This is a genomic window from Cupriavidus pauculus (assembly GCF_002858765.1).
GTDB lineage: Bacteria > Pseudomonadota > Gammaproteobacteria > Burkholderiales > Burkholderiaceae > Cupriavidus > Cupriavidus pauculus_B.
Map to the genome: position 1 here is coordinate 1 of NZ_PJRP01000021.1, position 50,002 is coordinate 50,002.

Annotated in this window: 80 protein-coding genes (1 of these 80 cut by a window edge); 53 read left to right on the forward strand and 27 right to left on the reverse strand. The window is 61.7% G+C overall.

Features of this window, described 5'->3' with window-relative positions:
- Positions 1-49: 49 nt before the first annotated feature.
- Both CYJ10_RS29165 and CYJ10_RS29170 read right to left on the reverse strand, forming a co-directional pair.
- Complete coding sequence (locus CYJ10_RS29165; RefSeq protein WP_101684924.1) at positions 50-1,279, reverse strand: Arm DNA-binding domain-containing protein; 1,230 nt, start codon at positions 1,277-1,279, stop codon at positions 50-52.
- 168 nt (positions 1,280-1,447) lie between these two features.
- Positions 1,448-1,987 carry a hypothetical protein gene (locus tag CYJ10_RS29170; protein ID WP_101684925.1) on the reverse strand — a complete coding sequence of 180 codons (540 nt, stop codon included), beginning with the start codon at positions 1,985-1,987 and terminating at the stop codon, positions 1,448-1,450.
- A 32-nt stretch (positions 1,988-2,019) separates the two neighbouring features.
- Here CYJ10_RS29170 and CYJ10_RS29175 point away from each other — a divergent pair, with 32 nt between their 5' ends.
- Positions 2,020-2,349 carry a hypothetical protein gene (locus CYJ10_RS29175; protein ID WP_101684926.1) on the forward strand — a complete coding sequence of 110 codons (330 nt, stop codon included), beginning with the start codon at positions 2,020-2,022 and terminating at the stop codon, positions 2,347-2,349.
- Positions 2,350-2,369: 20 nt separating this feature from the next.
- Here the strand turns inward: CYJ10_RS29175 and CYJ10_RS29180 are convergent, their stop codons facing one another.
- From CYJ10_RS29180 to CYJ10_RS29255, 17 genes are all read right to left on the reverse strand, one after another.
- Positions 2,370-2,654 (reverse strand): hypothetical protein, encoded by a 285-nt coding sequence (locus tag CYJ10_RS29180; RefSeq protein ID WP_101684927.1) that lies wholly within the window; start codon positions 2,652-2,654, stop codon positions 2,370-2,372.
- A gap of 7 nt (positions 2,655-2,661) precedes the next feature.
- On the reverse strand, positions 2,662-3,171 hold the full coding sequence (locus CYJ10_RS29185; protein WP_101684928.1) for a hypothetical protein: 510 nt from the start codon (positions 3,169-3,171) through the stop codon (positions 2,662-2,664).
- Positions 3,172-3,960 carry a hypothetical protein gene (locus tag CYJ10_RS29190; protein ID WP_101684929.1) on the reverse strand — a complete coding sequence of 263 codons (789 nt, stop codon included), beginning with the start codon at positions 3,958-3,960 and terminating at the stop codon, positions 3,172-3,174. It lies immediately after the preceding gene.
- Entirely contained in the window at positions 3,957-4,259 is a 303-nt protein-coding gene (locus tag CYJ10_RS29195; protein ID WP_101684930.1) for a hypothetical protein, read from the reverse strand. The genes CYJ10_RS29190 and CYJ10_RS29195 overlap by 4 nt, the downstream gene beginning before the upstream one ends.
- Positions 4,256-5,614 carry an RNA-directed DNA polymerase gene (locus CYJ10_RS29200; RefSeq protein WP_101684931.1) on the reverse strand — a complete coding sequence of 453 codons (1,359 nt, stop codon included), beginning with the start codon at positions 5,612-5,614 and terminating at the stop codon, positions 4,256-4,258. Before CYJ10_RS29200 ends, CYJ10_RS29195 begins: the two co-directional genes overlap by 4 nt.
- Complete coding sequence (locus tag CYJ10_RS29205) at positions 5,607-5,981, reverse strand: four helix bundle protein (protein ID WP_101684932.1); 375 nt, start codon at positions 5,979-5,981, stop codon at positions 5,607-5,609. Before CYJ10_RS29205 ends, CYJ10_RS29200 begins: the two co-directional genes overlap by 8 nt.
- Before the next feature lie 14 nt (positions 5,982-5,995).
- A complete protein-coding gene (locus CYJ10_RS29210) occupies positions 5,996-6,457 on the reverse strand; it encodes a DUF1566 domain-containing protein (RefSeq protein ID WP_101684933.1) in 462 nt (153 codons plus the stop codon).
- Positions 6,458-6,487: 30 nt separating this feature from the next.
- Positions 6,488-6,847, reverse strand: a complete 360-nt coding sequence (locus tag CYJ10_RS29215; protein WP_101684934.1) for a DUF1566 domain-containing protein — start codon at positions 6,845-6,847, stop codon at positions 6,488-6,490.
- A 121-nt stretch (positions 6,848-6,968) separates the two neighbouring features.
- Positions 6,969-7,283 carry a hypothetical protein gene (locus CYJ10_RS29220; RefSeq protein WP_101684935.1) on the reverse strand — a complete coding sequence of 105 codons (315 nt, stop codon included), beginning with the start codon at positions 7,281-7,283 and terminating at the stop codon, positions 6,969-6,971.
- A gap of 13 nt (positions 7,284-7,296) precedes the next feature.
- On the reverse strand, positions 7,297-8,436 hold the full coding sequence (locus CYJ10_RS29225; protein ID WP_101684936.1) for a hypothetical protein: 1,140 nt from the start codon (positions 8,434-8,436) through the stop codon (positions 7,297-7,299).
- 118 nt (positions 8,437-8,554) lie between these two features.
- Positions 8,555-8,680 (reverse strand): hypothetical protein, encoded by a 126-nt coding sequence (locus CYJ10_RS35000; protein ID WP_257993590.1) that lies wholly within the window; start codon positions 8,678-8,680, stop codon positions 8,555-8,557.
- Complete coding sequence (locus CYJ10_RS29230) at positions 8,677-8,913, reverse strand: hypothetical protein (RefSeq protein ID WP_101684937.1); 237 nt, start codon at positions 8,911-8,913, stop codon at positions 8,677-8,679. The genes CYJ10_RS35000 and CYJ10_RS29230 overlap by 4 nt, the downstream gene beginning before the upstream one ends.
- On the reverse strand, positions 8,910-9,554 hold the full coding sequence (locus CYJ10_RS29235; RefSeq protein WP_101684938.1) for a hypothetical protein: 645 nt from the start codon (positions 9,552-9,554) through the stop codon (positions 8,910-8,912). The genes CYJ10_RS29230 and CYJ10_RS29235 overlap by 4 nt, the downstream gene beginning before the upstream one ends.
- Positions 9,551-9,787 (reverse strand): hypothetical protein, encoded by a 237-nt coding sequence (locus CYJ10_RS29240; RefSeq protein WP_101684939.1) that lies wholly within the window; start codon positions 9,785-9,787, stop codon positions 9,551-9,553. The genes CYJ10_RS29235 and CYJ10_RS29240 overlap by 4 nt, the downstream gene beginning before the upstream one ends.
- Positions 9,784-10,206, reverse strand: coding sequence for a hypothetical protein (locus CYJ10_RS29245; protein ID WP_101684940.1), 423 nt, complete (start codon positions 10,204-10,206; stop codon positions 9,784-9,786). Before CYJ10_RS29245 ends, CYJ10_RS29240 begins: the two co-directional genes overlap by 4 nt.
- A gap of 627 nt (positions 10,207-10,833) precedes the next feature.
- A complete protein-coding gene (locus tag CYJ10_RS29250; protein ID WP_146002141.1) occupies positions 10,834-11,247 on the reverse strand; it encodes a hypothetical protein in 414 nt (137 codons plus the stop codon).
- A gap of 20 nt (positions 11,248-11,267) precedes the next feature.
- Entirely contained in the window at positions 11,268-11,738 is a 471-nt protein-coding gene (locus tag CYJ10_RS29255; protein ID WP_146002142.1) for a hypothetical protein, read from the reverse strand.
- Positions 11,739-11,867: 129 nt separating this feature from the next.
- Here CYJ10_RS29255 and CYJ10_RS29260 point away from each other — a divergent pair, with 129 nt between their 5' ends.
- From CYJ10_RS29260 to CYJ10_RS29380, 25 genes are all read left to right on the forward strand, one after another.
- The gene (locus tag CYJ10_RS29260) at positions 11,868-12,104 is read left to right on the forward strand and encodes a transcriptional regulator (RefSeq protein ID WP_101684943.1); all 237 of its coding nucleotides are present in this window, start codon (positions 11,868-11,870) and stop codon (positions 12,102-12,104) included.
- A gap of 418 nt (positions 12,105-12,522) precedes the next feature.
- A complete protein-coding gene (locus CYJ10_RS29270; protein WP_257993591.1) occupies positions 12,523-12,813 on the forward strand; it encodes a hypothetical protein in 291 nt (96 codons plus the stop codon).
- Positions 12,810-13,055 (forward strand): hypothetical protein, encoded by a 246-nt coding sequence (locus CYJ10_RS29275; protein WP_101684946.1) that lies wholly within the window; start codon positions 12,810-12,812, stop codon positions 13,053-13,055. The genes CYJ10_RS29270 and CYJ10_RS29275 overlap by 4 nt, the downstream gene beginning before the upstream one ends.
- Positions 13,052-13,222 (forward strand): hypothetical protein, encoded by a 171-nt coding sequence (locus tag CYJ10_RS34315; RefSeq protein ID WP_180863103.1) that lies wholly within the window; start codon positions 13,052-13,054, stop codon positions 13,220-13,222. Before CYJ10_RS29275 ends, CYJ10_RS34315 begins: the two co-directional genes overlap by 4 nt.
- Before the next feature lie 10 nt (positions 13,223-13,232).
- Positions 13,233-13,529, forward strand: a complete 297-nt coding sequence (locus CYJ10_RS29280) for a hypothetical protein (RefSeq protein ID WP_101684947.1) — start codon at positions 13,233-13,235, stop codon at positions 13,527-13,529.
- Complete coding sequence (locus tag CYJ10_RS29285) at positions 13,529-13,888, forward strand: nuclease domain-containing protein (protein WP_101684948.1); 360 nt, start codon at positions 13,529-13,531, stop codon at positions 13,886-13,888. The genes CYJ10_RS29280 and CYJ10_RS29285 overlap by 1 nt, the downstream gene beginning before the upstream one ends.
- Positions 13,885-14,085, forward strand: coding sequence for a hypothetical protein (locus CYJ10_RS29290; RefSeq protein WP_101684949.1), 201 nt, complete (start codon positions 13,885-13,887; stop codon positions 14,083-14,085). Before CYJ10_RS29285 ends, CYJ10_RS29290 begins: the two co-directional genes overlap by 4 nt.
- Positions 14,082-14,327 carry a hypothetical protein gene (locus tag CYJ10_RS34320; protein ID WP_180863104.1) on the forward strand — a complete coding sequence of 82 codons (246 nt, stop codon included), beginning with the start codon at positions 14,082-14,084 and terminating at the stop codon, positions 14,325-14,327. The genes CYJ10_RS29290 and CYJ10_RS34320 overlap by 4 nt, the downstream gene beginning before the upstream one ends.
- Positions 14,324-15,400: a YdaU family protein gene (locus CYJ10_RS29295; protein WP_180863105.1), complete on the forward strand. Its 1,077-nt coding sequence runs from the start codon at positions 14,324-14,326 to the stop codon at positions 15,398-15,400. Before CYJ10_RS34320 ends, CYJ10_RS29295 begins: the two co-directional genes overlap by 4 nt.
- Before the next feature lie 12 nt (positions 15,401-15,412).
- Positions 15,413-15,763, forward strand: coding sequence for a hypothetical protein (locus CYJ10_RS29300; RefSeq protein ID WP_146002143.1), 351 nt, complete (start codon positions 15,413-15,415; stop codon positions 15,761-15,763).
- Positions 15,760-16,128, forward strand: a complete 369-nt coding sequence (locus tag CYJ10_RS29305) for a DUF559 domain-containing protein (protein WP_257993592.1) — start codon at positions 15,760-15,762, stop codon at positions 16,126-16,128. Before CYJ10_RS29300 ends, CYJ10_RS29305 begins: the two co-directional genes overlap by 4 nt.
- On the forward strand, positions 16,128-16,499 hold the full coding sequence (locus CYJ10_RS29310) for a hypothetical protein (RefSeq protein ID WP_101684952.1): 372 nt from the start codon (positions 16,128-16,130) through the stop codon (positions 16,497-16,499). The genes CYJ10_RS29305 and CYJ10_RS29310 overlap by 1 nt, the downstream gene beginning before the upstream one ends.
- Complete coding sequence (locus tag CYJ10_RS34325) at positions 16,496-16,645, forward strand: hypothetical protein (RefSeq protein ID WP_180863106.1); 150 nt, start codon at positions 16,496-16,498, stop codon at positions 16,643-16,645. The genes CYJ10_RS29310 and CYJ10_RS34325 overlap by 4 nt, the downstream gene beginning before the upstream one ends.
- 86 nt (positions 16,646-16,731) lie before the next feature.
- Positions 16,732-17,298 carry a hypothetical protein gene (locus CYJ10_RS29315; RefSeq protein WP_101684953.1) on the forward strand — a complete coding sequence of 189 codons (567 nt, stop codon included), beginning with the start codon at positions 16,732-16,734 and terminating at the stop codon, positions 17,296-17,298.
- Between the two features lie 453 nt (positions 17,299-17,751).
- The gene (locus CYJ10_RS29330) at positions 17,752-18,192 is read left to right on the forward strand and encodes a hypothetical protein (RefSeq protein WP_101684956.1); all 441 of its coding nucleotides are present in this window, start codon (positions 17,752-17,754) and stop codon (positions 18,190-18,192) included.
- Positions 18,189-18,437, forward strand: coding sequence for a hypothetical protein (locus CYJ10_RS29335; RefSeq protein ID WP_101684957.1), 249 nt, complete (start codon positions 18,189-18,191; stop codon positions 18,435-18,437). The genes CYJ10_RS29330 and CYJ10_RS29335 overlap by 4 nt, the downstream gene beginning before the upstream one ends.
- Entirely contained in the window at positions 18,434-19,936 is a 1,503-nt protein-coding gene (locus CYJ10_RS29340) for a hypothetical protein (protein WP_101684958.1), read from the forward strand. The genes CYJ10_RS29335 and CYJ10_RS29340 overlap by 4 nt, the downstream gene beginning before the upstream one ends.
- Positions 19,936-20,457, forward strand: coding sequence for a class I SAM-dependent methyltransferase (locus tag CYJ10_RS29345; protein ID WP_101684959.1), 522 nt, complete (start codon positions 19,936-19,938; stop codon positions 20,455-20,457). The genes CYJ10_RS29340 and CYJ10_RS29345 overlap by 1 nt, the downstream gene beginning before the upstream one ends.
- Positions 20,454-20,945 carry a Lar family restriction alleviation protein gene (locus CYJ10_RS29350; RefSeq protein ID WP_101684960.1) on the forward strand — a complete coding sequence of 164 codons (492 nt, stop codon included), beginning with the start codon at positions 20,454-20,456 and terminating at the stop codon, positions 20,943-20,945. The genes CYJ10_RS29345 and CYJ10_RS29350 overlap by 4 nt, the downstream gene beginning before the upstream one ends.
- Before the next feature lie 8 nt (positions 20,946-20,953).
- The gene (locus tag CYJ10_RS35305; protein WP_374703324.1) at positions 20,954-21,115 is read left to right on the forward strand and encodes a Lar family restriction alleviation protein; all 162 of its coding nucleotides are present in this window, start codon (positions 20,954-20,956) and stop codon (positions 21,113-21,115) included.
- The gene (locus tag CYJ10_RS29360) at positions 21,112-21,294 is read left to right on the forward strand and encodes a hypothetical protein (RefSeq protein WP_101684962.1); all 183 of its coding nucleotides are present in this window, start codon (positions 21,112-21,114) and stop codon (positions 21,292-21,294) included. The genes CYJ10_RS35305 and CYJ10_RS29360 overlap by 4 nt, the downstream gene beginning before the upstream one ends.
- 4 nt (positions 21,295-21,298) lie before the next feature.
- Positions 21,299-21,562 (forward strand): hypothetical protein, encoded by a 264-nt coding sequence (locus CYJ10_RS33950; RefSeq protein WP_146002144.1) that lies wholly within the window; start codon positions 21,299-21,301, stop codon positions 21,560-21,562.
- 201 nt (positions 21,563-21,763) lie between these two features.
- A complete protein-coding gene (locus tag CYJ10_RS29370) occupies positions 21,764-22,033 on the forward strand; it encodes a hypothetical protein (RefSeq protein WP_101684964.1) in 270 nt (89 codons plus the stop codon).
- A 147-nt stretch (positions 22,034-22,180) separates the two neighbouring features.
- Positions 22,181-22,447, forward strand: a complete 267-nt coding sequence (locus tag CYJ10_RS29375; RefSeq protein WP_101684965.1) for a hypothetical protein — start codon at positions 22,181-22,183, stop codon at positions 22,445-22,447.
- Position 22,448: 1 nt separating this feature from the next.
- The gene (locus CYJ10_RS29380) at positions 22,449-23,072 is read left to right on the forward strand and encodes a hypothetical protein (RefSeq protein ID WP_101684966.1); all 624 of its coding nucleotides are present in this window, start codon (positions 22,449-22,451) and stop codon (positions 23,070-23,072) included.
- A gap of 2 nt (positions 23,073-23,074) precedes the next feature.
- On the opposite strand, the gene CYJ10_RS33955 is transcribed toward CYJ10_RS29380, so the two are convergent.
- On the reverse strand, positions 23,075-23,413 hold the full coding sequence (locus tag CYJ10_RS33955; RefSeq protein ID WP_146002145.1) for a hypothetical protein: 339 nt from the start codon (positions 23,411-23,413) through the stop codon (positions 23,075-23,077).
- A gap of 197 nt (positions 23,414-23,610) precedes the next feature.
- Here CYJ10_RS33955 and CYJ10_RS29385 point away from each other — a divergent pair, with 197 nt between their 5' ends.
- From CYJ10_RS29385 to CYJ10_RS29510, 27 genes are all read left to right on the forward strand, one after another.
- Complete coding sequence (locus tag CYJ10_RS29385) at positions 23,611-24,228, forward strand: hypothetical protein (RefSeq protein ID WP_101684967.1); 618 nt, start codon at positions 23,611-23,613, stop codon at positions 24,226-24,228.
- The gene (locus tag CYJ10_RS29390) at positions 24,164-26,338 is read left to right on the forward strand and encodes a phage terminase large subunit family protein (RefSeq protein ID WP_101684968.1); all 2,175 of its coding nucleotides are present in this window, start codon (positions 24,164-24,166) and stop codon (positions 26,336-26,338) included. The genes CYJ10_RS29385 and CYJ10_RS29390 overlap by 65 nt, the downstream gene beginning before the upstream one ends.
- 7 nt (positions 26,339-26,345) lie before the next feature.
- Entirely contained in the window at positions 26,346-26,591 is a 246-nt protein-coding gene (gene gpW / locus CYJ10_RS29395; RefSeq protein ID WP_101684969.1) for a gpW family head-tail joining protein, read from the forward strand.
- A complete protein-coding gene (locus CYJ10_RS29400; protein ID WP_101684970.1) occupies positions 26,591-28,261 on the forward strand; it encodes a phage portal protein in 1,671 nt (556 codons plus the stop codon). Before gpW ends, CYJ10_RS29400 begins: the two co-directional genes overlap by 1 nt.
- The gene (locus CYJ10_RS29405) at positions 28,258-29,121 is read left to right on the forward strand and encodes a S49 family peptidase (RefSeq protein ID WP_101684971.1); all 864 of its coding nucleotides are present in this window, start codon (positions 28,258-28,260) and stop codon (positions 29,119-29,121) included. The genes CYJ10_RS29400 and CYJ10_RS29405 overlap by 4 nt, the downstream gene beginning before the upstream one ends.
- Before the next feature lie 26 nt (positions 29,122-29,147).
- On the forward strand, positions 29,148-29,786 hold the full coding sequence (locus CYJ10_RS29410) for a DNA primase (protein ID WP_101684972.1): 639 nt from the start codon (positions 29,148-29,150) through the stop codon (positions 29,784-29,786).
- A gap of 29 nt (positions 29,787-29,815) precedes the next feature.
- Complete coding sequence (locus CYJ10_RS29415; RefSeq protein WP_101684973.1) at positions 29,816-30,463, forward strand: head decoration protein; 648 nt, start codon at positions 29,816-29,818, stop codon at positions 30,461-30,463.
- A 65-nt stretch (positions 30,464-30,528) separates the two neighbouring features.
- Positions 30,529-31,566, forward strand: a complete 1,038-nt coding sequence (locus CYJ10_RS29420; RefSeq protein ID WP_101684974.1) for a major capsid protein — start codon at positions 30,529-30,531, stop codon at positions 31,564-31,566.
- Positions 31,567-31,899 (forward strand): head-tail joining protein, encoded by a 333-nt coding sequence (locus tag CYJ10_RS29425; protein WP_101684975.1) that lies wholly within the window; start codon positions 31,567-31,569, stop codon positions 31,897-31,899. It abuts the gene before it with no gap.
- Positions 31,872-32,522, forward strand: a complete 651-nt coding sequence (locus tag CYJ10_RS29430; protein ID WP_219621549.1) for an ABC transporter permease — start codon at positions 31,872-31,874, stop codon at positions 32,520-32,522. The genes CYJ10_RS29425 and CYJ10_RS29430 overlap by 28 nt, the downstream gene beginning before the upstream one ends.
- Positions 32,523-32,531: 9 nt before the next feature.
- Positions 32,532-32,720, forward strand: a complete 189-nt coding sequence (locus CYJ10_RS29435; protein WP_101684977.1) for a DUF2635 domain-containing protein — start codon at positions 32,532-32,534, stop codon at positions 32,718-32,720.
- Entirely contained in the window at positions 32,717-34,207 is a 1,491-nt protein-coding gene (locus CYJ10_RS29440; protein ID WP_101684978.1) for a phage tail sheath subtilisin-like domain-containing protein, read from the forward strand. The genes CYJ10_RS29435 and CYJ10_RS29440 overlap by 4 nt, the downstream gene beginning before the upstream one ends.
- Positions 34,208-34,271: 64 nt before the next feature.
- A complete protein-coding gene (locus CYJ10_RS29445; RefSeq protein ID WP_101684979.1) occupies positions 34,272-34,640 on the forward strand; it encodes a phage tail tube protein in 369 nt (122 codons plus the stop codon).
- 2 nt (positions 34,641-34,642) lie between these two features.
- A complete protein-coding gene (locus CYJ10_RS29450; protein WP_101684980.1) occupies positions 34,643-34,954 on the forward strand; it encodes a phage tail assembly protein in 312 nt (103 codons plus the stop codon).
- Between the two features lie 118 nt (positions 34,955-35,072).
- The gene (locus CYJ10_RS29455) at positions 35,073-36,926 is read left to right on the forward strand and encodes a phage tail tip lysozyme (protein WP_101684981.1); all 1,854 of its coding nucleotides are present in this window, start codon (positions 35,073-35,075) and stop codon (positions 36,924-36,926) included.
- A gap of 2 nt (positions 36,927-36,928) precedes the next feature.
- Positions 36,929-38,362 (forward strand): DNA circularization protein, encoded by a 1,434-nt coding sequence (locus CYJ10_RS29460; protein WP_101684982.1) that lies wholly within the window; start codon positions 36,929-36,931, stop codon positions 38,360-38,362.
- 3 nt (positions 38,363-38,365) lie between these two features.
- Positions 38,366-39,466: a phage baseplate assembly protein gene (locus CYJ10_RS29465; protein ID WP_101684983.1), complete on the forward strand. Its 1,101-nt coding sequence runs from the start codon at positions 38,366-38,368 to the stop codon at positions 39,464-39,466.
- Positions 39,463-40,053, forward strand: coding sequence for a phage baseplate assembly protein V (locus tag CYJ10_RS29470; protein ID WP_101684984.1), 591 nt, complete (start codon positions 39,463-39,465; stop codon positions 40,051-40,053). Before CYJ10_RS29465 ends, CYJ10_RS29470 begins: the two co-directional genes overlap by 4 nt.
- The gene (locus tag CYJ10_RS29475) at positions 40,050-40,496 is read left to right on the forward strand and encodes a phage GP46 family protein (protein ID WP_101684985.1); all 447 of its coding nucleotides are present in this window, start codon (positions 40,050-40,052) and stop codon (positions 40,494-40,496) included. The genes CYJ10_RS29470 and CYJ10_RS29475 overlap by 4 nt, the downstream gene beginning before the upstream one ends.
- 1 nt (position 40,497) lies before the next feature.
- On the forward strand, positions 40,498-41,601 hold the full coding sequence (locus CYJ10_RS29480) for a baseplate J/gp47 family protein (protein WP_101684986.1): 1,104 nt from the start codon (positions 40,498-40,500) through the stop codon (positions 41,599-41,601).
- 14 nt (positions 41,602-41,615) lie between these two features.
- Entirely contained in the window at positions 41,616-42,212 is a 597-nt protein-coding gene (locus CYJ10_RS29485) for a YmfQ family protein (RefSeq protein ID WP_101684987.1), read from the forward strand.
- Positions 42,213-42,218: 6 nt separating this feature from the next.
- Positions 42,219-43,550, forward strand: a complete 1,332-nt coding sequence (locus CYJ10_RS35005; protein ID WP_257993594.1) for a hypothetical protein — start codon at positions 42,219-42,221, stop codon at positions 43,548-43,550.
- Between the two features lie 290 nt (positions 43,551-43,840).
- Positions 43,841-44,062 carry an HP1 family phage holin gene (locus CYJ10_RS29495; protein WP_101684988.1) on the forward strand — a complete coding sequence of 74 codons (222 nt, stop codon included), beginning with the start codon at positions 43,841-43,843 and terminating at the stop codon, positions 44,060-44,062.
- The gene (locus CYJ10_RS29500) at positions 44,055-44,573 is read left to right on the forward strand and encodes a glycoside hydrolase family protein (RefSeq protein WP_101684989.1); all 519 of its coding nucleotides are present in this window, start codon (positions 44,055-44,057) and stop codon (positions 44,571-44,573) included. Before CYJ10_RS29495 ends, CYJ10_RS29500 begins: the two co-directional genes overlap by 8 nt.
- Positions 44,570-44,884: a DUF6527 family protein gene (locus tag CYJ10_RS34475; RefSeq protein WP_101684990.1), complete on the forward strand. Its 315-nt coding sequence runs from the start codon at positions 44,570-44,572 to the stop codon at positions 44,882-44,884. The genes CYJ10_RS29500 and CYJ10_RS34475 overlap by 4 nt, the downstream gene beginning before the upstream one ends.
- On the forward strand, positions 44,881-45,048 hold the full coding sequence (locus tag CYJ10_RS34335) for a hypothetical protein (protein ID WP_180863108.1): 168 nt from the start codon (positions 44,881-44,883) through the stop codon (positions 45,046-45,048). Before CYJ10_RS34475 ends, CYJ10_RS34335 begins: the two co-directional genes overlap by 4 nt.
- Positions 45,045-45,413: a hypothetical protein gene (locus CYJ10_RS29510; protein ID WP_101684991.1), complete on the forward strand. Its 369-nt coding sequence runs from the start codon at positions 45,045-45,047 to the stop codon at positions 45,411-45,413. Before CYJ10_RS34335 ends, CYJ10_RS29510 begins: the two co-directional genes overlap by 4 nt.
- Before the next feature lie 304 nt (positions 45,414-45,717).
- Here CYJ10_RS29510 and CYJ10_RS29515 read toward each other — a convergent pair whose 3' ends face one another.
- The 7 genes from CYJ10_RS29515 to CYJ10_RS29545 form a co-directional block, all read right to left on the reverse strand.
- Positions 45,718-46,332 carry a class I SAM-dependent methyltransferase gene (locus CYJ10_RS29515; protein WP_101684992.1) on the reverse strand — a complete coding sequence of 205 codons (615 nt, stop codon included), beginning with the start codon at positions 46,330-46,332 and terminating at the stop codon, positions 45,718-45,720.
- Between the two features lie 68 nt (positions 46,333-46,400).
- Positions 46,401-46,778, reverse strand: a complete 378-nt coding sequence (locus CYJ10_RS29520) for a hypothetical protein (RefSeq protein ID WP_101684993.1) — start codon at positions 46,776-46,778, stop codon at positions 46,401-46,403.
- 2 nt (positions 46,779-46,780) lie between these two features.
- Complete coding sequence (locus tag CYJ10_RS29525) at positions 46,781-48,346, reverse strand: hypothetical protein (RefSeq protein WP_101684994.1); 1,566 nt, start codon at positions 48,344-48,346, stop codon at positions 46,781-46,783.
- Complete coding sequence (locus tag CYJ10_RS29530) at positions 48,336-48,875, reverse strand: hypothetical protein (protein ID WP_101684995.1); 540 nt, start codon at positions 48,873-48,875, stop codon at positions 48,336-48,338. Before CYJ10_RS29530 ends, CYJ10_RS29525 begins: the two co-directional genes overlap by 11 nt.
- Before the next feature lie 391 nt (positions 48,876-49,266).
- Positions 49,267-49,536, reverse strand: coding sequence for a hypothetical protein (locus tag CYJ10_RS29535; protein WP_101684996.1), 270 nt, complete (start codon positions 49,534-49,536; stop codon positions 49,267-49,269).
- A 31-nt stretch (positions 49,537-49,567) separates the two neighbouring features.
- Positions 49,568-49,747, reverse strand: coding sequence for a hypothetical protein (locus CYJ10_RS29540; protein ID WP_101684997.1), 180 nt, complete (start codon positions 49,745-49,747; stop codon positions 49,568-49,570).
- Positions 49,748-49,840: 93 nt separating this feature from the next.
- Positions 49,841-50,002, reverse strand: partial view of an SOS response-associated peptidase gene (locus CYJ10_RS29545; protein ID WP_101684998.1) — the final stretch only. Its footprint extends 501 nt past the window's final position; 162 of the gene's 663 nt are visible here — the last part of the coding sequence; its start codon lies beyond the right edge, outside the window — the gene reads right to left on this strand; the stop codon is at positions 49,841-49,843.

Consider the following 50,002-nt stretch of genomic DNA (forward strand, 5'->3'; position numbering starts at 1 on the left):
ACTAACTGTTTGATTTTAAACAGTTTTCGATGTTGAAACCGGCAAAAATTTAGCCAGTTTTTGCCAGTTTTGCGGCCGATTTGCCAGCATTTTTGCCAGCATTTCCGGCGAACTTCTTCACGGCCCGATTCCCTGCCTCGGCGTCAGCCGACGGCATCCAGCGGCCATACACGCGGGCGATCATCGTCCAGTCAGCGTGCCCCATCTGCTTTGCCACCCACATCGGATGCTCGCCAGCCGACAGCATCATCGAGGCGTACGTGTGCCTGGTCTGGTACGGATTCCGGTACCGGACGCCGGCGCGCTTCAGTGCTGACCGCCAGATGCGCCAGATCTGGTGCGACCCCGAAAACCGCTCCCCCGCGTTCGTCTTGAAAACTGGGCCGTCCAACTCAGCCAGGAAGGTGAGTGGCTTCTGCGCCTCCAGCGCGGCGGCGGCCGGCGCCAGAAGGCGGATGTCCCGGCGGCCGGCGTTCGTTTTGGGAAACTCGACCACGCCCTTGGCTTCGCGGGTCAGCGCGCGACGGACGCGCACGTAGCCGTCCACGAAGTCGATGTCGGACCAGTTCAGCGCGATCAGCTCGGACGTGCGCATGCCGGTCCACAGGGCGAACCGGATCATGTTGGAGTCACCCGTACGCAGTTTTTCCAGCACGGCTGACTGCTCGGCGGGCGACAGCGGGTCGATCTCGTCGGTGTCCTCGCCATCTGGCGCCGGGCGCTCGGCGCGGGCGTAGGTGTAGCCGGCGAGGGGGTTTGCGTCGATGATCTCGTCGGCTGCGGCATCGCCCAGGGCGGAGCGCATGCAGCTCTGGATGTTCGATAGCCGCTTATTCGAGACCTTCTTTTCCTTGGCGTCGTCGATGACGGCCAGCCAGTCGCGGATCGCCGCGCGCTTCAGCTCGGAGAGCGGCAGCTTGCCGAACTTGGGGATGACCCACCGGTTCACGATCAGCTCGTAGCCGGTGTGGGTGGAGGCCTTCAGCTCGACCTTCTTCCGTTTCAGCCAGGTGTCGAAATAGGACTCGACCGTGAGGGCGTCGCCGGGACGCTCGGCCAGTTCCGCGGCGTGCTTGGACTGGGGAAAGGTCTCGGCGTAGTTGAACTCGCCTTTCTCGATCGCATGCATGATCGCGGCGCGGAACTGCTCTAGCTTTCGAGTATTGGCAGGCGAGGGCTTCGTCCTGATACGCTCGCGGCACCGCTTCCCCTTGTAAGGGAAGGTGATTTCATAGCTGGAGTCTGAAACGATAGCGACTCCTGTCCCTTTTCGACCCATTTTTCGTATCCGTCGAGGTCAATCAGAATCTTCTTGGAGCCCGGGGCATAGCGCCAGACGCCGCCCTCGGGCCAGATGCCCTTGCACTTGCGAGTGTAGACGGCAGCTGCCGTGAGGCCGGTGAGCTCGCAGAACTTGGCGATTGTTACAAAGCGTACCATGGTGGCCTCATCTGTCCGGGCACGCGGCGGAGCGCAGGGATTCAAGGAACGGCGCCGCCTTGGCCGCGCGCCGGGCGACCTCCGCCTTGATAGCGGTGTCCAGGCCGGCAGGGTCGTCTGCCATGTCCTTGTGCCGCTCGCACAACTCCGCGCGGTGGTCCGTCACCGGATTCCAGTTCCGAGCCAGATAGACGATCAGGGCGCCGGGGCGGGCATCCTCCCGCGGGCAGAGTCGGCATTTGTTCTGGTAGCTCCGTTCGCCCACCGGCCGCGAGTTGCGGATCTGCGGATACTTCCCGCGCTCGGCGGCCACCTGGTCGTCTGTCAGCGCCTCGGCGGCCAGCTGGAGGGCGAGCAGGGTGGGGAACCGCTGATCGGGCAGGGCGTCGAGCCAGTACGACTCGACGAAGGGTTTGCCAAACGACTCGCGGCGCGCGTCCAGGTGGACGCCAAAGCCATCCTGATCGGCATAGCGGTAGAACGCCAGGCCGTTGGCGCCGTGGCCATGGACGGTCGAGTAGAGGGTGAGGTTGTCGGGGATGTTCATGCTACGATCCTCCGAAAACTCAGGAGACCTGTATGGCCATGTTGAGCGACTGGGCAAAGCCTGTGATCGATGAAGTTACCAATCAAGACGTGGAATTGGTACTGACCGGGGCCGATGGAAACGTGCTCCAGTGCTCCTGGCGTGCGCCCGTCGAAGGTCGCCCAAACCGAAGGGCGACGCCCATCGCCATTCAGGTCACGCGCGACGTTGTGGGCGCGGTGCAGGCTGCTGAAGGAGCGGAGCTTAGTCGCCTTCGCAATGGTTTGAGGCGCTTGCTCAATGCGCGGTTGGTGGATTACAGCCCCGACAGCGGACCTGAGCCGTTTCTCGTGATCGCAGACGACCACGTTCTTGATAGGTAGGGCATAGGCAGTATCCAACATCACGCCGCTCCTCGCTGTTGCATATGTACGCTCGGATACTCGTTCTCGTACTTCGCACGCTCTTCCGGCGTCCAGTGATGGGCGGCTCCGTATGAGCGAGCCTCGGAGACGGGCACCCATTCATAGAGTTGACGGCCACCGGTGCAGTCGAAGCCGATGCGCCGGCCGTGCGTGTCCGTCGCGTACTTGAACACACGAATGTGCTCGACGCCACGAATCAGCTTCCGATCGCCGACCCGGGGCTTGGGACGTCGCGCGCTTCCGATAGTGATGTGAATGCGCATGGTGGCCTCAGAAATTCGCACTGGCGAAGAGATAGGGCAAAACCGTATCCGGCATTGCCACTTGCTTAGCGGTGGCGACTGCGAACGGCTCCTTGGTTCCGTCCTCATTGGTAAAGGTGCAAAGCGCCAGCCTGTCCGCTGAGAGCATGCACGGCACATCCGCCGGCTTACCTTTCGGCGTCGTGCAGCCGATCTCGCTCGGATCCATGGGGCCAAAGCACTCCAGGTACTCGGCCAGCACCTTCGCGGGATCTGTTTCGCGGGTCAGCCAGTAGTCGTCATCGTTCGAGAACAGCCAGATGTTTGCAGGGGCATCTTGGATTTCGTCTTCCTTGACCGCAAAGGATCCGCCTTTCAGTCGATCCACGGCAAAAGCGAACGCTGGCTTGGAGACGCCTCGGATAGCGATCTTGCACAGATCACCCTTGGTTCCCAGTAGCAATGCCGGGTGCTCGCCGCAAGCGTCCTCGATGATGTCCTTGGTCAGTCGGACGATTTGACCGATTGCGTATGCCATCTAGCTTCCCCTTTTCTCGAACAGCACGTTCCGCTGGCTGCCGGTGTTCTTGATCGACATAGAGGTGATCAGGTAGTAGTTGCGGCGCATGTTGTAGATCAGCTCTTCCTTGTCGGTGCCCGGGTGAAGCACCTCCTTCACGGTCTCGCTGTACGGCTTATCTCCGATGGTGAAGCGCAACTTGTCGCCTACGGTGACTTGCCCTGGCGCTGTGATTGGCTGCCAGCCTGGAGCGATACCTGCTCGCGCAGTGACCAGCGCGCACGCGGCATCGATAGCGGCGCGCGGATCGTCCTCAAACACCTCCGCCACCGTGCGTTCGTATGGCTTGCCCATGTGGTGCTCGATCACTCGCCAGCCGACGTCACCGTCGCCAAAGGCGCTGCCGTGGTCAAAGCAGCGCAGATTCCACGATTCACGCTGCAAGGCGTCGAGGCGCAACGAGTCTTCCAATGCGCTCCCAGGCTGGCGAGGGTCGGAGAGGATGGCGTGGGCTAGCTTCCATCCAGTGAAACGATCCTGATCTCGTTGGTATCGATACATACCGGGATGGCGACCGAGATCCGGCCTGCTGTACCCCGCGTCAACCATTGCAGCCTCAAACGCTTCGCACTCGCGCATAACTTCAGATACCGTCGGCTCATCCGTCAGCCGATCCCCGGCTAGGAGCGAGGAGGCGGAAGCTTGATCGATGGCGCGGAGGAGAGCAGTGCGGTACTGCCCCATGGATTGAAACGTGATCGCCAGGCCGTCATTTGCGACCCAGTCACGAATGGCAGCGAGGGTCATCGGAACAGCCTCCCGTGGATGGCGTCCAGCTTCTCCACTTCGTCGGCGGTCAGGTCGACGATGCGCGTGTGCTTGAGCTTTTCTTTGAGGTCACGGACAAACTTAGCGTCGTCCATGCGGAGGTCGCGGTTGTCGACTCGCCTGGTGAGGCGATCAATCATCGTCGCGGTGCTGACGATTCCCATCGGGAGATCTCCTTCTGTAATCCGTTGCATCCAACGGAGGGTTTGGTGGGTGCCCCAAGCCATGGCGGCAATGAGCGCAGCGAGCAGGGCGATTGCGAACGCAAGCTGAGTCATGCCTGCCACCGGTCCGTCTTGCGATAGGCCTTGGTAAGGGCGAAATCCACGGCGTGGCCGCGGCCCCGAATTACCTTTGCCAGGCGAGCCCGATCCGTGTGGCTGGCCGTTGCTTGGCGGGTGAGCCCCAAGTAGCTGTTGGCTGCGGCGAAAACATCGGGGGCCGGCATCTGTGCCAGGCGCTGCGCTGCTACGCTCACCGATCTGCCACGGGTATGGCGCGCCCATGGGCGTACGACCTGCCCAACGAAGTCGATGCCGCGTGCGGCCGTTTGCAGGATCGTCTTCGTTGGGTTCAGGCGTGCGTGAAGTTGACGCGGCAAGAAGTCATCGATGCGCGACAGTGCGGCATTCAGCCACTGTGGCGACTGGTGCAGGATCAGGAAATCATCGACATAGCGGATGTAGTGCCGCGCGCCGATCTGGTGCTTCACGAACTGATCCAGCTCATTGAGGTACACATTCGCGAAGAACTGGCTGCTGAGGTTGCCGATTGGCAGCCCCAGGTGTGCTGGCTGCTCCATGAGTCGCTTGTGCGGCGGCACGAGCCCCATCATCGCGCGATCGCCGAGGTAGGCGAAATCAGCCCGTGGGTCATGCATCAGCACGAGCTCGGTCAGCCATTGCCAGAACGGCTCAGTGATCTTCACTCGCAGCAGCTGCAGCAGGATGCTCTTGTCTATGCTGACGAAGAAGTTGGCTAGATCGCACTTCAGGTAGAACGCAGGCCGCGACCAGTTCTGCGTGATGCTTCGCACCTTCACTTCCAGGCGACGAGCGGCGTACAGGGTGCCGCGTCCCTTGATGCAGGCGCAGGAGTCGGCGATGAAGGAGCGCTCGAAGCGCGGGCCGATCTTGCGGTACAGAAGGTGGTGAACGATGCGATCGCGGAACTCTGCCGCCCATACTTCACGGGGCTTCGGCCGCGTGATGACGAAGCACTTCGATCGTCCAGGCGTATAAACGCCCTCGGTCAGCTCGTCGTGCAGGCGGCGTAGGTTTCGTTCCAGATTGACCTCGAACGCCAGCGCGCTCACGCTGTTTCGCTTCGTGCGGCGGCAGTCGATGTAGGCTTCCAGCAGTTCGTAAAACGAGAAGGGGGCGCTTTCGTTCCAATCTGCGGACGGCGCGAGCGCGAAGCTCGTTGTTCTGGTGGTTGTTGTTCTGGTTGCCGTTGTTGAAGTTCTGATACCAGGCCCAGCCGTATCCATCATGCTATCCACGTCGCCCGACCGATTACTCAGCTGGGAAACTGCGCCGGACGCTACCCGGAAACTACCGGAGGTATCCGTGATGCGCCTGTCGGTGGCCTCGTGAGCCAGCGGCATGACCAGATTGAAAGATCGCTCAGTCATGGCGGCCTTGACCTCCGTGAAGCGGGCGATTTGCGAACTTTTTCCAGCCGTTGGCCTGCTTGCCAATCCCGGTTGTGAGCTCAATAGCCTTGGCGTACGCTGGCCGTGAGATCAGTCGCTTGTCCATGCTGAGGCGCAGGAGCAGCTCGATAACCTGGAGGCGCTCCAGCAACTCGGTCAGGTGCGGCGACTTGTCGGCGGCCACGTTGGCGCGGAACACGAGCACCATGATCTCAATGCACTCGGCGTTGATCTTTTCGCCGATGCTGCGCTTGAAATCGCGGGCCATGTTCTTGACCAAGTCGGTGACAACGTCCAGAAGACCGTATGCCGCCTTGTAGATCGGAAGTTGGGTGTGCAGAGCCACGGTGGTTCAAATGGTTAAATTACTGAAGGAATGAATCTGCGGACGGCGCGAGCGCGAAGCTCGGTGCTCTGGGGGTAGTAGTACTGGTCGCCGCAGTCGAAGGTCTGAAACCAGGCCCAGCCGTCGTTCTCATCGTGCTTCTCGCCGGACCAATACCAAGCCGATTCGAACTCGCCCTTAAGGTTGGCGAACAGGAGGGACTGCTCGCGACGCGTGGGCAGTGAAGCGTCACGGTCACCGGCCCAGATGCAGGCATCTTTCCAGGTGATGCTCTCGACCTCACCGGGGAGCAGAATCAGGTGGTAGTCCGGATTTCCGTCCTCGCCCAGCACCAGGCCTGCGTAGCGTTCGCCAGGTGCGAGCAGAATCTTTACGCCCGTGACGGTGTACTCCGTCGACAGCGGCTGCTTGCGGAAGTCCTCGATCATTGTGGCCACGAGGGAATGTGCGGCCTCGATCTGTTCAAGCGTGATCATGTGGTGCGCTCCAGAGGAATGGATGAAGGGTTAAATGGGCAATCTGCGGACGGCGCGAGCGCGAAGCTCGTAGTCCTGGCGGTAGTAGCGCTGGGTGCCGTAGTAGAAGGTCTGAGACCAGGCCCAGCCGTCGTTGTTGTGGTGGACTTCGTTGCTCCAGTACCAATCTTTCTGAAACTGGTCGCGGAAGTTGGCCCACAACATGGCTTGCTCGACGCGGTTCGGAAGATCGCCGCCAATCGACTTGGCCCATTCCATCTGGGCTTGCCACGTGGCGTCGCCGTTATCGCCAGGGAGCAGGATCACGTGGTGGAAGTCGCCGTTCTTGTCACCGATGGCGCCGACGTAGGTTTCGCCTTCGGCCAACGGCGGGATTTGCAGTTGTTGCATGCGGAGTCCTATTGAGTTGCGTGGGTACTGCGTTGGGTCGGGTACTTGCGGCGGGGAGGTTTCGGAGGCTTCCCACGGTGTTTAGTGACTTGGGGCTGTCGATGCCGCTTTCCCCGGTTGATCAGGCCGCCATTTCGAGCGGGAAGAGCGTTGGAGCGTCGTCGGGCTCGCCAATGAAGTGGCCATTGATGTCCGACATTGCATAGATGCCGTCGGAGCGCATCCACTGGATGCGGGTTTCACCATTCGGTCCGGCGCCTCGGAACAGGCGAATCGGCGAAGCGAGGATCACTGCGCGGTCGCCGTCATAGCTGGAGTCGGCCACGGTGAGCGGAACGGCCAGCTTGATGTAGGCAAGTTCAAGCTCGTCCATCTTGGCCACGTCGCCGCGTCTTGCTGCCTTGGCTGCCTGCCGCTTGAGTTCGTCGATAGTCATGTCAGGGTCCTCGTTACACGCGAAGGGAGGTGAGAATGCCGCGCCAGCTGCCGTCCTGCAGGAGGTAGACGGAGAAGTCCTGCTTCTCCTTGCTGGCCCACGAAAGGGCGACGTCGTCGGTTTTCACCTGGCCGAGTAGGCGGAGGAGATTCGGGCCGTCGAATGAGTTCTCTAGGTGCGCTTCGTCGCTACGCGCCTTGACCGGAATTTCGGCGTCGACGGCCTGCATGCCGTCGGTGATCGTGATTGCGCAGTCAGCGCCGTCTTGCTCGAAGCGGATCACGCCCTTCTGATCGAAGACGCGATGCAGAGGGCAGATCTGCAGCAGCTCGTCGCGCGAGAACGTGACGAACTGGTCGGCCTTGGGAATCATCCGGCGCCAATCGAAGTACTTGGCGCCCTGGTGTCCGCACTCGATGCGGATCCCGTCACGGCTCCCGACAATGTGCTTCTCGTAGATCTCAAACCGGGTCGCGCCAACCTTCGAGAGCAGATCCGCGCCATCGGCCGCTAGGCAAACGCCGAACGGCGAGATGGTCTGGCCGAACTCTGCCGGCGCAACCAGCAATGAATTCGCGGCCAGCATGTAGCTGTCGCAGCCGACCATATGCACCGCCGCACCGTCGCACTCGATCCATAGGTTTCGCAGGATGGGCTTGTCATGGCGGAACATCCCGGCCACGGCGAACGACACCGTTGGGATCATGTCCGTAAGGCCCGGTGCATCCAGCACAGCAACGGGATCACCTTCAATCCTCGCCTCGGGGAAATCGCGCCCAGGCAGGGACGGAATGGTCAAGCGGCACGAGCCAGCGCGCGCAATCACCTTCGCGTCCTTCGCCGTGAAACTCACATCCTCGGCGGTCATCCCAACCAGCGCGGAAAGCTTGTCGGCGGGCAGGCAAATGTCGATGCAGTCCCCGAAGATCTCAGCAGGAACCGTCGCGCGGACGGTCATGTGGGTGTTCGAGCCCGTGAATGTCACGGCCTGAACTTCCTCCGTGGCCTGCAGCCTGATATGGGTCAGGATATTCAGCGGCGATTTGGACGGTGCCGCCTGGCTGGCGGCCTTGAAGGCCTCGCTCAGGTGCTTTCTCGTAATGGTGAGCATCAGCGACTCGGTATTCGTTGGTTTGGTCTTGGTCTTAGCCATGGCAGATCTCAGTGGAGGCGGACGTATTCGAGGTCGCCGTTCGGCAGCAGTCGGCCGCTCAGCTTCCAGCCCTTGGCGCGCATCTCGCGCACGTGGTCGTGCATGAAAACCTCGGTGTTCATGACTGCCTCCAGATAGGGGTGGCGGTGGGCGCTTCCGGGTTGAAAGCGGCGTAGAGGCCGGAGAGGGCGATTACGCCGATGGCGGTACCGACCCAGAAGGCGATCGCGCGGAGGAGCTTCATGCGGCGGGTCCGGTTGCACGCGACGCCATCACAGCCAGCTTTTGTTGATGCAGCCAGAAATCGCGCTCGCCGCGCAGCATCTGGCCGACCGGCGTGTCGGCGCCGAAGCCCTTGATCGTGGCGCGCAGGTTGTCCAGCCGATCCGCCACTGAGATGTCGGCGGTGCCGTTCCCGTTGAGGATCGAGCGGCCTTCCTTAATGCCCATCAGGTACTCGGCGGTTACGGTGGTCATGCGTAGGCCCTCCCGTACTCGCGCTGTCGCTGCTGGTGCTCCTTCAGCGCGGCCTTGTAGCTGGCTTTGGCTTCCTTCTTCGTCTTGCGCCATTCACCCTCTACGTCGCGGCGATCTCGCCAGCCGTCGCCGACAGTGCGGTACATGCGGTATTGGTAGCCAAAGCGATCGCCGCCGGTCCATTGCTTCGGGAAGCAGTCGTAGCGTGTACGGGTCTCGAACTTCGGCACGCGGCTACCAATCAGGAACTCGGCGAAGCTGTCACCAGCGCAGCCATCAGCGTTCAGGTATTCCTCGTAGCGTGATGGCTTTCGCGGCTCGGGCAGCGACGTGAAGGCCAACAGGCGCCCAGCTTCCGTTGTGTAGAAGACGACGTCGTCTTCGGGCAAGAACGTGGGGCGGTGGCCGCGAATCATCAGGCCAGCCGATTCCAGTTTCTCCAGATCCGCCATGTCATGGTGACCGCGGCCAGCCACGAAGTGGTTGCGCCTCGATTCGCGCTGCCATTCGCTGATGCCGAGCGTGTGCTGCAACAGGCCGATCTGATATGCGGTGGGGGCGGGACGCGCCATGCAGGCGCCCGAGCACTCGCCGGCCGGGTAGTCGCAGCCGCCGGAGGCATGTTTGCAGATGGCGCTCATGCTGCGCACCCCTTGCACTTGGAAATGACGGCGGCGCGCTCGGCGGTGCGGGCGGGGATCTGGCCCTTGATCTCGGAGCGCGCATTGCGCTCGGCCCAGACCTGGCGCTGCAGCGTGGACATCAGTCCGGCGGCATTGCTGATGATGGTGTGGGCCATCTGCAGCTCGAGCAGCAGCTCGGCGTAGGCGTTGGCCAGATCGGCCTGGTGGTGGGCGGCTTGGGCGGGCGTCATGCTGCCTCCTTGACCGCTGCATAGGCTTCAGCGCGCGCCAGATCTTTCGGCGCCATGTACATGCGCAGACGGAGGCGGCCCTTCTTGAAGTGAAGCGTCGCGGTGTGAGTGGTGTCGTCGCGCTCGCTGAGCACGAAGCCAGCCTTCAGCAGTGCCCTATACAGGCGCACGCCACCATCAAAGATGGAAGCCATGACGTGGAGCGTCAGCTTCTCGCGGAAGGCATGACTGAGTGAGTCGGCGTGGATGTCGTAGCCGGCGGCCTTGATTGCGGCGTGCTCAGCCTCGAGGAGGAGTAGCGCCGGGCTCATGGCCTTCAGTTCAGCCTGGCGGGCGCGCAGCTTGTATTCCGCGTGGGCGGCGCCCTGCTGTGCGAGCGGCATCGCCAAGATCTGTTCGTAGGTGGGGTGCTTGGCCATGGCTTCAGCCCTCACCGCCAACGCGAAGGGATTGAACGCCGACGACCGACACAATGATCGTCACCAGCGTCCAGACCATGATTCCGATAGGTACGAGCAGTTCCATCCCTCTATCTCCCAGTGAGCGCCGTGGCGCGTCGATGGAGGGAAGTCTACAAACACATTTGTAGAAACGCAAGAAGTTGCTACAAAATAAATTGTAGTGTTACAGAAGCCGCTCCTTCCGCGCGAGGCTGGAGGCCAGGTCGCTCGCGTGTTCTATTGCCAGAAGAGGGGAGGACGCGTATGCCCCAGACAGATGCGCGGTGTAGGTTCCGTCCGCGCGCCGACGAATGACGATCATGTCCGCGTCACCCCCTGGAGGAACGGGTGGGCGCAGACCCGAGAGCCTACTTTTCCTGTAGGCCCCCAAGTTCACTACTTTTGCCATTGCTGTGACCCCATTGCCACCGAATGCAATCGTCCGGCGGTCTCACGAGACACACACATAGCGGGTAGGTGAAGTGGAGATAACCCCGCAAAAGCGGGATGCAACAGCTTCTGCACGCCAGCAGGCAGAGGGGTTTGCAGTAGCTGTAAAGCAAAAGGCCGCCATTTGAGGCGGCCTTGCGTTGGGAATGGCGCCGGTTAGGGCCCCGGCGCAATAAAGCGGATATAGCGAATGGGAACGTAGCCCAGAACTTTTGATCCGCCTGGGGCGAGGACTTTAGTCACCCACTCAACGCTGTTGATGCTGCGCATATAGACGGGGGTCGCTGGGGCGGTCAGGAAGCGTTTGCCGGGCTCCAGGGTGTCGCATGCGTGCTCTGCCTTCCGCTCGCGGAGCCATTCGCCATGAGCAACTTGATCACCAATGGAGATCCCATGAGAGATGAAGTTGGCGACCGCGGATTCCACGCCAGATCGGCAAATCATTACGGAGAAATCGGACGTCTGGAAGTAGAGCGTGGCATCCGAGCGGGCCTGGGGCGGCTCCTGGGCTCGTGCAGGGCCTTGAGAAAGTACGATACCAACCGCGAGGGCGAGCGATGCGCGAAGCATGGTTCGGATCTTTGGCATGGTTATCGGTGGGCCCTTTGTTTTGGCGACTCAGCCACCGGGTCGGGTTGTCCGCCCTCAATGACAACGCCGCGGAGGGATTCTGAAGGCTGGCCGCCTGCATCTGAAGAATCCAGTTCCTGGAGGAAGGCCAGCGCCTTGGTGAGATTCGGTCCATTCAGCTTGGACAAGATCGCCTCAGCGTGCCGCCGCTGCATTTCCTGCAGCTCAGCCCCCCGTTCAACTTGCTTCACCTGAACAAACACTGTCTCGCCATCCGAGCTGGTAAGGACGGCATCAACCCCTGCCACAGGCGGGGTTCCGGTCTCATAGGACAGCCACTGCGGATCGATCTGCAGGACCTCTGCGATTCGCGGGGTGTACTTGCTCGATTTCGCGTTCTTGTTGGGGTCAAGAAGGTGCTGGATGTTCTGCGGCTTGCAGCCCATACCCACCCGCCGGGCCAGCTGGCTCTGGTCAGTGTGGGGGCTCATGCCCCGCACGGACATGGCCAATGCGAGGCGTTCTGCATATGTAGACATACAAAGCATTTTGTTGTGTCGTCTTGCAAATTGGCTTGTAGCGTGCTACAAATGTATTTGTAGACACGACAGGGCAATCGAATGCAAGACAGTCCGTGGCAAAAGGCCGTTCGCCTAGCGCACTCCCAAGAAAAACTTGGCGCGCTCCTCGGCGTAACCCAACAGACGGTCTCGTATTACCTAGAAAAGGGCGGCCCGATCCCGACGAAGTACTGGCGCGCCCTGGAAACCAATCTCGGCCTCCCTCGTCGCGAGCAGCGTCCTGACGATTGGCACGAGCATTGGCCGGAGCTTGAGGGCGCTGTTGCCGGGCAGTGACCTTCGTCAGTTGCCGGTCTGGCCGTCTTCCAGTGCTTGTGCGATGCGTTCCAGTCGCGCAAGTAGCTCGCGCGTTGCGCGAATGCAGTCCTGTAGTTGAAGGCGTTGGTCGACTGGCTGGCGTCGGCCCCGTTGGGGTTTGCCTTTTCCAGTCGCGAGCCATTGGGCAGATACGCCAAGGGCGCGCGCAATGGCCTCTGTGTGGCGGCTCCCCGTCGCGTTGCGGTTCGGGTCAGCCAGGTACTGGACGGATTGGTACTGAACGCCGATGAGCAAAGCCAGTGCGCGACGAGAGGTCGGCGGCTCTGTCTGTTGCATGGCCCATCGGAGGCGTTCGGCGTACGTGTACATGCGGTTGAGTGTGTCATTGCCTCTATGCAGATGTGTCTGTGTTTTGCCGGTAGAAGCTTCTGCCGGTTTGGGCGACAAGAGCCCGTTTCGTAAATCCGCGGCCCTGCCGCTGCAATACCCAGAAGGAAAGACCATGTCCCGGCGATCCGAGTACCGCAACGAAGTTAAGACGCGCCTCAGCGACGACGACTACGCCGCGCTCCAGGCATTCAAGGCGATGAGTGGGTTTGACTCCGACTCCGCCGCCCTGCAGCGCGCTGTACGACTCGCCTTGCGTGGTGCTGTCGGAACTTTGCCTGTGTCGCTCGTTGGCGTCAGTGCCGATATGGCCCAACTTGGGACGCAGGTGCAGGCATGAGCGGCGAGCGCAATACCCCTGATTTGGAACAGAAGATCCTCAGCGTTGCGCTTTCTACGGAAGAAGCGGCCGACATGGTTCTGCGTGCGGGCAAAGAGGGCACGCCCGTGGCGGATTACCTCGGAATTCAAGTCCGGCGCGGGGCTTACGGCCACGTTTACGCCGCCCAGATGTCCGCAAAGATGCGGCCCAACTTGGGACAGGCAGGGACAAGCAGGGACGCATCGGAGGGCAATTCGTGATCCACGAACTGATGACGCGCGCTGACGTGCGCGACCAGGGCGCCGAGGCCTTCCGCAAAGGGAAGGAGGAATCGGACAACCCGCATTTCCCCCAGACCGACTCTCACCTTGAGTGGACGTCCGGCTTCATGACCGAGAAACACAAGGGCGCCGTGCGCCAGGCGTAGGGGAGAGGGCATGCACACGCAAGTCGCGGACAGCAGCATCCGGACCTACCGGGACATCAAGAAGGACGGCACGGTCGGCAAGAGACAGCGCCAGATCATGCTGGTGATCGAGCCGCACCCGGCAGACTACTCGCTGCAGGAGCTGTGCGAATTGACCGGTCTGCCCGTCAACATCGTTAGCGGTCGCGTCAACGAGTTGCGGGAGGAGCTCGGCGAGCTGGAGCGCGCGCCGTCCCGTGCCTGCCGGATCACCGGCCGCACCATCAAGCCGGTCCGCCGCCCGCATCCGCAGGGGGCGCTGTTCTGATGCAGGTCGTCATCGTTGCGAATGGCAAGGCCATCCGCGTCAATCCGCTGCTGCACCCGGACCTCCTGTGTCACGGCCAGCAGTGCTATCTCCGCTTCCCCGGCATTTGCCGCAACGACCCCGACACCGTCGTGCCGGCCCACTCCAACCAGCTGAAGCACGGCAAGGGGAGGGGCATCAAGGCTGACGACCGGATGACGGTACCGGCCTGCTTCTGGTGCCACTACGAGCTCGACCAGGGCAATCGCTTCACGAAAGGCCAGAAGATCGCCCGCTGGGACGTCGGCTATAACCGCTGGGGCCCGTACCGTGAACGGCTGTACGGCGTGCCGGCGGCGCGCATCGAGGAGGCTGCATGAGCATCCCATACCCGTATGCCTGCCTGAAATGCCGTGGCCCCGTCCAGGTCTTCGGCTCTCGTTGGTGCAAGGACTGTTACTACCCGGGCATCGACGAAACATACCAGCGCTACCGCGACATGATCGAGGAAGGCTATACCCGCTACCAAGCCAAGGTTCAGTCTGGCTGGGGCGATCCCGACGAGGCGCGCGAATGAGCAAATCGAAGATCACCAAACCGATGCGCCGCGCACTCGAAGTGCAGGCGGAAAAGGCCAGCAGCGGCGAATTTCGCAGCTTCCGCACGCCCACGCTCATTGCATGCATCAAGGCAGGGCTGATGCGCTGGGGCGCCAATGGTGGGCTGGAGATCACGGACGCCGGCTATACGGCGATCGGGCGATCCAACCAGCGCACCGAGTATCCGTGTGGCTACATGCAAGGGCGAGGGGCCGCATGAGCAAGGCGAAAGACAAGGCCGACGTCTGGATGCCGCTGTTCATCGGCGACTACCTGGCGGACACCGGGCGCCTGACGACGGAGCAGCATGGGGCATACCTGCTGCTGCTCATGGACTACTGGCGCAATGGGCCGCCGCCCAATGACGACGCTACCCTGGCCCAGATCGCGCGTCTGGCACCTGCCGCTTGGAAGAAGTGTCGTCCGGCTGTGCTGCGGTTCTTTACCGAGGTCGACGGGCTCCTGCACCAAAAGCGCATCGACCATGAGCTTGAGGAATGCCAGAAGCGTAAGAACGTGGCAGTGGCAAAGGCCACCGTAGCAGCACAAAAGAGATGGGGTAAGCAGTCTTCAGGCAATGCTCCAAGCATTGCCACAAGCATGCCCGGAGCATTGCCTGAAGCAGTACCCGAAGCATTGCATGAAGCAATGCTTGAGCAATGCCCTTCACCATCACCATCACCTACTACTTCAGAGGTTAGTGGTGTGGTGAACCCCGGTGGTATCGCGCAAGGCGGGGACCACGCCACATCGCATCTGCAGAACAAGCAGACCGGCGAGGAAAACGCGAGGCCGGTGCAGATCCGCATCCTGCTGCGCCAGCACGGCATGCCGGTGACCAGCAATTCCGCTGAGGTCCTGGACATGGTCCGCCTGTCTGTGACGGATCTGGAGATCACGGAAACCGTGGACGTGTTCCGGCAGAAGAAGCCGGGCGACTCGCCTAACGCCAAGTACATCCTGTCGATGATCGTCACGGCGCGAGAGAAGGCCGCCAAGGCTCTTACCGGCGATGTGCCTACGTCGAGCGCGGGCGGCTCCACTGCCGAGCCGGACCAGTGGTGGATGGGCGGCGCGTCCGTCTGGGAGACCGAGGGTGCTCGGCTTGGGGTGAAGCGCCAGGCGGCCAAGGGGGAGCAGCTGCACGACTACATGCCTCGCGTGATTAAGGCGGCCGGTGAGGGGCCTTGGCGCGAATGGTATTTCAACCGACTGATGAAGGAGCGGAGTTCGCGATATGCGGGGGACTATGAGTACGTGTATGGCTTCCCGCCCATCGGTGACGCCGCCTAAGGGAGATCCCATATGAAAGCAATGCGCTACTGGCTGAAGGCCATTCTGATCGATGCAGCGGTATTCGGAACGCTCTGGTACCACATGGATACCGGCTCGGAAGGCGCTGCCCGGGCGTTCCAGGTGTTCGCTTGGTTCTTCACGCTGCTGCTTCTGTTCTTCGGGCTCTTCGGCGACAAGTCGCAGCTGTCGGGGATCCAGAGGCCGAAAGGCATGAAGACCTACCACTACATCACTGAGATTTTGCTCGTCTGGCTAACAGCATGGGCTGGGATGTGGGTACTGGCCGCATTTCGATTGCTGGCGACGCTACTCGCTGAGGCAGCGCGCGACCGCGAGCCCAAGGTGAAGGAGCCGGCGTGACAGCCCGTCGGCCGGCAGCACCGCGGCGCCCTCGAATCGGCATCAGCCTAGGCGAAGAGATCTTCGCCAACCAGGTGAAGTCGTCGGGTTTGACGGGGCAGGAGCGGGAATACAGGTTTGACCCCATCCGGATGTGGCGATTCGACTTCGCATGGCCGGCCCGGCGCCTGGCGGTGGAAGTGGAGGGCGGTACCTGGACTGGTGGTCGGCACACGCGGGGCTCCGGCTACCAGGCCGATCTGGAGAAGTACAACGCAGCCGCAGCTCAGGGCTGGACAGTACTCCGGTTCACGACAGACCAGGTGAAGAGAGGTGCGGCGATTGCCGCGGTGAAGGCAGCGATTCAGATCAGGGAGGGGCGGTAATGGGCTGGAGCCTTGGCTTTGATAGCAACTGGGACCGGGACATCGGCTACGGCGTGCCGGCGTTCTGCGATCACCCGGATTGCAACGAAAGGATCGATCGCGGGCTGGCGCATGTCTGTGGCGGCGATCCGTACGGCGGGGAGCACGGCTGCGGTCTCTACTTCTGTGGCTCGCACCTCTTCATGGCAAATCGCGGCCCCCAGCGCTGCGAGAAATGCGTGGATGGCCATCAAACGACGTTCCTCGCCAAGCCGGATCACCCGGACTGGATCGAATGGAAGTTGACGCATGAAAGCTGGGCCCACTGGCGTGCCGAGAACCCGGACGAGGTGGCCAAGCTGCAAGCGGCCTCGACGGAGGCTGCCAGATGAAGCCATGCGCTTGGAACTTCTTCTTGATGGCGATTGCGGTGGCTATGGGCATGGCTACCCGATACATCAACGCTCACCCGGCTGTGATTCTGTCGGTCGGCGCCTTCCTGTGTGTGCTGCTGGCCCTGCTGGCCGACGTGGAGTGATTCATGAGCACTGCTGACGTGTGCGAGTTGTATGCGTGCCTGATGATGGCTGCGATGGTGGTTCCGTTTGTATGGGGGATGGTGAGATGAACCGCCCTTGGACTGACGCAGATGTGGCGCAGCTTGCTGCTTTGATGAAAACGGGAACGTCTTGGCGCGCCATCGGAGCGCACCTGCACAGAACCAAGGATGCCGCCCAGATGAAGGCGGCGGAGCTGAAGTTGGGCCCTAAGCCATACACGGGCAATAAGTCGCCCGTCTGGTCTCTGATTGTCAAGATCGGGCAGGACAAGCAACCTCGGTCGGTTCATGAGCTCGTAAAGATGACCCGCGCCACCCGGGTTTGCATCGACCGGCTGATGAAGGAGCGGCACGAAGCTGGGCTGGCCCATGTAGGCGACTGGCTCAGGAGCCGCAGGGGGCCCCCGAAGCCGCTGTGGGTGCCCTTCCCTGGGAAGGATGCGCCAAAGCCCTATGTGGCGACTCCTTCGGAGCGCGCGTGCGCCCGTATGCGTCGGATGAAAGAGGAGGACCCGCTGCGCTACAAGGCGATCATCGCGCGCTGCTCGCTCCGCCGTCGCCTGAAGAAGGGGCTTGGCGCAAAGCAGCATGCGGTAGTGCAGGCGCTCTTTGGCATGGGGGTATCGGTATGACGGAGAAGCGGAAGGGCGGCCCGTTGTCCAACCTGGCGGCAATGCTCGGCGACAACCCCGAGTTTCGACGGATGGTAGCAGTGCGTACTGGGCGCCCCTGTGAGACGGCGGACGATGCCCGGGCCTGCATCCTTGAGCGCTGCGGCATCACCTCCCGGGCCGACATTGATCACGTGCCCGAGGCGGAGGCGGAGTTTCACGCGGCATTCCGTCTGCCGTGGATGCGATGGCAGCGGGAGGCGCGGCGGTGATCCATCCCAGCTACATGTACCGCCTGACACCGGAGGAGATCGCGATGCGACACCAGGAGGAGGCGAGGCGGGCGGACAAGGCGTGTGGGGATTGCGCGAACCGATCGCCGTTTAAAGACGCCGATGGGGAGGGGGAGCGAGTCTGCAAGTTCAAGCGCCGTCAGTACGGCAGACGGTGTGAGTTGTTTCAGCGGGGAAATTGATGACGATTGAGGCGAGATTGGAGAACTGGGGCAGGGTGGTGAGAGACCCGCGATGGCAGCCCAAGCACTGCGCATCTTGGGCGAAGCTGGCGACGGCTCTCAGCCGACAGGACGACATGGGGGCGCCGCAACAGATTGTGCCGAAAGACGTGTCGGATGGATGGCTGCTCGAGCAAGCGTGGCAGGCGATTCACGACCCGCTGGCCAAGCGCCTCCTGCAGTACCACTACGTGCATGGGATGTCGGCCGAGTTGGTGTGCCGGATTCTGGTGCGGAAGTACGGCCAGTCACCCAACACGCTCACGCACTGGAAGGTTCGCCACGCCAAGGCCCTGTCGGTGATGTCCCGGGTTCTGGAGGGCATCCATGCGCGCGAGCAGATTTCGGCACGGGCTGACAGGCTGATCGCCGAGGCGGCAGAAATGGGGCTGACGGTATGACGGAGGCCGAAGCGCTGAACAAGTTGCGCCCGGTGCGGCTGTACCACTGGCGTGCCGTGGTGAGGGCCCGGAGGCACGCTGCGGCCTGCCGAAAGGAGCGCAAGCATGGGGCAGCGAAGCAATACGAGGAACGCGCAGTCAACCACATGAAGCACGTCCAGGCGCTGGACGCATTCTTTCCCGCCGGCGACACGGCAGACAAAGACCTCCGCCTCGCGCGGGCCGAACAGGAGCAAGCAGCATGACCGACACCAACACGCGCGCGGCGCTGACGGCTGAACAGGTACGCACAGAGCAGCAGCGCTATAACGAGACATTCGTTGGGGAATGTCACGAGATGGCCGTCTGGCATGGCATGCGACGTGCATGGATGGTTCGCGCTGAACTGGCGAAGCTTCCAGCGGGGGATGGGCTGACGGATGAGCAGATTGACGCCATCCTTGAACATGCTGAATCGTCGCTTGGAATGGGGCGTACTGGCTGGGGTTACATCGATGCAAGGAACATTGCCCGTGCCATCCTCGCCGCCCCTCGCCAGCCTGGGGAAATGGGTGCGGGGGTGCCGGAAGGGTTCGTAGTCGCCCCACACTATCGCGGGTATGCGCATCTTGGTATTGGCGGCTATTTGCTGAACCACTCGAAGGCCGGCGATCCTGTGGAACTTGTTATCAGCGTGGCGACGGAAGAAGAGAAAGCCGGGCGCGTGGTCGGTGATGAACGCGAGAATCCTGAAGGCACCGTCATTCAACCGGAAGCAATGGCAGTGCGCCTGCGTTTCGAGAACGTCGCCGGCCTTGATGCATTGGAGCAGCAATTGCGAAACCTGCGCGGCGTGCATTTCGCCGCATCGGCGCAGCAGGTTTCGGAGCCGCGCTGTGATGTGTGCGGGGCCAAGACCACTGACCCATGGTTAGACCATCGTGGCTGTCAGCAACTCGCATCGGCGCTGGGGCGCGGGGTGAATCCGTCGTGCAGCGTGTTTGATGACATGCTGCGCTCACTGGAGCACGTTGAAGCGGTGTACCGTTTGAATGTTGTGAAGGACAAGGAGCCAAGCAGCACGCTCGATAACCTGCAACGTGTAATTGCGCGGGCGAAGGTCGCATCGGCGCAGCATGATGAGCCGGAATGCATGCGAAGCCATCCACACGAGAACATGATCCCAACCTGCGAGGCTAAGACTGTTGAGGCGCGCGCAGTGAACCGGGCGGCGCAGCAGGATGAGCGCGAGGCGTTGATTGACGTGCTGCGGAACGAGCAAAACAACCTTGCAGCATCGCGCCAGCAGTGCAGCAAGTACGATGTCGCACGCTGGGATTCTTTGCAGCGGGTTATTGACTATCTGGCAACCGCCCAGCAGGTACAGGCCGATGCGGGGGCGTTGACAGACGAGCGGATTTTCGAGGTGGCAGCACAGCACGGGTGGACCCGCAAAGGCGATCACGGGCAATGGATCGTCTGCCATACCAATGCGACGGCGAATCTACTCAGTCTCGTGCGCGCACTCGCCCACCCATCCCCTGCGGCAGAGAGCGACAAGAGAGATGCGAAGCGACTTGATACCCTACTAAATGAATCGTGGGATCTCCGCTGCTTCTCCATCGGTGAGGAAGACATCGGCTGGCGCGTTATCGGGTTCGACATAAACGATAACGAATGGACGGTAGCTGAGGTGTTCCGCGATGATCCGCGTGCAGCCATCGACGCCGCCATGTCCCGCGAGCAGTCGGGAGGGGGTGAGTGATGCGCGATAAGTCGATTCTCGATCCCTGCTGCGGTTCCCGGATGATGTGGTTCGACCGTTGCCACCCCGAAGTGGTGTTTGGCGACCAGCGCGCCGAGACGGTCACCGTAACAGACCGCTCGCACGGCAACGAATCCGGCACACGGACGCTGTGCATCGAGCCGGACGAGTTGATGGACTTCCGCGACCTGCCATACCCCGATGGCTCTTTCAAGCTGGTGGCATTCGATCCGCCGCACCTGGTGCGCGCTGGCCCGAAAAGCTGGCTGGCAGCCAAGTACGGAAAACTAGGGCCGGATTGGCGAGAAGATCTGCGCAAAGGCTTCGCGGAATGCCTGCGCGTGCTGGAGGTCGGCGGAACACTGGTGTTCAAGTGGAACGAAACGCAGGTGAAGGTAAGCGAAGTGCTTGCGCTGGCGCCGCAGGAACCGCTATTTGGCCACGTGTCCGGCCGCAAGGGTCTGACGCACTGGCTCGTGTTCATGAAGCGCGCCCGCGCCACAGAGGGAGAAACAGAATGAGCAAGAAGCTGAAGCCGTGCCCATTTTGCGGCGGCAAGCCCAGCATTGCCCCGCTGATTGAGCAAGTCGAACACGATAGCTGGGCGGCGAGCATCAATTGCAACTCCTGCGACGTTTCATTAACGCCGCAATACACGTCTACGTCAGAAGATGAGGCGGTGTCTGCCGCCATCGAACAGTGGAACCGCCGCGAACTGGAGAGCGCCAGCCAGCCAGGGGGCGGCTGGCAGCCGATTGAGACGGCGCAGAAGGATCGGGTAGTCCAGTTGTGGGTGCCAGGCTTCGGCACGTGGGTGGACGGCCCGTGGCGCGGGGCGTGGAGTTACGTAGCTGACCAATGGACCCTGCAGAGCCCATTCACCGCGGCAGACCGGCGAGCCATCACCGTTTCGGAGGTCCCGCTCCCGACACACTGGATGCCTCTGCAGGACGAGCCACGAGGGGCAACGGATGCGACTATGAAGCTCAACGGGGAGCAGAAGGTATGAGCGATGAGATGAAGCCGTGTCCGTTCTGTGGATCAGATGTTTGCACGGTGCAGCAATCCTTCCAGTGCGAGTACGTGCAGTGCGACCGCTGCGAAGCAATGGGGCCGGCTGGTAAGACGACCGATGACGCTATAGCCGAATGGAATCGGCGCTCAGGAGATCCGAAATGAACGAAGCACAAGAGCAACTCGGCCAGCTGGTCGACCGCCTAGACGCCATCGGCCACGCCCTGCAGATCCCGATGCCGGCCCAGATGCATGTCGATAACCTGAAATTCGTGCTGCCGGACCTCGTTGTCGAACTAAAGGACGTGTTCGTCAGGGTGACTGGCCAGAGCCCATGGGACTGAGGAAATGGACAAACGCCAACTGCTTGAGCTCATCCAGAGTCTTCCCGATGATCTTTCTGTGCAGCCACTTGAGCTCTCCGAGTGCAAACAGAGGGAGCATTCCTGGGAGGCACAGTGCCGCACTGGACTGTATGGCGGTGTCTATCAACGGAATGTCGACAACACCTTGACGCTCCGGCTTGACTTCAAGACCCGCGAAGAAGGTGAGTTTCGCCGCACCCACACAGACCCTGATGGCGGTTTCCGGAATCTTCGTCGCATAGCCTGAAATTCCTGTGGGGCTTGATAATTGCCTGAAGGTGTCTTATCCTTCGCCACAGATTACTGATTGCCCATCGCGGCGTTACCGGTTCAGACCGAGACATAGCATCCCTTAGGAGGGATGCGTGTCTCTGAACGGAACGCGATGGATCCTAAGCCCGCCCGGTTCGCCGCGCGGGCTTTTTCGTTTTCCCTTGTGGAGTTGCACATGAACATCCTCGCCTTCAAGTCGGATTTCCGGAAGCTGGTCGACGCATTCGCGCGTCTTGTGGTGGTTCTTGCGGCATCGTTCCGCAAGGCATTCGGCGGCATTTGCCGCTGGGTTTGGGAGCGCCTGCCGTCCGCGAACGCCCACCTGGCATTGCAGGGTCTGCCGCGGGTTTGTGGCCTGAATGCTTCCGAGACGTTCCGCCTGCGTGCGGCGAAGCGCGGCCGTCCGACCGTGACGGCGCGCTGGCGCATGTGCCCGTCCAGCTGATTTCTTCCCTGTTGTCTCCTCCCTGGTCTCTCGCCCGGGTTCGGGTACGGCGGGCCGCTACCTGCCGTACCCATTTCTTTTTCAGCCCCGCAGTGGCGCTCTGGGCATTGCCCCTGGTGCGATGCACATCATTGAGGTGCTAACCACATGTCCAGACAAGCCAAAACTGCGAAAACCTCATTGCTCGGCGTCACCGTCCTGATGCGTTCTGCCGTCTGGCTGAACGGTCAGCGTGCGGTGCCTGCCATCGTGACCGACATTGAGGAGCCGGATTTTGCTCCCGAGGAAGCAATCGCGGTGGTCACGGTGACCGCGTTCCCGCCCGCAGCGCCGTCGCGATTCATTCGCGAGGTGCCTGTGTTCGCCAAGGAGCCGGCACCGGAAGTCATGCCGGCCGCCTGGATCAGGCGGTAGCGTGCTCGAGATCAATCTGAGGTCGAACGTAAAGGCGTTCCAGCGTGACCTGGACGACTTCGCTCGGAAGCAAATGCCATTTGCGACGGCCCAAGCGCTCAATGCGGTGGCCCTGAAGGTCCAAGCTAACGCTGTCGCTGGCATGCAAAAGCGATTGGACAGGCCGACGCCGTTCACGCTTAAGTCCGTTGCCGTGAAGCGGGCCACGAAGTCGACGCAACAAGCGGTGGTCTTCGTCAAGGATATTGCGGCGCGCTACCTTGAACCCTATGAGCTCGGTGGCGTGAACAAGCTGGACGGTAGGGCGCTGATCAAGCCAGTGGCTCAGCGCCTTAACCAGTACGGCAACATTCCTCGCTCAACGGTGCGTCGCCTGGCGGCACGCAAGAACGTCTTCGTCGGTAAGGTAAAGACGAAGGAGGGAACGGTTGACGGGGTCTGGCAGAGGACAAAGGCGGTGCGCGGCAAGCGCGCCGGCATGAAGCTGATTGTGAAGTTCGAGGATGCGCACAAGACGCGCCCGGTCCTCGGGTATAGAGAGGGCGCGAAGAAGACGGTGGCGACCACGTTCGGGCCGGCGCTCAGTGCTGCCTACTCGAAGGCTGTCAGCACGGCGCGGCGGTGACGCTACACGGTCGGTGGCAGCATGACGCGACCAAGTTGTTTTTTTGCGGCAGCAACAGCTTTCTTCGCGCGAGCCAGGTCCTCTTCTGCGCCTGCAATGGCTTGTATTGCGGTTTGTAGTTTGGTGCCTGGCAGCAGACCGGCGAGTGTCACAGCGTAGTCTGCTCCACTGACGACCGCCGTAACGTCGCCGTCCAGTATTGCGGATCGATGCTTGCACGCTTGGCCTTGTTCGCCCGCTGCGCATGTACATGTGCCATAAAGTTCGCCGTCCCTGGCAACGAACTTCACTTGGTAGGGTGCTTCGGCGGAACCTTGAATCTCGAAGTTGAATTCCTGCATAGAAAGTCCTCTGAGCCAATGAGTGTTGGGGCGCTAGTTAGCTATCCATTCTGCCACGAGCTCAACAGGGGTCATCCTAGTCGGTTTGGGGGGTGCTACGGGTCCTTCCCCGGGGTTAATGCATCGCGGGCAATTGCGCACCGCGATCTCACCCCAGCTATGAAGTCTGAAAGGTGTTCGCACCTGTTCGCACTTGTATGACGACTGCCATTTCCATCCGCGAGTTTGCGCGCCGAGAGGGGTGCTCTGACACGCTGGTCCGGCGGGCCGTAAAGCAAGGCCGGCTAAGGCTTTCCGGGGATAACGGCCTCGATGCTTCGCTGGTCGGAACGGCTTGGCGCGAGTCCAATGCAAAGGGTGCGAACAGTGCGAACAAGGGTGCGAACACCTCTGCGAACAGTTCGCACCCTGTTCGCACCCCGGCGCCGGCGCAGATAGCTCCGCCGGTAGAGGTGCGCGACGACGAGTCGCCCGCCGATGCGGCGCGCAGGATCGTTGATTCTGACGTGGCGCTGCTGGACTATGCAGGCGCCTTGGAGAAGAAGGAAAACTATCTCGCGCTGCTCCGGCAGCTCGAGTACGAACAGAAGGCCGGCTCACTGGTCGAGCTGGATGTCGCGTCAGCAATCCTGTTTGAGGAGTTTCGGGCACAGCGTGATGCATGGCTGAACTGGCCTACCAGGGTAGGTCCGATTCTCGCCGCCGAGCTTGGCATCGAAGCCGATCGGGTAACGGAAGCTCTCACCGCGCATGTCCACAGTCAAATCGCCCAGCTCGGCGAGCCGGAAGCCAATTTCACGGGAGCAGAAGGCTGAGTGGCTGCGCGCGTCCGTCCACAAGGGCTGGACGCCTCCGCCGCGGATCAGCGTCCCGGACTGGGCTGACCGGTTCCGCAAGCTGGCAAAGGAGGCCGGCAGCACCTCGGGCAACTGGTCTACCTCAACTGTAGAGGTGGCGCGCGGCCCCATGCTGGCCGTCACGGAGCCTGGCGTGCACGTAATCACCACGATGGTGAGCACGCAGCTCCTGAAGACAGCGTTCCTTGAGAACGTCTTCGGCTACTTCGCCCACCTGGATCCGTGCCCGATCCTACTGCTGCAGCCGAAGGAGGCCGCGGCGGAGCAGTTCAGCAAGGAGCGCATCAGCCCCATGATCCGGGTCACGCCGGTGCTGCGTGATCTGGTTGGGACGAGCAAGACCCGGAATGCCGATGAGACGCTGTTGTTCAAGGCGTTCCCCGGCGGCTTTCTGGCGCTGGCCGGCGCCGGTAGCCCCGACAACCTGGCACGCCGCCCAGTTCGGGTGATCCTGGCCGACGAAGTGGACAAGTATCCGGTGACCCGTGAGGGTGAGCCGATCGCGTTGGCGGAGGAGCGGACCGCGACCTTTGGCGTCAACTGGTTGTCCGTGCGGGCATGTTCTCCCACGGTGGAGGACGAGAGCCGGATCGAGGCCAGCTATAAGGACTCAGATCAGAGGCGCGCCTCGGTCGCTTGTCCGCACTGCGGGCACAGGATGTTCCCCGACTTCTTCAAGCACGTCGACTGGGACAAGCGACGTGACGAAGGCGGGACGGTGCTTGAGCACCACCCGAAGACCGCCCGCATCGCCTGTGAGTCGTGCGGAGAGATTTGGTCGGAAGGCGATCGCTTGCGCGCCCTGCACACGGTTCGCTGGCACCAGACGCGCCCGTTCGAGTGCTGCGGAAGCAGGCATGTGCCTCTGGACGCATATGAGCGCGCCTGGCGGGGGCCGGAAGACGAACGGGATTCGCCAGTCGACGCGGCCCTGGCCCAAGTGTGGGACTGGTGGGCGAGTGATCGCTATGCCGTGTACCGCGCCAAATGCCCCGACTGCGGGACTTGGCGGGTGGACAACGAGCATGCAGGCTTCCAGGCCAGCAAGCTGTTCAGCCCGTGGCAAAAAGACAAGCCGTCCGACATGGCAGCCAAGTGGCTAGCGGCGCAAGGGGACGAGGATAGAAAGCAGACCTGGTGGAACACCCAGGCGGGCATGCCGTACCGTCCGAACGCCGGGAAGGCGCTACGGATGGAAGCGCTGCTGGCGCGCGGTGAGCGCTGGGGTGCAGAGGTTCCGGAGGGCGTGGCTGTTGTCACGGTGGGCATCGACACCCAGGACTATCGCTTCGAGATCGAAGTGGTGGGGTGGGGGCGGAACGAGGAAAGCTGGTCAATCGCCTACGAGATCATCGAAGGCGACATGGAGACGCCTGAGCCTTGGGACCGTCTTGACGCTTTCCTGAATCGGATCTGGTACCGCGCGGACGGTCGGCCCTTCGAGGTGATGGCCGCTTGCATCGACTCCGGTGGACACCACACGCAGAAGGTCTATGACTTCTCCAAGGCGCGCCTCGGTCGAAAGATCTGGGCAATCAAGGGGGAGTCGGCCGTAAGCGGCAAGCGTAATCCCGTGTGGCCGGTGAAGAAGCCGACGCGCAAGACGAAGGCTTCGTTCCGACCCGTGATCATCGGCGTGAATGCGGCGAAGGACACGATCAGGAACCGGCTGCACGTCGAAGAGCATGGCCCCGGCTTCATGCACTTCCCGGGTGACCGGGACATCGGTTACTTCGAGCAACTCACCTCCGAGCGATCGGTCGTGAAGGTCGTGAATGGCCAGAAGTTCCGGGTTTGGGAGTTGCCCTCCGGGCGCGCCAACGAAGCGCTGGATTGCCGTGTGTACGCGTATGCGGCCCTGTGTGGGTTGACCCACCTGGGGCTGAAGCTGAACCGCCGCGCCGATCTTGTTTCGGTGCCACTGGAGCAGGATTCGGAAACGGGCGTGTGGACGCCGGCCACTGACGTTGAGCCTGCGCCTGTCGTGCCGGTCCCTCATCCGGCAATCGTGGCGACGCCCGGGGAATCCAGGCCGCTGAAGAAGAAATTGACGAGTCGCCTCGCATAGGAACGCAATGGCTATTACCGACGGAATGAGCGTGCCGGACATGCAGGCGCGGCTGGCTGCGTTGCAGGCGGCCTACTTTGACCTGTCGGCCGGCGCGAAGATCGTCACGGCGACGTACAACCAGGGTGACGGCACGAAGTCCGTCACCTACAAGCCGACCGACCTCATGCAGATCTATCGCAGCATCCTGATGCTGCAGAAGGCTCTCGGCATCATTAACTGCTACCCGCACGCACGTCGCGTCCTGTTCTGATGGCATCCCTTATCGTCGATACAACGGGCAAGCCCTTCGGGGACTTGCCCGCCGGCGGTCGCGCGCGTGCCGATGCTGGATGGGGCGGCCCGGGTATTACCCAGCCTCCCTACTCGAGCCAGTTTCCATACGAAGCGTCGAACGTGCAGACGCAGGAGATGGGGCAGTGGTTTCCGATCATCCGTTCGCCGGACTCGGAAATCAACCAGTACCGCGACCGCATGGTCGCCCGCTCGCGGGACCTGTCCCGCAACGACGGTTGGGCGAATGGCGGCATTACGCGCATTCTGGACAACACCGTTGGTGCGCATCTTCGTTTGTCCGCTAATCCGGATTGGCGGTATCTGCGGCGCCTGGCGAAGGGCTTCGGGCCCGAGTGGGCGGACGAGTTCCGGTCGGCAGTGGAAGCGCTGTGGCGCGCGTACTCCGAAGATCTTGGGCACTGGAACGATGTCTCGTGTCAGCTTTCCATGTCGCAGCAGATGCGACTGGGTTTGCGGCACAAGCTCATTGACGGAGAAGATCTCTACGTCGCGCACTGGATGCCTGAGCGCATCGGCCGGGGTGCAGCGAAGTACGCGACAGCGTTCCTGCTGGTTGATCCGGACCGGCTGTCCAACCCGTATCAGATGGTGGACACCAAGAACCTGCGAGGCGGCGTGGAGATCGATGATGATGGCGTGCCCATCGCCTATCACATCCGCAAGGCGCATCAGAACGACTGGTACAACGCAGCCGAGTCGATGGTATGGGAGCGGGTCGAACGCCACGACCCGGATGGTTGGCGCCGGGTGATCCATGACTTTGAGCGCGATCGGGCCGGCCAGAACCGCGGCATCGGAATTTTCACGCCGGTGCTAGCACACGCGAAGATGCTCGCGCGCTACTACGGCGTTGAGCTGCAGGCCGCCACGGTGGCCACGATCTTCGGGACCTACGTCACCAGCCCCTTCGATCCGAAAATGATCGAAGCGGCAATGGACAGTGAAGGCGAGGAGCTCGGCTTCTACCAGGACTTGCGCGCGGATTGGTCCAAGGAGCGCCCGGCCATGCTCAACGGCGTCCGGATCCCCACGCTAGCACCCGGCGAATCGATCAACCAGGTACAGGCGGCACATCCGCACGACGGCTTCGCGGACTTCGCGCATGAAATGCTGCGATCCATTGCGGCTGCGTTGGGGGTGTCTGCCGAGCAGATCACCCAGGACTGGAGCAAGACGAACTACTCGAGCGCGCGTGCCGCCCTGCTGGAGAGCTGGAAAACGCTGAGCCGGCGTAATGCCGAATTCAAGATGGGTACCGCCACGCCCATCTATGCGACGTGGCTGCAGGAGGCGATTGAACGCGGCGACCTGGACGACGTGCTTCCCCGGGATGCGCCAGACTTTGTCGAGGCGGCGACTGCCTACTCTCGATGCGACTGGCTAGGCGTGGCACGGGGATGGGTGGATCCGGTCAAGGAGAAGCAGGGCGCAATCCTCGGCCTCGATGGTGGGTTGTCGACCCTCAAGCGCGAATGCGCGGAGCAGGGTCTTGACTACGAAGAAGTGATCCAACAGCGCGCGATCGAAGTCCGCATGTTCAAGGAGGCGGGTTTGCCCCCGCCGAAGTGGTTCGGCGACGGAGCGAATCCGGCGGCGACGCCTATTGAAGAACCTCAGGCTCAATGAACAACCTACCATTTCTCGCTCAGCGGCTCTTCAACACCCCGCTTGCCATCACGCCGTCCAAGGCGGAGATGGTCATGGCAGCGCTTGCGGACCGCTTCGGCATCACGAAGCTCTTCCGGGCCAGCGGCGACATGCTCGCGATGAGCGAGCTCGTGGGCGCTGAGGAAGAAGAGCCGGACTATCGACACTACGACGTAGTGCACGGCGTGGCCGTCATTCCGATCTCCGGGACGCTGGTGCACAAGTCTGGCTACATGCGCCCGACCTGCGGCATGACGGGCTACGACGGCATCCGTGCGAACCTCAGCATGGCCCTCGAGGACCAGTCGGTGCAGGCGATCATGCTTGACATCGATAGCGGTGGCGGGGAGGTGTCTGGCTGCTTTGACCTGGTCGATGCCATCTACGGCGCGCGAGGCCAAAAGCCGATCTGGTCAGTCCTTTCGGAAAGCGCGTACTCCGCTGCCTACGCCATTGCGAGCGCGGCAGACAAGGTCGTCGTGCCCCGCACTGGTGGAACTGGCTCCGTGGGTGTGATCTGCGCACATGTCGACTTCTCCAAGGCGCTGGCCAAGGATGGCATCGCCGTGACGATGATCCACTACGGGGCGCGAAAAGCCGACGGGAACGAGTTCAATCCGTTGTCCGAGGAAGCGCTGGCGCGCTACCAGGCAGATGTCGACAAGATGGGCGAATTGTTCGTGGCCACGGTGGCCAGGAACCGCAAGCTTTCCGTTGCCAAGGTGCGGGGCACCGAGGCGACAACGTTTCTCGGCGTCGATGGCGTCGAGATCGGCTTCGCTGACGCCGTTATGGCGCCCGACGAGGCTTTCCGTTCCCTGCTCGCCGAGCTGGGCTGACATACCCCACCCACGAGGTACCAATTATGAGTATTCGCACCCTTGCGGCGCGCGGGCTTTCGTTCGCCCATCTCGCCGGCTTTGGCAACCGTGCATCCCGCGCGGAAGACGACAAGCCGGAGGACGAAGACAAGCCGGGTGCGCGCGGCGCCGAAGACGATGACCAGGAGCCGCGCGACCGCGAAGATGGCGACGGCAACGGGTCGAAGGGCAAGAAGGGCAAGAAGGCCGAGGACGACAAGGACAAGGATCCGGACGCAGAGGACGACGAGCTCGATGAGGACGAGGACGACAAGAAGGCTCGTCGCGCCGAAGATGACGATGCTGACCCGGATGCCGAGGACGACGAAGAGGAGATGCGTGGAAAGAGCGCCGTCGCCCGTGCCCGTACCCGCGAGCAGGCGCGTTGCGCCGCCATCATGGGCTCGAAGGCTGCCGGCCGGAACGTCGAGTTGGCCGCAAACCTGGCCTTCAAGACTCGCATGACGCGGCAAGAGGCGCTGGCAATTCTGCGCAGCTCACCCGCTGCTTCGTCGGCTTCGCAAGATCGCTCGGCACGCAACCCCCGGCTTGGCGCCGGCGCGGAATCGCAGCGCAGCTCGTCGCAGGCGGCCGCGGCTGGCTGGGACCGCGCTTTCTCCAAGACGACTGGCAAGCGCCCGTAACCACCTGTCCTCAACTCTAAGGAACCCTCATGAGCTACGTATCTCGCGCTCCCCTGAACGAGGCCTGGCACCCGGGCGGCTTTCTCGTCTCCCAGCCGAATGGCCATCGCCACATCGATCGCGGCACCTTCACCGGTGCCGTGAAAGTGCAGCCCGGCACCGTGATGGGCAAGAAGACAGTCGGTACGACGGCGGTCGCGGCTGCACTCGGTACCAACACCGGTAATGGCACGTTCGGTGCGATCACCGTCGGTGCCGCCCAGGCCGGCGCCTACACCGTCGAGTTCGACGACGCCACGCACTACATCGTGGCAGATCCGACCGGGAAGCAGGTTGGCCACGGCACCACCGGCGTTGCCTACAACGCAGGCGGCCTGGGCTTCACCATCACGGCCGGCGGTACTGCGTTCGCCCCTGGTGACAGCTTCACGGTCACGGTCGCCGCCGGCACCGGCCTGTGGGTGCCCTGCACCAAGACCGCAACGGATGGCTCGCAGATCGCGGCCGGCATTTCCTTCGGGCTGGTCGATGCCACCCTGAATGACACGCCGGGCGCCGTGGTCGTGCGCGACTGCGAGGTGAACACGTCGGAACTGGTGTGGGACGCATCGATGGATGCTCCAGCCAAGACGGCGGCGCTCGCCCAGCTCCTCGCGCTGAAGATCATCGGTCGCTGACCCTCTCTCGTACGAACCCGACAGGCCGCCTTCGAGGCGGCTTTTTCAATTGAAGGAGCCGTTCAATGGCATCGCTTGACATTTTCAACCAGGACCCGTTCTCGACCGTCAGCCTGACCGCAGCGGTCGACAAGTACCCGTACCAGCCGCAGGCGCTGGGCGAGCTGGGTATCTTCGATGACGATCCCATTCGTACCACTGCTTTGGTCGTCGAGCAGCGCCAGGGCCAGCTCGTCGTTATCCCGCTGAGCGAGCGCGGCGAAGAAGGTACCCAACGTCAGACCGAGAAGCGTCAGGCCCGCTACTTCGACGTTCCGCGACTGCGCCACTCGGACACCATCTACGCGAACGAACTGCAGAACATCCGCGCGTTCGGTACGGAGTCCGAGCTGATGCAGGTGCAGGATGAAGTCGCGCGCCGGCTTGCTGGTCCGACGGGTCTGCTGAAGAACATCGAGTTCACGTGGGAATTCCAGCGCCTGGCCGCCGTGCAAGGCCTGTTCACGGACGCCGATGGTTCGGTCCGCTACGACTGGTTCCAGGAGTTCGGCATCACGAAGCCGGGCGAGCAACCCTTCGACCTGGCAACCGGTACGGCCAATTCCCTGCGCCCGCTGTGCAACCAGATCACCCGCGCAATGGCCCGCAAGGCTCAGGGCGCGTTCACCCCATCGACGAAGGTTTTCGCACTGTGCGGGGACGCGTTTTACGACCTGTTTGTGAATCACCCGGACGTCATCCGGACGTTCGTGAACTGGAGCGATGCTCAGGAAATCCGTGGTGGTAACGCCGGCGGTGCGTTCCAGGCATTCGAGTTCGGTGGCATCCGCTGGCTCAACTACCGTGGCTCGGACGACAATTCGACGATCAAGATCGCCGATGACAAGGTGAAGTTCTTCCCGGTCGGCGCTCCGGGGGTCTTCCGTCGCGCACTGGCCCCGGGCGAGTCCTTCCAGTGGGTCAACACGCCGGGTAAGCCGGTGTACGTCGTGCCGATCATGGACCGCGACCGCAACGAGTGGTGGAAGATGGAAGTGTCGAGCTACCCGCTCCACATTTGCACCCGCCCCGAAGTGCTCTTCAGCGGTCGCGCGGGTTCGTAAATGTCCGTCGACTGGAACTCGGTGGTCCTCGGGCCGCTGATGGGCGTGTTCGCTGAACCGGTGGAATTTCGGCCGGTCGGTGGTGGCACGCCCATCAACATCTCCGGCGTGTTCGACCGCGCCTATACGCGGGATGTTGCGCTGGAAGACGGCTCGATTGGCGTGACGACCGAAAGTCCCACGCTTGGCGTGCGGCTATCCGACTTCCCGAGTCCTCCGAAGCAAAACGACCGGTTCTTTATCCCCAGCGCTGGCGTCACCTTCATCGTTCGCGAAGTTCGCGTGGACGGGCACGGTGGCGCCAGATGTCTGTTGAACAAGGTGGCGACATGACGACGACCGCGGAACTCGCCGACTTGGCTGTGGAGGCGTTGGCGGGGAAAACCGAAGCCGGCACCAATGTGTTCGCGCCGCGCGACTGGCCAACCTGGTCAGGCGAATACCCCGTTCTGCTGCTCCACGCACCGAGCGAGGAGGGCGCTTCGTTGGGGCGGAACGCACCGCAGTTCGACGTCACTGCGACGCTCCAGATCACTGGCCGGATGCAGGTTCCGGCACAGGATTCGGACACCGCAGCGTCGGTGCTGCAAGTCAAGCTTGAAGCGATGCGGGAGCAGATCAAGAGAGCCTTGATCAACAGCCCGCAGCTCATGTCGCGTCTTCAGCAGTTCCCGTTCTTAAGGTCGAAGATCGTGACAGACCCCAGCGGCGAGGAGCATCTGGGCGAGCTGGCTATGGAGATCGGTATGGAGTTTTACCAGGGGCCGGAGGACTTCTATCCGGTGGTCGGAGATGAGGTCGAGCAGGTGAATCTGCACCTGGATGCGACAAACGTCTACGACCCCTCTGGGACTTATGCCGACCCGCCTTTCCCGCAGGAGGTTGTCCCAGCGCCGCGGGAGTCCGGGCCAGATGGTCGGGACGAAGGCACCCTGCAGATCAACCTTTCCGACTAGGTATCCATCATGAAAGTCAAGCCAGCCGAAGGCCTGAAAGTTCGAGACCCGGTGACCCGGCAGTTCATCGACGACAACTACGAAATCGATCCGACCGACTTCTACTGGAACCGCCGCCTGCGCGACGGTGACGTGATCGAAGTCGGCGCCGCGCCGAAAGGCAAGGCGAACGCGGCCACCGAGGGAGCCAAAGAATGACCATCCCGTTCAAGACCATTCCGCAAAACCTCCGTGCGCCGCTGTTCTACGCGGAGCTCGACAACACCAAGGCGAACAGCGGCTCCGGCACGCAACGCGCTCTTGTCATCGGTCAGGTGACCTCCGGCGGCACCGCGGTCCCGAACACACCGCAGATCTCTCAGGGCCCCACCGAGGCAAAGACCGTCGGTGGCCCGGGATCCATGCTGGCGCTTATGACCGCGGCCTATCGAGCTGGCGATCCGTTTGGCGAGGTATGGTATCTGCCTCTGGCCGACGGCCAGAGCAGCGTGGCTGCAACGGGTTCGGTCGCCTTCACGGCAGTGGCAACTGCGACCGGCGTGATGTTCCTGTACATCGCGGGCGTTCTGGTCACCATGACCGTGTCGGCGACGCAAACGCAGGCTCAGCTGGCTACCGCACTGGTTGCCGCAATCAATGCGAACACCGATCTGCCGGTGACGGCGGCGGTGGATGGTACGACCACCAGCAAAGTGAACGTGACGGCCAAGAACAAAGGTCTGGCCGGTAACGACATCGACCTGCAGCTGAACTACCGCGGCGCTGCGAGTGGTGAGGCAACGCCGCCGGGCCTTGCCGTGACCATTACTCAGATGTCGGGTGGCCTGGTGAACCCTGACCTGACCACCGCGCTGGCCAACCTGCTGGACAAGGAATTCGACTTCATCGCATTCCCCTACACCGACACAGCGTCGCTCGATGCGATGAAGTCGTTCCTGAGCAGCACGACGGGCCGGTGGAGCTGGAGCAAGCAGCTCTACGGTGGCGCGTACGGCGCCAAGCGCGGCACGCTGGGCGAACTGACCACGTTCGGCACGGCGCGCAACGACGAACACATGTCGATCATGGGCTTCAGCGGCTCGCCAACTCCCAGCTGGATCTGGGCGGCGAACATTGCCGCCGTCGTCGCGGTTTCTGCGCGCGCGGATGCTGCGCTGCCTCTGCAGACGCTGGCGCTTACCGCAGTGCTCGCGCCGCCGCTCACTTCGCGCTTCGCGCTGACGGACCGCAATGTCCTGCTGTGGGACGGCGTTTCGACGTTCACGGTTGCCGCCGACGGTACGGTGCAGATCGAAAACCTGATCACCACCTACCAGGTCAACTCGTTCGGCCAGCCGGACGACAGCTATCTGCAGGTCGAAACACTGCTCACGATCCAGTTCGTGCTGCGCGAGCTCAAGGCCGACATCACGAGCAAGTACTCGCGCGTGAAGCTGGCCGATAACGGCACGCGCTTCGCGCCCGGGTCGGCAATCGTGACGCCGAATACGATCCGCGGCAGTCAGATCGCCAAGTACCAGGATCTGGAGTATCGCGGCTACGTGCAGAAGAGCGACGTCTTCGCCAAGTCGATCATCGTCGAGAAAAATCGGCAGAACCCGAATCGGGTGGACGTGCTCTATCCCGCGACGCTGATTAACCAGCTCCGCATCTTCGCGCTGCTGTTCCAGTTCAGCAACCAGTAACCCGATTAGCAGGGACGCCGGGGCCGCCTGAGGGCGGCCCCTGGCATTTCAGGAGCCCTTTGAAATGGCTGACAACACCAATCGCCTGGCCGGGACCGCAAATCTGTCCGTCGACGGCAAAAGCTACATGCTCGTCGCGGACTTTGAATACAACCCGTCCAAGAAGACCCGGGAGACGCTTTCCGGTATGGACGACGTTCATGGGTACAGCGAGAAGCCGCGGCCCGGATCGATCTCGGCCACCATCCGCGACTCTGGCGGGCTCACGGTGGCGGATCTCAATGACATGACGAACGTCACCATCGTTGCGGAACTGGCCAATGGCAAGACGATCATCGGCCGGAATATGTGGACCATCGAAGACCAGACCGCTAAGGCCGCAGACGCGACCATCGAAGTCAAGTGGGAAGGTCTGAGCGTCACGGAGAACTGAGCATGACAACGAATCAAACCGCAGGCCATCCGGAAGAACTGGCACTTACCCTGCGCAAACCGGTGGTGATCGGTAAGGGGGAAGACGCCCTCACGTACGACAAGCTGACCCTGCGCGAGCCGACCGCCGGCGAGCTGGAAAAGGCTACCACCAGCACGACGAGCGACATCGGTATGAGCATCACGCTGATTTCGCTCGTAGCCGGCGTGCCCCGCGGCGTCGCCGAGAAGATCGGCCAGCGTGACCTGAAGGAGGCGAACGAGTACCTCGCGGGTTTTACCGAGGATGGTCCGGAGCCTGGACCGACGGCGTAGCCGAGGTCACTGAGTTCTACCACTGGGGTCCGAATGAAGCGTGGTCCCTCCCACTTACCCGGCTGCGCTGGTGGAATGACCAGATGAAGCGGATCCAAAAGGCAAGGGCAGAAGGCTGATGGCCAATACCTTCAAGATCACCATTGCGGCCGTTGACAAGGCGACCGCCACGGTTCGCCGGGTCAATCAGTCCATGGCGAGGCTCACCAGCCCTGTCCGTGACCTGAAGCAGTCGCTTGGCGGATTGGGGCGGGAACTGGGCCTTAACAAGGTGAGCCAGTCGCTCGGTTCCGTCGCCAAGTCTGCGCGCGGCGCGGTGTCTGGCGTGACGGCACTGGTGCCGCCGCTGGGTGCCATTACCGGTGCGGCCACTATTGCCGGCATCGCGGCGCTTGCCAACAACTGGGGAAAGTTGGGCGCAGAGATCGACCGGACTTCGTCGATCCTTGGGGTCTCGACGAAGGAACTGCAGCAATACCAGGCGGCCGCCAAACTGGCCGGCCTGTCGGCCGAAGACATGAATGGCAGCCTGAAGTCGTTGGGTGACACCCTGGAGGACGCGGCCTACAACCGCAACTCCCAGGCGCTGATCCTGATGAACCAGCTGGGGATTTCGCTGACCCGGACAAAGACCGGCGCGGTTGACGCCACGCGCGCACTTCGCCAAGTGGCGGAAGCTATCGCACGGCAGGGCGGCAATGTCCAGGCGCAGCGGCTCATCGCCCGCACCTTTGGGGTCGAGCAACTCCTGCCGATGCTGCAAAAGGGTGCCGCCGGGATCGAGCAGTATGTCGCCCAGGCGCGCGCGCTGGGGTCGGTGATGGGCGACGACCAGATCCAGGCGGCCAAGGATTATGCCCAGAACGTCGCTAAGCTGGATCTGGCGATCGATGGTCTGAAGGCCTCGATCGGCAATGCCTTGATCCCAGTTCTGTCGCCGCTGCTCGCTCAGCTGTCCGAGTGGGTGACCAAGAATCGTGACCTGATCGCCACCAAGGTCGGGGAGTTCGTCAAGGGCATTGCCGACTGGGTGAAGTCCGTCGATTGGGGGAAGGTGGCGCGCGGTATCGGCAGCTTTGTCGACGCGCTGGGTGGCGTGAAAGGTGTGGCCATTGCCCTTGCCGCCATTACTTTCGCTGGCCCGATTGCCGGGGTGATCTCGCTGATCGGGCAGGTGACCAAGCTGGCAGCGCTGCTGGCGCCATTGGCGGCGAACCCGGTCGTCCTGGGCATTCTCGGTATCACGTATAGCAAGGGGTTGAACCAGGGAGAGGATGCGGAACTGGCGCGTCGTAATGGCATGGCCCCTACGATCGACGTGGGGCCAGTCCCCGGTGTCCCGAGCGGTAGTGGTGGCACAACGGATCCCCTCGCATTCTTCCAGAACCGCGGCTGGAGCAGAGATCAGGCGGCGGGCATTGTCGCCAACCTTCAGCGTGAAAGCGAGCTCAACCCGGGTGCGGTGGGCGACGGCGGCAACGCATACGGTGTCGCCCAGTGGCATCCCGACCGGCAACGCAACTTCAAGAGCTGGTCCGGCAAGGACATTCGCTCGTCGACGCTCGATGAGCAGCTGGCGTTCGTCCACCACGAACTGACCGCAGGGCTTGAACGTGCCGCCGGCGATCGGCTGAAGCAGGCGAAGTCCGCTGGAGAGGCGGGTGACATCGTGTCGCGGTATTACGAGCGCCCAAAGGACGCGGACGGCGAGGCATCCAGGCGCGCCATTGCTGCAAACCAGCTGTCCGGTGGCGCGCCGATGGCGCCCGTCTACGCCTCAGGCGGTGCGGCGGCGCGGCCGCAAGCCGGTGCATCGGCGGCGCCGGCCGGTGGCGCAGTCGGCGGCAAGGTCTTGGTTGAAGTCGTGCTCGCCGGGGCCACGCAAGGCGTACGCGCCAACGTTCGTTCGAGCGGTAACGTCGAGGCGACGACGCGAGTCCGGACTTCGATGCCGACTGAAGGGGTTTCATAGTCATGGGGCAGGCAAAGATTCTGAATGCGGTCGGGAGCATCGGGGGCGTTGCTTCTGCCGCGTCCGCTCTTGCTGGTGCACTGGGTGGCGACCTTCCGGGCGATTGGCAGTCGTCTCTGCGACAGGCGTCGTACCGCGGCGTGCCATTCGGCGTCCTGGCCGGCGAGGTGACGTTTGGCCGCAAGAATGCTGTGCACCGGTACCCGAAGCGGGACGGGGTATGGGTAGAGGACATGGGCCGTGAGGCCCGGCTCTACCACCTGACCGCCTTCCTGGTCGAGAACAGCGCCGTCTATGGCGGGGGCGGGGTGGTCGGTCAGCGCGATCGGCTGATCCGGGCGTTTGAGACGGCCGGCGACGGCGAACTCGTGCACCCAACCTTGGGCCGAGTGAAAGTCTCTGCGCTTGAGGGGCATTCCCTGGAGCGCTGGGATACGGGGCGCTATTTCGAGCTCACGCTAGTTTTCATCGAAGCGGGGGAGCGGCGATTCCCGACGAACGGAACGTCGACGGGAGACGCACTATCCGCCGTGGCTGACTCGCTGAACGCCGCGTCCGTGCTGTCCTTCGCAAAGCAGATCCTGAGCGCCGTGAAGCTCGGTGCCGCAGTCGTCCAGCAGGCCGTGTCTACAGCACTGGGGTGGTATGTCGCGGCGGTGGGGCTTGTCCATGACGTAAAGCGATTCTTCGGCGCCGTGTCGACACTTGCCGGCAACTTCGGCCGCCTCTTTGGGGGCGGCAACTCCGGCTACTCAGCCGCCGCCAAGAAAGTGAAACAGTCGACGACGGTCGGCGACCTGATTCGGAACGATGCCGCCGCGCGGACGGCTGTCACTCAGGCCGGCGTTGCTCTGGTGGCCGCCGCCGGCCACGTCAGCGACACAGCGACGTTCGGGGCTAAGGCTCAGGGACTTGCCGCTGCGCTTGCCGCGTCTGCCGTGGATCCGGATGACCGTATCCGGCTGCTGCTCAGCCTCGGGTCGTATCAGCCGGACAGCGCAAACACGTCGTCGGCGATCGGCGTTGCTATGGCGACGATGCAGAGTGCCTGCGCTGATCTGTTCCGCCGATGCGCGGTGAGTCAACTGATCCTCGCCGTGGGGGCGTTTCAGCCCCGATCGGCGGATGAGGCGTCGGGCATGGCAGCCATGGTGTCTGACGTGCTGGCCGCCGAAGCGCTGCGCGCGGGCGACCAGGGCGAGGACGATGTTTATCTGCAGCTCATGGCTGCGAACAAGGCTGTTGTCGCGGATCTCAAGGCGCGGGGCGGCAACCTGGCGGCTGTGGCGGACTTCGGTTTTTCCGACAACCTGCCGGCGTTGATGCTGGCGCAGCGCATGTATCGGGATCCGTCCCGAAGCGATGACCTGATTGTGCAGGCGGATGCCGTACACCCAGCGTTTATGCCGACAAAGTTCAAGGCCTTGGCCTCCTGACGCATGGCTGATGAGAATTCGGTAAATGAGGTGCTGCTGGTCATTGGCGACCAGCAGCGGGAGATCTCGGGCTGGAACAACGTTCGCATTACGCGTGGCATTGAGCGCCTGCCGTCCGACTTCAGTCTCACTCTGACGGAGAAGTACCCGGGTGTGGCAGATGTCGTGGTCAACGCCGGAGACCCGTTCCAGCTCTTCCTGGGCACCGACGTGGTCATGACTGGCTATCTCGACACGCTCTCCGACGGATTCGACGCGCAGTCTCATACGGTGGCCGCAGCGGGGCGCAGCAAGTGCTCGGATCTGGTGGACTGCGCCGCCGAGTGGCCCGGCATGCAGATCGTGAACAGCGACCTGGCGCAAATCGCAACGCAACTTGTGGTTCCGTACAAGGGGCTTGGGGTCCAGTGTGACCTCACAGACCTGCCTAAGGTGCAGCAGCTCAACATCCTGCTCGGCGAAACACCCTGGTCGATTATCGAAAGGGTTGCGCGGTACAGCGCGGCGCTGGCCTATGACAACGCGGCGGGGGATTTGGTCCTTGCGCGCGTGGGAACGGTAGAAGCGGCGGGTGGGTTCGAGGAAGGCGTCAATGTCGAGTCGGCCGGGACGGTGTTCTCGATGCTCGACCGATTTTCTGAATACATGGCGGTCCAGCAGGCGCTGGACATGCTGTCGGATCTGTCCGGTGGCAGTCTGAACGTGATCACGAAGGTGACGGACGGCGGTGTCGCGCGGCGCCGACAGCGCGTCATCATCGCCGAGAACCTGAGCGCGAGCGGGCTGGCCATTACTGAGCAGCGCGCCGTCTGGGAAATGAACCGCCGAATCGCGCGTGGCGCGGCAGTGCGGGTCACCACCGATAGCTGGCGGGACGCGGCGGGGAAGCTATGGGAGCCCAATACCCTGGTCCCCGTTCATCTCCCAACGCTCAAGGTTTGGCGCGAGAAGCTGTTGGTCGGTGAAGTGACCTATCGCCTTGACGACGAGGGAGAGCACGCCGATATGCTGCTCATGCCGCCGGACGCCTTCGCGCCGCAGCCATTCTTGCTGCAGCCGCAGTTTGCCGATGTGGTGGGGACTGACGTGCGGGGAATTCAATGACTGCAGGTGTTCTGGAGGCGCTGGCCCAGCGGGTTCGGATGATGATCGGCCGGGGCAGGGTGCGCACAGGCAGCGATGGGGCTGGCGTGCAGATGCTGCAGGTCCAGCTCGCCAGCGTGGAGACCGGAGACAACCGGCCGCGCATGGCCGAGTTTGGCTTTTCTTCGATGCCTCCGGCCGACACGGATGCCGTGGTGGTTTTCCTGACGGGGGACCGCTCCGCCGGCGTAGTGGTGGCCACGAACCACCAGGCGTCACGGCCGCGCGGGCTTAAGCCTGGCGAGACCATCGTCTACAGCCAAGACGGGAAGAGCGTGTATTTCAGCGACGCGGGGATTGTTGTGGACGCCAAGGGGCAGTCCGTGACAGTCCAGAACGCATCTGTTGCCACGATCGAGGCGACGACCAAGATCGTGGCGGATACCCCGCTGCTCCAGTGCACGGGTGACATTCAGGACAACTGCGAAACGAACAGTCGGACCATGAAGGAAATGCGGGACGTCTACAACTCCCACGACCATGCGGTGAGAAACGTCCAGCCAGGCGGCAGCACGGTAACCACTGACCATCCGAATCAGACCGAATGAGTGACATCACCACACTTTGGACGGTCGAGCGCTCCCAGGGGGATTGGCAGCTCTCTGGGCCCGATCTCTTGTCCGGGAACGACCTTTCGACAGCCGTGCTGCTGTCCGCCTTTACCGACCGCACGGCGAATCCCGATGACGCGATTCCTGATGGCACCGGCGACCCGCGCGGGTGGTGGGGCGATCAGGGTGAGACGGTCCCGATCGGGTCGCGTCTGTGGCTGCTCGACCGCGCAAAGCAGAACGACGACACGCTGACGCGAGCGCACGACTACCTGACCGAATGTCTGCAATGGCTTATCGACGATGGCGTAGCAGCTCGGGTGGATGTGCTGGTTGAGTGGACTCGCACGAGCATGCTGGGCGCGAACATCATCGTCCGGCGGACGGACGGCACAACCGAGTCGGTGGCCTTCTCATGGGCTTGGAACGGAATTTCTTGATATGCCATACGCAAGACCAACACTGAGTGAGCTGCGGGCCAATGTCGCCGCCGACCAGGCGAGCGAGCTAGAGGGATCCGATCCGCTCCTGCGCTTCGCGAATCTGCGTATTCTCGGCGTCGGACAGGCGGGGCTTACGCACCTGCAGTATGGCTACCTGGACTGGATTGCCCGTCAATCGGTTCCGTACACCGCGGAGGATGAGTACCTGGAAGCCTGGGGGGCACTGAAGGGTGTCTATCGCAAGGACGCCACGTCAGCGGATGGCTTTGCAACCTTCGGCGGTACCGCCGGCGAAATTCCGGCCGGGTGGGGATTGGTGCGCAGCGATGGCGTGAAATACACGGTATCCGCTTCGGCGTCGATCGGGGGCGGCGGGAGTGTTCAGGTCGAGGCCATGGCGAACGACACAGGCGCCGCAGCAAACTGTGCCCTCGGCACGCAATTTTCGCTGGCATCCCCCATCCCGGGAATCCAGAGCAACGGCAGCGCCTCTTCTCCATTTACCGGCGGGGCGGACGTCGAGGAAAACGATGCATACCGCGCACGTGTGCTGGAGGCCTACCAAGAGTCGCCAGCCGGCGGCAACGAGGCCGACTACATTCGCTGGGCCAAGGGCGTGGCGGGCGTCACCAGGGCGTGGGTTGCGCGAAACGGGTTTGGCGCCGGCACTGTCGTCGTGTACGTCATGCTGGATCTCGCAAATGCCGAATCTGGAGGGTTCCCGATTGGCACCGACGGTGTGGCCACGGCCGAAACGCGAAGCGCCGTGAAGGCGACTGGTGATCAACTGCGAGTCGCCAATGCGCTGTATAGCCTTCAGCCCGTGACGGCTTTGATGTATGCCGTGGCGCCGATCCGGGACAACATCAACTTCACGATTACTGGCTATTCCGGTGCCAGTGCGGCGACAAAGAAATCCATCTCGGACGCTATCTCGGACGTCTTCTTCAGGAATGGCGCGCCCGGAGGGACGGTCAATCTCTCTGACATCGAATCGGCCATTTGGGCTGTTCCTGGAACGGCCGGGTTTGTCATCACGTTGCCCACGGGGAACATTACGAGTGCGACTGGTCATCTTCCCGTGCTCGGCACAGTCACGTAAATCTGAGGAGAGGAATGCCAGCGCCAAACCTGACGGACGCCGACTTCTTGCGGGCGTTTCAGGCGTTGCTCCCGCGCGGTCGCGTGTGGAATCGCGATTCGGATTCTACGCAGACCAAGGTCGTGGCGGGCCTGACCAAGTCCTATACACGGCTGACTCAGCGGTGCAACAACCTGCTGATTGATGCCTTTCCAGCTACCACGTATGAACTTCTCCCCGAGTGGGAAGCGACGCTAGGGTTACCAGATCCCTGCGCGGGGCCGGCGCCGTCGACACAAGTTCGCCGCAACCAGGTTATTGCGCGTCTCACGAACACCGGCGGCCAATCGGCCGCCTATTTCATTGGCCTGGCCCAGAAGCTCGGTTACGGCATCACTATCACCAACTATGCACCGTTTCGCTGTGGGCAAAGCACGTGTGGTCAGGCCTTGGGCAATCAAGACTGGTTCTTCACTTGGTCCGTCAATGCCCCACAGAACACCGTAGTGCGCTTCGCGGCGGGGAAATCCGCTGCCGGAGATCCCCTGGCGAGCTGGGGCAATCAAGTGCTCGAGTGCGAGATCTCGGCCATGGCGCCGGCGCACACCATTCTGCAGTTTCACTACCAGTGAGATTCCATGTACCAGATTGACAACTCGACCGCCGCGGTAACTCAGCCGGCTTCGACCCCCGCTGGCTCGGCCGGCTTTTTCACGGATGGGAACCCTGCCGGTGGCACCGCGGCGACGATCGTCCCTGCCGAGTGGCTGAATGCTGTGATGATGGAGTTGGTGAACGTCGTCACAGCCGGTGGACTTACGCCGACGAAGAACACCTTCGACCAAGTGGCGAAGGCCATCAAGGCCATCGGGAAGCAGCGCGTCATCCTGAACGATACCGGCGCGGTGAACGCTTACGCCGCAACGAACTCGCCTGCGTTGCTGGTCGGGACGTGGTTGGATGGCATTGCGCAGTCCGTGAAGATTACGAATGCCAATACAGGTCCCTCGACCTATTCTCCCGATGGGCTCACGGCAATTCCGATCTATGGATTGGGCCTCCAACCCCTTCAAGGCGGGGAGTTACGTGCTGGTGGTGTTGCCACCATGGTCCGCTTCACGATTGCGGGTGTGAATAGCGGTAACCCAATTTGTGTGTTGCTCGATTGTTTCGGCGGAGCCCAACAGGTAGGCGCTGCCACGGCGAGCAATCACGCGGTCCAGCTTGGCCAAGTCTCAGGAGTAGTCGGCACGGCCCGCAACCTGAAGATGAGTGTGACGGCTGCATCGCCCACTGCGACTCTGGCGGCCGATGAGATTGTTGTTGAGACATCGCTCGGCGGTCTGCGTTACTGCCTTTCAAATTTCAGCAGGACGATCAACCTCGCTACCACGGGGGTCGGCGGGATGGACGTCGGATCGGCGCCGGTTAGCGGTTACGTCGCGCTATACGCGATCTACAACCCGTCGAATGGCGCGATGGGCTTGCTAGCGGTGAACGCGACAGGCGCGGTCGCGCCGAACATCTACGCCGGTGCAAACATGCCTGTCGGCTATACCGCATCGGCGCTCGTTAGTGCGTGGCAGACGAACGGGAGTGGGCAGTTTGTGGCTGGCCTGCAGATCGATCGGAGGATCGGCGTAGCAGACAATTCTGTCCTTACCACGAGCAGCACAGTCGCTACGCCTCAAGCACTGAGTATTGCTAGTGCGGTGCCGCCGAACGCCAAGTTCTGCTCCGGTACCTTGGTGTGCAACAACACGGTGCCGTCGCTGTCTGGAACGATGTCACTATCCGTTTACGATTCCGATGCAAATACCGGGGGGCAGTCGATCGTGGGCGCTGCAGTGGGTCTGCGCGTTCCGTTCTCTCGGGTCGCGATCAATACGCCGCAGACCATCCGGTGGTCATCCGCAAACAACTCTGGATCCCCGACCTTTATCATCGTCATCAGTTCCTACGAAATTTGAGGCAACATGATTAATGTCGAATTTACGGATTCAACGGAGACAAAAATTATCTCCGTTTTCGGATCGCCACAAGACCCATCTTTGTACGTAAATCAAGGGACCGTTATGACCTCGGATCCGCGCTGGCAGACGTTCTACACCGCATTGCCGACGAGTGCGCAGGGCTCCGTGCCGGCTCCAACGGTGGACTAGTCTGACGGACCGCCAGTACCGTCGACCGACAAAATAGTCGATCGATCGCTTCATGCTCAAGCCCGCCGTTGCGGGATTTTTCTATCTCCGGGGAATCAATGCGACAAATCACGCCAGCGGAAGGCGCTAGCTATGCGGGTAGCGGTATCTCGATTGCTTCGTCACTCACGTTGACGGACATCGGCATCATCTTCGGCATCGTGACCGCCTTGCTCACCTTTGGCCTTAACGCCTACTTCCTGCGCCGTAAGGACCGGCGCGAAGCGGAGGAGCACGAGGCTCGCATGCGGAATCTCCAGGCGGAGGCGGAACATGGATAGGCAACGCATCGCAGTTCCGCTCCTGACGCTTTCGACCGCAGGGCTTCTGACCTGGCAGGCCTCCGAGGGCTTCACCGACCATGCCGTCATCCCGACGAAGGGCGACGTTCCCACGATCGGCCACGGCTCGACAAGGTACGAAGATGGCCGCCCGGTGCGAATGGGTGACACGATCACGCGCGAACGAGCCGCAGTATTGGCTCGCAACCTGATGACGGCGGACGAGAGGCGGTTCGCCGCCAGCCTGCCGGGCGTGAAGCTGTATCCGGAAGAGTTCGACATCTACATGAATTTCACAGGGCAGTTCGGAATCACCAACTGGCGCGCGTCCAGTATGCGTCGAGATCTGATAGCCGGCGACTACGTAGGGGCATGCAATGCGCTGCTGCTCTACAAGTTCTCGGCCAAGTACGACTGCAGCACCAAGATCAATGGTGAGCCGAACAAGCGCTGCTACGGCGTCTGGACTCGCCAGCAAGAGCGCAACCGCAAATGCTTGGAGGCCCAATGACTGCGTTCGCACAACTATCGAAGGTGCTGGCTACTGCTGAGCCTGGGAGCCTATGGTTTGAGTGCCCCGGCTGCGGAATGGCACACCGGATTATGCATGGGGCAGGTGAAGGCCCGCGCTGGGGTTGGAATGGTGATGTGGAACGGCCGACATTCACGCCGTCCGTTCTGGCCCGGTATCCGTGGGGGAATCCACAGGTGGAGCGCGTGTGTCATTCGTTCGTGACGGATGGCCAGATCCAGTTTCTGAATGACTGCACCCACTCCCTTGCCGGGCAGACGGTCGCCATTCCTGAGTGGAATACGCAATGAAATACGGAAGCCGGAAGTTCCTGACCGCCTTGATGGTCATCGCGTCTGCCGACGCCATGCTGCTGGTCGGGACGATCGACGCCAATGTGTGGGGTGCCACTGTCGCCACTGTGGTCGCCGCGTACATCGCTGGCAACGTCACACAGAAGGCGGTGGAGAAATGAGCGGCGCCATTTCGCGCGTGGTCGGCGTCGTTCTTTTCGCCGTAGCCATATTCGCCGCCGGTTGGGTGACCAATGGCTGGCGCAAGGATGCCGAGATCGATCGGATTAAGGCTGCCAGCGCCCAGGCGGACCTGGCCAGCGCCAACGCCGCGTTGGGAGACCTGCGCCTTGCCGGCGAGACGATCCGCACCAAAGCCGACGAGTTCAGCGTTGCGCAGACGAAGTTGGGCGCGAAGCTCGACGCCATCCAGAAGGACATGAAGAATGCGAAGCCTTTGCCTGCTGATTGCCGCCCTGATGATTTCCGGGTGCGCAAGCTGTCCGACGCCGTCGAAGCAGCCAAGCAAGCCGCCGCCGCTAGATAGCGCGCTGGCCGCGCCGTGCACAGTTCCCGATGCGCCGGCCATCGCGGACTATGACGCATGGCAGGAATGGGTGATTAAGGACTTGCTGGGCGCGCTTGGCGAATGTGCGGCGCGGCACCGGAAGACTGTCGAGGCGTGGCCGAGATGATGATGCCCTGCTCGGAAATCTGAGTCATGTGTGGACGTAAAAACGGCCACCGAAGTGGCCGCTGCCCCTACTGACAACTTGCGGGAAGTACCGAAGGGCAGGTACATGATAGAAGAAAACCATCCCCATGTGATCCCCCGGGAAGGGGTGCTGCAATCAAGGGGCCCGGCACTCCATGATCCAGTGCGTATAAGGAATCCATACCTGGTGGTACACCCGGCCGACAACATCATCGAACGCCGTTGAAGCAAGCTTCTTGTACCCATCACCATCCAGTATGTTCTGGCCTCTGTCCAAGCTCACGATCAACCGCGAAACCGTGTTCTGGTGGTTGTCATAGCAGCAGTCGATGGATACGAACCTTCCGCCGGGGCGAAGTGCCGACCTAGCAAGTCGAAACAGCTCGTGAGCGGTATCCGTATCAAGATGGTGTAGCACGCCAGAGGCGATGACTACGTCGAATTTTGGCAGGCTCTCCAAGTCCTTCGAGTCGAGGAGCTTGCATACAAAATTGCCTCTTGGTCCGTAGCGTTTGCTAGCTGCTGCGATGTAGCTTTCGCTAACATCGAATCCCCAATATTCGACTTCTGGAAGGTAGTCGAGCAGTTCTGCAGTGCCACAGCCGATGTCTAGCACTCGATCGCCAGGACGGGCGGCCACTTGTCGTGCAAAACGAGCGCGCCCCCATTTGCTACCAGTAAAAAGTTGAAACGCATCGTACACCGCTGGGTGCGAAAGAACCCGACGAATCCCTGTTGTTATTTGTGCCATTTTTAATTGATAGATAAATAGGTGACTATATCTCGTTCAATTGGATTTCCGGTAACTGCCGCTCCGGTTTATCCACCTTTGGCAATTACAAATATACCGAACAAAACAATTGCGGTTCCACCGACTCGATAAATATTCATCATGTCTCCGAAGATAAAAACTCCGCCGAGCATGACGAAAATATAAACAAGGCTAACAAACGGATACGCATAACTTATCTCAAGTTGCGTAAGCGTCAACATCCAGCACACGCCCGCTAGGAAGGTGGCCAGAACTGAGGAGAGAACCCAAGGGGTCAATAGCAAGTGAACCACATACAGAACTTTCGCCGAAACGGGTCCTGGCAAGGGGCCAGCCTGTCCGACCTGCCATCGCATCAGCAGTTGACTGTATATCGTTAGCGCCAGCATTAAGAACAGATAAATGTGGCCGGGAAGTCGCGACATGCTTATTTCCTAAATCTGAGCGGCCGCATGGCCGCAAAAACGATCGATGAAAGCACAACAGCTAACATTGGCTGAACCCACCAATAGGAAACTTCTGCAAAGAAGTTTGTTGCCCCTTGCGGTATCGAAAGGATTAGCCCAGGTGTGATCGATATGGCCAATAGGACTAGGATCATTTCGAGATCACTCATCTCCCTTAGCGCATCGCGTAGCCTGAGCCGATTCTCTACGCTTCGCGAAAGATACAGCCTGGCTGCGACGAACAAGATCGTCGGTCCAAAAAAAGCTAAAAATGAGGGGGGCCAGCGGTCCGGTGGCAAAATATCTCGGATGAAAGCGAAAGGCTTAATCATATCCATGAAACCAGGGCCGGCGTTTCCATCCCGCGTGACGACTTGAGTGACAACATACCCGTAGACCACTGCGCAAGACATCGCCAACCATGACAACAGGCGCTGGGGCCAAGCCATCGGTAACCTGAGCACGGCATAGGCGAGAAGGCCGCCAATGACCGCCCCGACGCTGATTTTAAGTGAGCAAAGCACTATCAGGTAGAGAGCGATCAGTGGGAATGCGTACCAGCGAAGTCGAACCGGCCCAGATCGGCCAAGCTGATCAAGCAACCAAATTCCCGGCAGATAGGCGACTAGCACAGCCACGCCGAAAGACTCGCTGTGGAACACGTTATCCCAAACGCCGAGATCGCGCCGGTATGAAGCAGAAATCAAGCCGACGAACACGGTAAATAGAGCCACCCAGAATGGGCCGAAGACCTCCTGTTCGGAGCCGTCGCGGGAAGTCGCGAGTCCGATTCGGCCGAGGTAGCCTCGGAATGCCATTGCAAAAACAAACATCGCTAGGAGGAACAGCGGCGCAAACAGCAATGGGAAAACGACGGCGTAGAACTCCAATGCACTGATACCCATTATGTGGGACAACAGCCCTGCCAAGTGGTGGCTTGCAAAGTGGTATGGGAACGGGGTGATGCCGTCGACCCCCAGTGAGCCGGCATTGAAGCCTTGCAGCATGTTGACGATTGCGGCATGGAACATCATGTCCACATGCGCGGTACCCGACAGCACGGCATCATCCACCCACGGAGTCTTATACCCGTCGACGTAAGTCAGAAGGAATGCCCAGTAGCCAACCAAGGCGCTCGCGCCCACTGCGATGACGGCGCTGAAGCTGCGGGTTCTCCATATCACGACCGCGTTTCGAGCGACCACCGCAACGATAGCAGCCCAAGCGAGTTCGTTATGGCCGGCGAAGATCCATACGAAAACGGGAAGTCCGCAAATACCCACCAGCAAAGTAAGCCATTCAGATTTCTGCCCTGGAATCCATTCGTTGGACTCGAATGCTAGTGCAATGGCGCAGAGACTCGCCGCGGCCGCGGCCAACGCAGCGTCGATAACTTCGGAGTTCTGGTCAGTGATCAGGCCTGGCGCGCGTAGCGAAAAGTACACGGCGATCCCAAAGCTGAGCGTAGCGGCCACACATCCGATGTAACCGCTTTCCGCAAATGAGTTGGCGCTAGGCTTCAGCCACTTCAAAATGCTACGCAGCACAAGACATCCTCTCCGACGTGAACTGGTGGTTCTCCTTTCTGATCACGACAATATGCGTGAACCCCCGCGCGGAGGCGAGCTTGCAGGGAAACTCGGCTTCGTCTTCAGTCATGGGGTGCCGCGGTGCCAAGTACTGATAGCCGTACGATTCAAAGCGGCATTTATCCTGTTCTGGAGCGAACGGACTTAGAAGCGGCATGCCAGTGATAGCGGGCACAACGAAGGGTTGAATGGCACATGCATCTAGCAATGTGTCATACGGCTTATCGACATAAGCACCGCGATAGAAATCCGGGTCAAGGATGACGACGCCGTAAGGCGTTCTGCCGTGCAGTTCCTTGTCGCGTCCTAAATTGGTGAGCAGTTCGTAAAGTCGCGACCGCTCCGCGATGTTTGTTGAGTCATCAATCGTCTGGTGCGATCGGACCGCAGTGACAGCGCTCTTTGCTTCCGCCATCTTGTCCGCAAACTTTTGATGGTAGGAAATAACGTTTGTCCCGGCCAACGCAATGCCCACAACCGCCAGCATGCAAACCGCTGTGCTTCGCCAACTGATCACGTCTGTCTCGCGTTCCGCAAAAACGACGATCTTATATCAAAGTAGATACATCTCAAGAGCATTTACCCCTGAAACAGAGCCAAATCTTGGCCGCTAAGCCGCGCCGCATCGCAAGCACTACGCAGATTTGTGGCGTGCGTGGTCGAGTTAAGCGAGCGCCGAACGCCCCTGCGGGGGGGGGCTGCCGCTCAAAAAAATGCCACGAACCGCTATGACCGTGGCAGAAGGAATTAGGAAGTAATCGCCGGTTTCCCGGCATGGCGGAGAATGCCTCAGGGCTGCCCGCCGCGCATCGCCCGAACGGGGCACAACTCTATCTGTCAAGTCAGCGCTTTGATTGCATACGAAGCCCGTTCGTCCATCATTCGCCCTCAGGCGTGAGGTCGATTTCGGCGCCGATCTCGCGCATGCGGTCCAGCACGCGCTTCAGTTCCTCATCTGAGAGCGCTAGGCGCGCCGCGCCGAAGAACAGCATCTGCGGGGCCATCTCGCGCGGCTGGGCGCCCCCAGTGTACTTGCGCCACTGCTGGCCTCCGGCCACGCCGAAGAGTTCGGCCATTTCTTCACCGGTGCGTTCCAGTTCGGCTTTCAGCCGCTGCAGATCATCTGTCGAGGGAGGGGAATAGAGCATATGAAAAACCCGCCTTCCGGCGGGCCTTGGATCAGTTCAGGAACAGCTTGGTGAGAGTGACCGTCGCAGCGATCAATCCGGAGGCGTACACCACCGGAAGCCAGAACCGCTCGCGGGTCATTTTGGCGGCTTCCGCGTTGAGCTTCACAGTCTCAGCCATCAGCTTGCCGATTTCGGCTTCGGTCTTGAGGATGTCCAAGGTCTTTTCCATTCGATCGTCCTTTCGGGATGTCGGGCGGCGCGGCGCGCTACCTCTGAGACGTATATTAGCACCAATGGGGCTAATTGCAAGGGCTTTCGACGACTACGCTAAGTCGCCAGTGGCGGCCGAAGTCTTGACACGCGGAGGCACTGGCGCCGGCTCTGCAACCATGGCTTCGGCCGGGAAAAGCCTGAGAAAGCTGCGGGCTACCTCCGGATCGCGGCAGGCCAGCCAGTCGTCCCATACTTTGCGCGGCAATATCAC

Excerpts from the sequence above, each read along its gene's own strand:
- CYJ10_RS29165 (WP_101684924.1), bottom strand. The coding sequence starts at position 1,279 with ATGGGTCGAAAAGGGACAGGAGTCGCTATCGTTTCAGACTCCAGCTAT.
- CYJ10_RS29170 (WP_101684925.1), bottom strand. The coding sequence starts at position 1,987 with ATGAACATCCCCGACAACCTCACCCTCTACTCGACCGTCCATGGCCAC.
- CYJ10_RS29175 (WP_101684926.1), top strand. The coding sequence starts at position 2,020 with ATGGCCATGTTGAGCGACTGGGCAAAGCCTGTGATCGATGAAGTTACC.
- CYJ10_RS29180 (WP_101684927.1), bottom strand. The coding sequence starts at position 2,654 with ATGCGCATTCACATCACTATCGGAAGCGCGCGACGTCCCAAGCCCCGG.
- CYJ10_RS29185 (WP_101684928.1), bottom strand. The coding sequence starts at position 3,171 with ATGGCATACGCAATCGGTCAAATCGTCCGACTGACCAAGGACATCATC.
- CYJ10_RS29190 (WP_101684929.1), bottom strand. The coding sequence starts at position 3,960 with ATGACCCTCGCTGCCATTCGTGACTGGGTCGCAAATGACGGCCTGGCG.
- CYJ10_RS29195 (WP_101684930.1), bottom strand. The coding sequence starts at position 4,259 with ATGACTCAGCTTGCGTTCGCAATCGCCCTGCTCGCTGCGCTCATTGCC.
- CYJ10_RS29200 (WP_101684931.1), bottom strand. The coding sequence starts at position 5,614 with ATGACTGAGCGATCTTTCAATCTGGTCATGCCGCTGGCTCACGAGGCC.
- CYJ10_RS29210 (WP_101684933.1), bottom strand. The coding sequence starts at position 6,457 with ATGATCACGCTTGAACAGATCGAGGCCGCACATTCCCTCGTGGCCACA.
- CYJ10_RS29215 (WP_101684934.1), bottom strand. The coding sequence starts at position 6,847 with ATGCAACAACTGCAAATCCCGCCGTTGGCCGAAGGCGAAACCTACGTC.
- CYJ10_RS29220 (WP_101684935.1), bottom strand. The coding sequence starts at position 7,283 with ATGACTATCGACGAACTCAAGCGGCAGGCAGCCAAGGCAGCAAGACGC.
- CYJ10_RS29225 (WP_101684936.1), bottom strand. The coding sequence starts at position 8,436 with ATGGCTAAGACCAAGACCAAACCAACGAATACCGAGTCGCTGATGCTC.
- CYJ10_RS35000 (WP_257993590.1), bottom strand. The coding sequence starts at position 8,680 with ATGAAGCTCCTCCGCGCGATCGCCTTCTGGGTCGGTACCGCCATCGGC.
- CYJ10_RS29230 (WP_101684937.1), bottom strand. The coding sequence starts at position 8,913 with ATGACCACCGTAACCGCCGAGTACCTGATGGGCATTAAGGAAGGCCGC.
- CYJ10_RS29235 (WP_101684938.1), bottom strand. The coding sequence starts at position 9,554 with ATGAGCGCCATCTGCAAACATGCCTCCGGCGGCTGCGACTACCCGGCC.
- CYJ10_RS29240 (WP_101684939.1), bottom strand. The coding sequence starts at position 9,787 with ATGACGCCCGCCCAAGCCGCCCACCACCAGGCCGATCTGGCCAACGCC.
- CYJ10_RS29245 (WP_101684940.1), bottom strand. The coding sequence starts at position 10,206 with ATGGCCAAGCACCCCACCTACGAACAGATCTTGGCGATGCCGCTCGCA.
- CYJ10_RS29250 (WP_146002141.1), bottom strand. The coding sequence starts at position 11,247 with ATGCTTCGCGCATCGCTCGCCCTCGCGGTTGGTATCGTACTTTCTCAA.
- CYJ10_RS29255 (WP_146002142.1), bottom strand. The coding sequence starts at position 11,738 with ATGAGCCCCCACACTGACCAGAGCCAGCTGGCCCGGCGGGTGGGTATG.
- CYJ10_RS29260 (WP_101684943.1), top strand. The coding sequence starts at position 11,868 with ATGCAAGACAGTCCGTGGCAAAAGGCCGTTCGCCTAGCGCACTCCCAA.
- CYJ10_RS29275 (WP_101684946.1), top strand. The coding sequence starts at position 12,810 with ATGAGCGGCGAGCGCAATACCCCTGATTTGGAACAGAAGATCCTCAGC.
- CYJ10_RS29280 (WP_101684947.1), top strand. The coding sequence starts at position 13,233 with ATGCACACGCAAGTCGCGGACAGCAGCATCCGGACCTACCGGGACATC.
- CYJ10_RS29285 (WP_101684948.1), top strand. The coding sequence starts at position 13,529 with ATGCAGGTCGTCATCGTTGCGAATGGCAAGGCCATCCGCGTCAATCCG.
- CYJ10_RS29290 (WP_101684949.1), top strand. The coding sequence starts at position 13,885 with ATGAGCATCCCATACCCGTATGCCTGCCTGAAATGCCGTGGCCCCGTC.
- CYJ10_RS34320 (WP_180863104.1), top strand. The coding sequence starts at position 14,082 with ATGAGCAAATCGAAGATCACCAAACCGATGCGCCGCGCACTCGAAGTG.
- CYJ10_RS29295 (WP_180863105.1), top strand. The coding sequence starts at position 14,324 with ATGAGCAAGGCGAAAGACAAGGCCGACGTCTGGATGCCGCTGTTCATC.
- CYJ10_RS29300 (WP_146002143.1), top strand. The coding sequence starts at position 15,413 with ATGAAAGCAATGCGCTACTGGCTGAAGGCCATTCTGATCGATGCAGCG.
- CYJ10_RS29310 (WP_101684952.1), top strand. The coding sequence starts at position 16,128 with ATGGGCTGGAGCCTTGGCTTTGATAGCAACTGGGACCGGGACATCGGC.
- CYJ10_RS34325 (WP_180863106.1), top strand. The coding sequence starts at position 16,496 with ATGAAGCCATGCGCTTGGAACTTCTTCTTGATGGCGATTGCGGTGGCT.
- CYJ10_RS29315 (WP_101684953.1), top strand. The coding sequence starts at position 16,732 with ATGAACCGCCCTTGGACTGACGCAGATGTGGCGCAGCTTGCTGCTTTG.
- CYJ10_RS29330 (WP_101684956.1), top strand. The coding sequence starts at position 17,752 with ATGACGATTGAGGCGAGATTGGAGAACTGGGGCAGGGTGGTGAGAGAC.
- CYJ10_RS29335 (WP_101684957.1), top strand. The coding sequence starts at position 18,189 with ATGACGGAGGCCGAAGCGCTGAACAAGTTGCGCCCGGTGCGGCTGTAC.
- CYJ10_RS29340 (WP_101684958.1), top strand. The coding sequence starts at position 18,434 with ATGACCGACACCAACACGCGCGCGGCGCTGACGGCTGAACAGGTACGC.
- CYJ10_RS29345 (WP_101684959.1), top strand. The coding sequence starts at position 19,936 with ATGCGCGATAAGTCGATTCTCGATCCCTGCTGCGGTTCCCGGATGATG.
- CYJ10_RS29350 (WP_101684960.1), top strand. The coding sequence starts at position 20,454 with ATGAGCAAGAAGCTGAAGCCGTGCCCATTTTGCGGCGGCAAGCCCAGC.
- CYJ10_RS35305 (WP_374703324.1), top strand. The coding sequence starts at position 20,954 with ATGAAGCCGTGTCCGTTCTGTGGATCAGATGTTTGCACGGTGCAGCAA.
- CYJ10_RS29360 (WP_101684962.1), top strand. The coding sequence starts at position 21,112 with ATGAACGAAGCACAAGAGCAACTCGGCCAGCTGGTCGACCGCCTAGAC.
- CYJ10_RS33950 (WP_146002144.1), top strand. The coding sequence starts at position 21,299 with ATGGACAAACGCCAACTGCTTGAGCTCATCCAGAGTCTTCCCGATGAT.
- CYJ10_RS29370 (WP_101684964.1), top strand. The coding sequence starts at position 21,764 with ATGAACATCCTCGCCTTCAAGTCGGATTTCCGGAAGCTGGTCGACGCA.
- CYJ10_RS29375 (WP_101684965.1), top strand. The coding sequence starts at position 22,181 with ATGTCCAGACAAGCCAAAACTGCGAAAACCTCATTGCTCGGCGTCACC.
- CYJ10_RS33955 (WP_146002145.1), bottom strand. The coding sequence starts at position 23,413 with ATGCAGGAATTCAACTTCGAGATTCAAGGTTCCGCCGAAGCACCCTAC.
- CYJ10_RS29385 (WP_101684967.1), top strand. The coding sequence starts at position 23,611 with ATGACGACTGCCATTTCCATCCGCGAGTTTGCGCGCCGAGAGGGGTGC.
- CYJ10_RS29390 (WP_101684968.1), top strand. The coding sequence starts at position 24,164 with ATGTCCACAGTCAAATCGCCCAGCTCGGCGAGCCGGAAGCCAATTTCA.
- gpW (WP_101684969.1), top strand. The coding sequence starts at position 26,346 with ATGGCTATTACCGACGGAATGAGCGTGCCGGACATGCAGGCGCGGCTG.
- CYJ10_RS29400 (WP_101684970.1), top strand. The coding sequence starts at position 26,591 with ATGGCATCCCTTATCGTCGATACAACGGGCAAGCCCTTCGGGGACTTG.
- CYJ10_RS29405 (WP_101684971.1), top strand. The coding sequence starts at position 28,258 with ATGAACAACCTACCATTTCTCGCTCAGCGGCTCTTCAACACCCCGCTT.
- CYJ10_RS29410 (WP_101684972.1), top strand. The coding sequence starts at position 29,148 with ATGAGTATTCGCACCCTTGCGGCGCGCGGGCTTTCGTTCGCCCATCTC.
- CYJ10_RS29415 (WP_101684973.1), top strand. The coding sequence starts at position 29,816 with ATGAGCTACGTATCTCGCGCTCCCCTGAACGAGGCCTGGCACCCGGGC.
- CYJ10_RS29420 (WP_101684974.1), top strand. The coding sequence starts at position 30,529 with ATGGCATCGCTTGACATTTTCAACCAGGACCCGTTCTCGACCGTCAGC.
- CYJ10_RS29425 (WP_101684975.1), top strand. The coding sequence starts at position 31,567 with ATGTCCGTCGACTGGAACTCGGTGGTCCTCGGGCCGCTGATGGGCGTG.
- CYJ10_RS29430 (WP_219621549.1), top strand. The coding sequence starts at position 31,872 with ATGTCTGTTGAACAAGGTGGCGACATGACGACGACCGCGGAACTCGCC.
- CYJ10_RS29435 (WP_101684977.1), top strand. The coding sequence starts at position 32,532 with ATGAAAGTCAAGCCAGCCGAAGGCCTGAAAGTTCGAGACCCGGTGACC.
- CYJ10_RS29440 (WP_101684978.1), top strand. The coding sequence starts at position 32,717 with ATGACCATCCCGTTCAAGACCATTCCGCAAAACCTCCGTGCGCCGCTG.
- CYJ10_RS29445 (WP_101684979.1), top strand. The coding sequence starts at position 34,272 with ATGGCTGACAACACCAATCGCCTGGCCGGGACCGCAAATCTGTCCGTC.
- CYJ10_RS29450 (WP_101684980.1), top strand. The coding sequence starts at position 34,643 with ATGACAACGAATCAAACCGCAGGCCATCCGGAAGAACTGGCACTTACC.
- CYJ10_RS29455 (WP_101684981.1), top strand. The coding sequence starts at position 35,073 with ATGGCCAATACCTTCAAGATCACCATTGCGGCCGTTGACAAGGCGACC.
- CYJ10_RS29460 (WP_101684982.1), top strand. The coding sequence starts at position 36,929 with ATGGGGCAGGCAAAGATTCTGAATGCGGTCGGGAGCATCGGGGGCGTT.
- CYJ10_RS29465 (WP_101684983.1), top strand. The coding sequence starts at position 38,366 with ATGGCTGATGAGAATTCGGTAAATGAGGTGCTGCTGGTCATTGGCGAC.
- CYJ10_RS29470 (WP_101684984.1), top strand. The coding sequence starts at position 39,463 with ATGACTGCAGGTGTTCTGGAGGCGCTGGCCCAGCGGGTTCGGATGATG.
- CYJ10_RS29475 (WP_101684985.1), top strand. The coding sequence starts at position 40,050 with ATGAGTGACATCACCACACTTTGGACGGTCGAGCGCTCCCAGGGGGAT.
- CYJ10_RS29480 (WP_101684986.1), top strand. The coding sequence starts at position 40,498 with ATGCCATACGCAAGACCAACACTGAGTGAGCTGCGGGCCAATGTCGCC.
- CYJ10_RS29485 (WP_101684987.1), top strand. The coding sequence starts at position 41,616 with ATGCCAGCGCCAAACCTGACGGACGCCGACTTCTTGCGGGCGTTTCAG.
- CYJ10_RS35005 (WP_257993594.1), top strand. The coding sequence starts at position 42,219 with ATGTACCAGATTGACAACTCGACCGCCGCGGTAACTCAGCCGGCTTCG.
- CYJ10_RS29495 (WP_101684988.1), top strand. The coding sequence starts at position 43,841 with ATGCGACAAATCACGCCAGCGGAAGGCGCTAGCTATGCGGGTAGCGGT.
- CYJ10_RS29500 (WP_101684989.1), top strand. The coding sequence starts at position 44,055 with ATGGATAGGCAACGCATCGCAGTTCCGCTCCTGACGCTTTCGACCGCA.
- CYJ10_RS34475 (WP_101684990.1), top strand. The coding sequence starts at position 44,570 with ATGACTGCGTTCGCACAACTATCGAAGGTGCTGGCTACTGCTGAGCCT.
- CYJ10_RS34335 (WP_180863108.1), top strand. The coding sequence starts at position 44,881 with ATGAAATACGGAAGCCGGAAGTTCCTGACCGCCTTGATGGTCATCGCG.
- CYJ10_RS29510 (WP_101684991.1), top strand. The coding sequence starts at position 45,045 with ATGAGCGGCGCCATTTCGCGCGTGGTCGGCGTCGTTCTTTTCGCCGTA.
- CYJ10_RS29515 (WP_101684992.1), bottom strand. The coding sequence starts at position 46,332 with ATGGCACAAATAACAACAGGGATTCGTCGGGTTCTTTCGCACCCAGCG.
- CYJ10_RS29520 (WP_101684993.1), bottom strand. The coding sequence starts at position 46,778 with ATGTCGCGACTTCCCGGCCACATTTATCTGTTCTTAATGCTGGCGCTA.
- CYJ10_RS29530 (WP_101684995.1), bottom strand. The coding sequence starts at position 48,875 with ATGCTGGCGGTTGTGGGCATTGCGTTGGCCGGGACAAACGTTATTTCC.
- CYJ10_RS29535 (WP_101684996.1), bottom strand. The coding sequence starts at position 49,536 with ATGCTCTATTCCCCTCCCTCGACAGATGATCTGCAGCGGCTGAAAGCC.
- CYJ10_RS29540 (WP_101684997.1), bottom strand. The coding sequence starts at position 49,747 with ATGGAAAAGACCTTGGACATCCTCAAGACCGAAGCCGAAATCGGCAAG.